A 57,671-nucleotide genomic window follows, 5' to 3' on the forward strand; every position below is an offset into this window, starting at 1 on the left:
CGCCAAACGTCAGAGAGGGAACCTGAATCCCGGAACGGCCCAGTGTGCGCTGTGTCATGCTGATCTCCTTAGTGAGGTTATGATTAACAGCAAAATTATTGCACACGAAATGAAGTAGCACAGGAACGATATCGCCTGAGGTTATAACCGCTTTCACTTTCGCCACCGCCTGATACGCCCTGACACGCCCTGACATGGACTTCATATTTCCTTCATTTTTTCTGATGCCCGGAGTCGCTACACTGCTACCCTATTGGCGCAATTGGCCTGACGTTGCTATCCCCTGAATCGGTTCGCCTGGACTCTGAACAACGGAGATTATGTTCACTCCTATGAATGCTTCCCAAAAACGACGTATTCCCCTGCGCCGCCTGCTGGTCTGGCTGGTGGTGTTACTGGCGGCGTTTGCTGCCTGGCATTTTTTTATCGCTGAACCGCCTGCCGATCAGAACGCGACAAACCGGCCACAGGGCCGCGGCGGCCGCCATCAGGCCGCGCCGCCGCCGGTGCAGGCCGCCCTCGCTACCACCCAGAGCGTGCCGCACTACCTCACCGGGCTGGGCACCGTGACCGCCGCCAATACCGTGACGGTGAAAAGCCGGGTGGACGGCGAGTTGATGGCGCTGCACTTCACCGAAGGGCAGCAGGTCAAGGCCGGGCAACTGCTGGCAGAAATTGACCCGCGCCCCTATCAGGTGGCGCTGACGCAGGCCGAGGGGCAACTGGCGAAAGATCAGGCGACGCTGGCCAATGCCCGGCAAGACCTGGCGCGTTACCAGAAACTCGGCAAAACCAACCTGATCTCCCAGCAGGAGCTGGATGCCCAGCAGTCGCTGGTGCGGGAGAGCGAAGGCAGCGTCAAAGCTGACCAGGGCGCGGTAGCCAGCGCCCGGCTCCAGCTGGACTACAGCCGCATCACTGCGCCGATTGATGGCCGCGTCGGGCTGAAACAGGTCGACATCGGCAACTATATTACCAGCGGCGACACCACCGGGCTGGTGATCCTGACCCAGACCCGCCCGATTGATGTGGTGTTCACCCTGCCGGAAGACACCATCCCGACCCTGCTGCGGGCGCAGCAATCGGGCCGCCCGGTGCCGGTCGAGGCGTGGGATCGCACCAATACCGTGAAAGTGGCGGAAGGCGCGCTGCTGAGCCTCGATAACCAGATTGATGCCACCACCGGCACCATCAAAATCAAGGCGCGCTTCAGCAATGATGACGGCATGTTGTTCCCCAACCAGTTCGTGAATGCGCGGGTGAAGGTGAACACCGTGGCCGATGCCGTGGTGGTGCCGGCCGCCGCCATCCAGATGGGCAATGACGGCAACTACGTCTGGGTGCTGGACGCCCAGAACCAGGTGAGCAAGCACATCGTCACGCTGGGCACCCAGGACAGCCGGCAGGTGGTGATCGCCGCCGGGCTGAGCGCCGGGGCGCGGGTGGTGACAGATGGCCTCGACCGCCTGAAAGAGGGGCTGAAAGTCGAGGTGCTGAGCAACGATGAGGCCGCGCCCCACGCCGCGGCACCGGCTGACGCTGCACCAACGGGCCGCCGGCACCCGCGTAACCCAGCGGCCGCCGGGGGGCATTCCTGATGCAGGTGATGCCCCCGGACCACACCGGCGGCCCGTCCCGCCAGTTTATCCTGCGCCCGGTCGCCACCACCTTGCTGATGGTGGCGATCCTGCTGGCCGGGATTATCGGCTACCGCGCCCTGCCGGTGTCGGCGCTGCCGCAGGTGGACTACCCCACCATGCAGGTGGTGACGCTCTACCCCGGTGCCAGCCCGGACGTCACCACCTCGGCGGTGACTGCGCCGCTGGAGCACCAGTTCGGCCAGATGTCCGGCCTGAAAACCATGTCATCGCAAAGCTCAGGCGGCGCGTCGGTGATTACCCTCCAGTTCCAGCTGACGCTGCCGCTGGACGTGGCGGAACAGGAGGTGCAGGCCGCGATTAACGCCGCCACCAACCTGCTGCCGGACGATCTCCCCTATCCGCCGATCTACAGCAAAGTGAACCCGGCTGACCCGCCGATCATGACGCTGGCGCTGACGTCCGATGCCCTGCCGATGACGCAGGTCGAGGACATGGCCGAAACCCGTGTGGCGCAGAAAATGTCGCAGGTCAGCGGCGTCGGGCTGGTGACCCTCTCCGGCGGCCAGCGCCCGGCCGTACGGGTGGAGATGAATGCCGCTGCCGTGGCAGCGCGCGGGCTGGACAGCGAAGTCATCCGCACCGCCATCAGCAACGCCAACGTCAACTCCGCCAAAGGCAGCCTGGACGGCCCGGCGCGCTCGGTGACGCTGGCCGCCAATGACCAGATGAAATCCGCTGAGGATTACCGCCAACTGATCATCGCCTACCAGAACGGCGCGCCGGTGCGGCTCGGCGAGGTCGCGACGATTCACCAGGGGGCGGAAAACAGCAAACTGGCCGCCTGGGCCGATACCAAACCGGCGATTGTGCTGAATGTGCAGCGCCAGCCGGGGGCCAACGTGCTGACCACGGCGGACAGCATCCGCGCGCTGCTGCCGTCACTGCGCGCCGGCCTGCCCGCCTCGGTGGAGGTGACGCTGGTCACCGACCGCACCACGGCGATCCGCGCCTCGGTCAGTGATGTGCAGTTTGAATTGCTGCTGTCGATCGCGCTGGTGGTGATGGTGATTTACCTGTTCCTGCGCAACGCCGCCGCCACGCTTATCCCCAGCATTGCGGTGCCGCTGTCACTGATCGGCACCTTTGCCGCGATGTATTTCCTCGGCTTTTCGATCAACAACCTGACGCTGATGGCGCTGACCATCGCCACCGGCTTTGTGGTGGATGACGCGATCGTGGTGATTGAGAACATCTCGCGCTACATCGAACGCGGCGACCCGCCGCTCACGGCGGCGCTGAAAGGGGCGGGCGAGATCGGGTTCACCATTATCTCGCTGACTTTCTCACTGATTGCGGTGCTGATCCCGCTGCTGTTTATGGGCGACATCGTCGGGCGGTTGTTCCGCGAATTTGCGGTAACGCTGGCGGTGGCGATCCTGATTTCGGCGGTGGTGTCCCTGACGCTGACGCCGATGATGTGCGCGCGGATGCTGAGCCACGAGGCGCTGCGCAAGCAGAACCGTTTCTCACGCGCCAGCGAACGCTTTTTTGACCGGGTGATTGCAGGCTACGGCCGGATGCTGAAGGGGGTGCTCGGCCACCCGTGGCTGACGCTGGGCGTGGCGATCTCTACCCTGCTGCTGACCGCCCTGCTCTACCTGCTGATCCCCAAAGGCTTTTTCCCGGTGCAGGACAACGGCCTGATCCAGGGCACGCTGGAAGCGCCGCAGTCGGTCTCGTTCAGCAACATGGCCACGCGCCAGCAACAGGTCGCGGCGATCCTGCTGCGTGACCCGGCCGTCGCCGGGCTGACCTCGTTTGTCGGCGTGGACGGCACCAACGCCACGCTGAACACCGGCCGGTTGCAGATCACCCTGAAACCGCTGGAGGAGCGTGATGACCGGGTAGACACCATTATCCCGCGCCTGCAACAGGCGGTGGCGGGCGTGCCGGGTGTGCGGCTCTACCTGCAACCGGTGCAGGATCTCACCATCGATACGCAGGTCAACCGTACCCAGTACCAGTTCACCTTGCAGGCGATGTCGCTGGAATCCCTGAGCGAATGGGTGCCGCAACTGCTGGAAAAACTGGAACAGGCCCCCGAACTCCAGGAAGTGAGCAGCGACTGGCAGGACAAGGGGCCGGTGGCGTACGTCAACATCGACCGCGACAGCGCCAGCCGCCTCGGCATCAGCATGGCGGACATCGACAACGCGCTCTACAACGCCTTCGGCCAGCGGCTGGTTTCCACCATCTACACCCAGGCGAACCAGTACCGGGTGGTGCTGGGGCAGGACACCACCCACACGCCGGGGCTGGCGGCGCTGGGTGAGGTCTGGCTCAACGGCAGTGACGGCAACCGTGTGCCGCTCAGCAGCATCGCACGGGTTGAGCAGCGTTTCGGGCCGCTGTCTGTCAACCATCAGGACCAGTTGCCGTCGGCGATGATCTCCTTCAACGTCAGCCCCGGCTATGCGCTGGGTGATGCGGTGCAGGCGGTGACGCAGGCGGAGCAGCAGCTCAACCTGCCCGAGGACATCACCACCCGCTTCCAGGGGGCGACGCTGGCGTTCCAGGCAGCCCTCGGCAGCACGCTGTGGCTGATTCTGGCGGCGGTGGTGACGATGTACATCGTGCTCGGCGTACTCTATGAGAGCTTTATCCACCCGGTGACCATCCTCTCCACGCTGCCGACTGCCGGGGTCGGCGCGTTGCTGGCGCTGATGCTGGCAGGCAGCGCGCTGGATGTGATCGCGATTATCGGCATCATCCTGCTGATCGGCATTGTGAAGAAGAACGCCATCATGATGATCGACTTCGCGCTGGCGGCGGAACGCGACCAGGGCATGACGCCCTACGAGGCGATCTACCAGGCGTGCCTGCTGCGCTTCCGGCCGATTCTGATGACCACGCTGGCGGCGCTGCTCGGTGCGCTGCCGCTGATGCTGGCTACCGGCGTCGGCGCGGAGTTGCGCCGCCCGCTCGGCATCTGCATGGTGGGCGGGCTGATAGTCAGCCAGGTGCTGACGCTGTTTACCACACCGGTTATCTACCTGTTGTTTGACCGGCTGGCGCGCCGCGCCCGCCCGCACCCGCAGGAGCCGCGCCCACAGTGAAATTTTTTGCCCTGTTTATCCATCGCCCGGTGGCGACCACCCTGCTGACGGCGGCAATTGTGCTGGCCGGGCTGCTGGGGTTCCTCCGGCTGCCGGTGTCGCCGCTGCCGGCGGTGGACTACCCGGTGATCCAGGTCACCGCCTCGCTGCCCGGTGCCTCGCCGGAGACCATGGCGTCATCGGTGGCGACGCCGCTGGAGCGGGCGCTGGGGCGCATTGCCGGCATCAATGAGATGACCTCGCGCAGTTCGCTCGGCAGCACCACCATCGTGATGCAGTTTGACCTCGACCGGAACATCGACGGCGCCGCGCGGGATGTGCAGGCGGCGCTGAATGCCGCGCAGAGCCTGCTGCCGAGCGGGATGCCGAACCGGCCGACCTACCGCAAGGCCAACCCTTCCGATGCGCCGGTGATGATCCTGACACTGACCTCCGACACCTACAGCCCGGTGCAGATGTATGACGTCGCCAGCACCCGGCTGGTGCAGAAAATCGCCCAGATTGAAGGGGTCGGGGATGTCACGGTGGGCGGCAGCTCGCTGCCTGCGGTGCGGGTGGCGCTCAACCCGCAGGCGCTGTTCAACCAGGGCGTGTCGCTGGATGAGGTGCGCGAGGCGATTAGCCAGGCCAACGTGCGCAAACCGCAGGGCGCGGTGGAGTCCGGCGACCGGCGCTGGCAGTTGCAGGCCAATGACGCCCTGACCGAGGCGCGCGACTACCAGCCGCTGATTGTGCACTACCACAACGGCGCGGCAGTGCGGTTGCAGGACGTGGCGCAGGTGCAGGACGGCTCGCAGGATGTGCACAACGCCGGGATGAGCAACGCCAAACCGGCGGTGCTCATCCTGGTGCGGCGCACGGCGGACGCCAACATCATCGCCACCGTAGACCGGGTGCGGGCGGCGCTGCCTGCGCTGCGCCAGGCAGTGCCTGCCACCATGACGCTGGCGGTGGCGCAGGACAGATCGCCCACCATCCGTGCCTCGCTGCATGAGGTGGAGCAGTCGCTGATTATCGCGGTGGCGCTGGTGATCCTGGTGGTGTTCCTGTTCCTGCGTTCGGGCCGTGCCACGTTTATCCCGGCGGTGGCGGTGCCGGTGTCGCTGATCGGTACCTTTGCCGCCATGTATCTGTGCGGCTTCAGCCTGAATAACCTGTCGCTGATGGCGCTGACCATCGCCACCGGCTTTGTGGTGGATGACGCCATCGTGGTGCTGGAGAATATCGCCCGCCACATTGAGTCAGGCATGAAACCGCTGCCCGCGGCGCTGCTGGGGGTGAAAGAGGTCGGCTTTACCGTGCTGTCGATGAGCGTTTCGCTGGTGGCGGTGTTTATCCCGCTGCTGCTGATGGAGGGGCTGCCGGGGCGGCTGTTCCATGAGTTTGCCGTGACGCTGTCGGTGGCGATCGGGCTGTCGCTGGTGGTCTCCCTGACGCTGACGCCGATGATGTGCGCGCGCATCCTGCGGCCGCAGCCCCCGGCCTGGCCGGGGATGCCGCACCCGGAACCGCGCGGCGTCACCCGCTGGCTCAACCGGCTGCAACAGGCGTACGGCCGTTCGCTGAACCGGGTGCTGAACCATGCGCGGCTGGTGGGGCTGCTGTTGCTGGCGACCATCGGGCTGACGGTGTGGCTCTATATCAGCATCCCGAAAACCTTCTTCCCGGAGCAGGACACCGGCCGGTTGCTCGGCTACATCCAGGGCGACCAGAGCATCTCGTTCCGCGCGATGCGCCATAAGCTGGAAGATTTTATGACGATTGTCGGCGCGGATCCGGCGGTCGAGAGTGTCACCGGCTTTACCGGCAACCGCATCAACGTCGGCTCGATGTACATTTCGCTCAAACCGCTCGGCGAACGCCGCGAGAGCGCGCAGCAGGTGATTGCCCGGCTGCGCGTCAAGCTGGCGAAAGAGCCGGGGGCCAGCCTGTTCCTGGTGCCGGTGCAGGACATCCGCGTCGGCGCGCGGCAGTCCAACGCCGGGTACCAGTTCACCCTGCTGGCCGACGAGCTGAACGACCTGCGCACCTGGGAGCCGCAGGTACGGGCAGCGCTGGCGAAACTGCCGGAGCTGGAGGATGTGAACTCCGACCAGGAGGACAGCGGCGCAGAGCTGGGGCTGATTTATGACCGCGACGCGATGGCACGGCTCGGCATCAGCGTGGCGGATGCCAACGCGCTGTTGAATAACGCCTTCGGCCAGCGCCAGATTTCCACCATTTATCAACCGCTTAATCAGTACAAAGTGGTGATGGAAGTGGCCGCCGCCTATAACCAGGACGTCAGCGCGCTTGACCAGATGTTCGTCACCAACAGCGACGGCAAGCCGGTGCCGCTCTCCTACTTTGCCCGCTGGCAACCGGCCAACGCGCCGCTGTCGGTGAGCCACCAGGGGTTGTCGGCCGCCTCGACCATCTCGTTTAACCTGCCGGACGGCGTCAGCCTGTCGGATGCCACCGCCGCGGTGCAGCGCACCATGACGGAACTTCGGGTGCCGCCCACGGTGCGCGGCCAGTTCGCCGGCACGGCGCAGGTGTTCCAGGAGACGCAGCGCTCGCAGGTGCTGCTTATCCTCGCGGCCATCGCCACCATCTACATTGTGCTGGGGGTGCTGTATGAGAGTTACGTCCACCCGCTGACCATCCTCTCCACCCTGCCCTCCGCCGGGCTGGGCGCGCTGCTGGCGCTGGAGGCGTTCGATACGCCGTTCAGCCTGATTGCACTGATAGGGGTGTTGCTGTTGATCGGCATCGTGAAAAAGAATGCAATAATGATGGTCGATTTCGCGCTGGAGGCGCAGCGGCGCGGCCACCTCACCGCGCGCGAGGCGATTTTCCAGGCCAGCCTGCTGCGTTTCCGGCCGATTCTGATGACCACCCTGGCGGCGCTGTTCGGCGCGCTGCCGCTGGCGCTGACCCAGGGCGACGGCGCAGAGCTGCGCCAGCCGCTGGGCATAACCATCGTCGGCGGCCTGCTGGTCAGCCAGGTGCTGACCCTCTACACCACGCCGGTGGTCTACCTGTTTTTTGATCGCCTGCGCAGCCGGTTGCGCCCGGCCGCCGCGATCCCACGTCCTCAGGAGGAGAACTGACCCAATGCCCGCCTATTCCCCCGCTGTCCGCTGGCAACTGTGGATTGTCGCCTTTGGCTTTTTCATGCAGACGCTCGACACCACCATTGTGATCACCGCCCTGCCCTCGATGGCCACCAGCCTGGGCGAAAGCCCGCTGCATATGCATACGGTGATTGTGGCGTATGTGATGACGGTGGCGGTGATGCTGCCCGCCAGCGGTTGGCTGGCGGATCGCATCGGCGTGAAGTGGGTGTTTTTCGCGGCGATTGTGCTGTTCACCCTCGGGTCGCTGTTCTGCGCCGCCTCCGGCACCCTGAACCAGCTGGTGCTGGCACGGGTTGTCCAGGGCATCGGCGGGGCGATGATGGTGCCGGTCGGGCGGCTGACGGTGCTGAAGATCGTGCCGCGCGAGCAGTATATGGCCGCGATGACGTTCGTGACCCTGCCGGGGCAGATTGGCCCGCTGCTCGGCCCGGCGCTCGGCGGCTTTCTGGTGGAGTATGCCAGCTGGCACTGGATCTTCCTGATTAACCTGCCGGTGGGGATTGCCGGGGCGGTGGCGACGCTGATGCTGATGCCGAACCACACGCTGAAGACCCGCCGTTTCGACCTGCGCGGCTTTGTGCTGCTGGCGGTGGCGATGGCGACCCTGACGCTGGCGCTCGACGGCCAGCGCGCGCTGGGGCTGAGTGCCGCGGATCTCGGCTGGCTGGTGTTTGCCGGCGCGGCAGCGCTGCTGGCGTATTGGCAGTATGCGCACCTCAACCCGGCGGCGCTGTTCCCGATGCGCCTGTTCCGCACCCCGACCTATAAAATCGGCCTTACCGGCAGCCTGCTCGGGCGGCTCGGCAGCGGCATGTTGCCGTTTATGACGCCGGTGTTTTTACAGGTCGGGCTGGGCTTTTCCCCGTTCCACGCCGGGCTGATGATGGTGCCGATGGTGCTCGGCAGCATGAGCATGAAACGCATCGTGGTGCGGGTGGTGAGCCGCTTTGGCTACCGCCGCGCGCTGGTGGTGTCCACGCTGCTGCTGGCCGTGGCCAGCCTGCTGACCCCGGCGGTGGGGCTGGCCGGGTGGACTTTGCTTATCCCGGTGACGCTGTTTTTGCTCGGTATGGTCAACTCGCTGCGCTTCTCCAGCATGAACACCCTGACGCTGAAAGATCTGCCGAACCGGCTGGCAAGCAGCGGCAACAGTTTGCTGTCGATGGTGATGCAATTGTCGATGAGCCTCGGCGTCAGCGCGGCGGGCATCCTGCTGGGTGCATTTATGCAGCATGACAGCGCCGCGGCGCTGACCGGCTCACCGGAAGTGCAGCGGGCGTTTATTTTCACCTACCTTTGCCTCGCGGTGATCATCGCCCTGCCGGCGCTGATTTTCCACCGTGTGCCGGACACCGCCGCCCCGGTCAGCGCCGGGCAACCCCGTCATACCCGCAACACGGAGTCCTCATGAGAATCGGCATTACCGGCAAGCTGTTCCTGGCGATTTTTGCCGCCTGTATGCTGGTGTTGATCACCATGCACTGGGGCGTGCGCCTGAGTTTTGAGCACGGCTTTATTGACTACATCCGCCACGGCAACGAGCAGCGGATCGAGATGATTGGCGAGTCGCTGGAGGATCAGTACCAGGAGCACGGCAGCTGGACGTTCCTGCGCAAAGACAACAAAGTGATTTACCGGATGCTGCGCTCCTTCGAGCAGAACGAGGAGGAGAACCCCAACCTGCCGCCGCACGGCTGGCGCACCCAGTTCTGGGTGCTGGATGAGCAGGGAAAACCGCTGGTGGGGCCGCGTTCGCCGGTGCCGCCGGAGGGGATGCAGCGGCCGATCCGGGTGGATGGGCGGCAGGTCGGGATGCTGGTCTCCTCACCGGTGGAGCGGCTGACGCGCAACACCGACATCAGCTTTGACCGCCAGCAACGGCGCACCAGCTGGATGATCGCCGCGTTCTCGGCGCTGCTGGCGGCCGCGGCCACCTGGCTGCTGTCACGCGGGATGCTGGCACCGGTAAAACGGCTGGTCAACGGCACCCACCGGCTGGCCGCCGGGGATTTCTCCACGCGGGTGGAAGTGGATTCGCAGGATGAGCTGGGCAAGCTGGCGCATGATTTCAACCTGCTGGCCACCACGCTTGAGAAAAACGAGCAGATGCGCCGCGCCTTTATGGCGGATATTTCCCATGAGCTGCGCACCCCGCTGGCGGTGCTGCGCGGTGAGATGGAGGCGATGCAGGACGGCGTGCGCCGCCTCAGCCCGGAGTCGCTGCTCTCTTTGCAGGCGGAAGTCGCGATCCTCACCAAACTGGTGGATGACCTGCACCAGCTCTCGCTGTCGGATGCCGGGGCGCTGGCTTACCGCAAAGAGCCGGTGGACGCGGTGCACCTGGCCCAGCTGGCGGAAGCGGCGTTCCGCGAGCGTTTCAACGGCAAACAGCTGACCATCGCCAGCAGCCTGCCGCCGCAGGCGATCGTCTTCGGCGACCCAGACCGGCTGACCCAATTGTTCAATAACCTGCTGGAGAACAGCCTGCGCTACACTGATCCGGGTGGCAGGCTGCTGATCCGCGGTGAAAAGCAGGAGAAAAGCCTGCTGCTCTATTTTGAAGACAGCGCGCCCGGCCTGAGCGACGATCAGCTGGGGCGGATATTTGAGCGTTTTTACCGCACGGAAGGCTCGCGCAACCGCGCCAGCGGCGGCTCCGGGCTGGGGCTGGCGATCTGCCAGAATATTGTGGATGCCCACGGCGGCAGTATCCGCGCGGCCCATTCCCCACTGGGCGGTATTTCACTCTGTGTGCGCCTGCCGCTAATTAACCCTGCTGAAGGACTACGATGAACGACCATCACAGCGATACCCCGCTGCAAATCATGATTGTGGAAGATGAACCGAAACTGGGCCAGTTGCTGGTGGATTACCTGGATGCCGCCGGGTACCAGACCCGCTGGCTGACACACGGTGACGAGGTCGTCCCGGCGGTGAAAAGCCAGCCCCCGGCGATGATCCTGCTGGATTTGATGCTGCCCGGTACTGACGGCCTGACCATCTGCCGTGAGATCCGCCGCTTCTCCGAGGTGCCGATCATGATGGTGACGGCCAAAATCGAGGAGATCGACCGCCTGCTGGGGCTGGAGATCGGCGCGGATGACTACATCTGCAAACCCTACAGCCCGCGCGAAGTGGTGGCCCGGGTGAAAACCATTCTGCGCCGCTGCCTGCGGGTGCAGGAAGCCCCGGCGGACGCCTACGCGCTGCGCATTGACGAGGCGCGTTTTCAGGCGGTGTACCAGGGTGAAGTCCTCGATTTGACCCCGGCGGAGTTCCGCCTGCTGAAAACGCTGGCGATGCAGCCCGGCCACGTCTTTTCCCGCGAGCAGCTGCTCAACCACCTCTATGATGATTACCGGGTGGTGACTGACCGCACTATCGACAGCCATATCAAAAACCTGCGCCGCAAACTCGAGGCAATCGACGGTGAAAAGCCGTTTATCCGTGCGGTGTATGGCGTGGGCTATCGCTGGGAAGCGGACGCCTGCCATCTGGAATAGCCCGCCGCCCCCTGGATGAACCGGCTAAAAACAGGGAGTAACCGGCTGTTTCCGGCCGGTTGCGCGCCCTCTATGACAGAATTCTGACCATGATCACATCTTTTTATCAAAGGCGTAACTGGTCACTTTTTGATCATGCCGGTCGAATTCCGCTTGGCTACACTTGGTCGGAGTATTCTGAAAGAGGAGACCCCTACCATGGCAGACGGGCATTATGAGATTAAAAAAGCCAAAAACGGACGCTACCATTTTGAACTGAAAGCCGGCAACGGCGAGATCATTCTTAACAGCGAGATGTACGCCAGCAAAGCCTCGGCAGAGAACGGCATCAGTTCCGTGCAGACCAATGCGCAGGATGAGGCGCAATATGAAGTGAAACACAGCAACAACAATCAGCCCTATTTCGTGCTTAAAGCCAAAAACTATCAGGTGATTGGCATAAGCGAGCTGTACAGTTCCGAAAGCGCGGCGCGCAACGGCATCAAATCCGCCACGCGGCACGGCACCAGCACCGACATCCGGGACCTGACCCACTGATCCTTCCCTCTTATGCCCCCCTGCGCGCCGGCTGCCGGCATTGCACCGGCGCGCGCATCCGCCTACAATTCCGGCCTTAGTCTTTTTGCGGGTATTTCCCCCGTGGTTTCCTGTTTTATGTTCCCTGCGCCCTGCGGCGCAGCCTGACCTGTCATCAGAAGAGCCGTATCATGTCATCAACATCCTTTACCCCCGAGCTGCTGTCGCCTGCCGGCACGCTGAAAAATATGCGTTATGCCTTCGCCTACGGTGCCGACGCGGTGTATGCCGGGCAGCCGCGCTACAGCCTGCGGGTGCGCAACAATGAGTTTAACCACGAGAACCTGGCACTCGGCATCCGCGAGGCGCACGCGCTGGGCAAAAAGTTTTATGTGGTGGTGAACATCGCCCCGCATAACGCCAAGCTGAAAACCTTCCTGCAAGACCTGCAACCGGTGGTGGAAATGGGGCCGGATGCGTTGATCATGTCCGATCCGGGGTTGATCATGCTGGTGCGCGAGGCGTTCCCGCAGATGCCGGTGCACCTGTCGGTGCAGGCGAACGCCGTGAACTGGGCCACGGTAAAATTCTGGCAGCAGATGGGGCTGACCAGGGTGATCCTGTCACGCGAGCTGGCGCTGGAAGAGATCGCGGAGATCCGCCGCCAGGTGCCGGAGATGGAGCTGGAAGTCTTCGTGCACGGCGCGCTCTGCATGGCCTATTCCGGGCGCTGCCTGCTGTCGGGCTATATCAACAAACGTGACCCGAACCAAGGCACCTGCACCAACGCCTGCCGCTGGGAATATAACGTGCAGGAAGGCAAAGAGGATGACGTGGGCAACATCGTCCACCAGCATGAACCGATTGCCGTGCAGCAGGTGGAGCCGACGCTCGGCATCGGCGCGCCGACTGACCGGGTGTTTATGCTGGCGGAGCGCCAGCGCCCGGACGAGGCGATGTCCGCGTTTGAGGATGAGCACGGCACCTACATCATGAACTCCAAAGATCTGCGCGCCATCCAGCATGTTGACCAGCTGACGAAACTGGGCGTGCACTCGCTGAAAATTGAGGGGCGCACCAAATCCTTCTACTACTGCGCCCGCACCGCGCAGGTTTACCGCCGGGCGATTGATGACGCCGTGGCCGGCAAGCCGTTCGACCCAACGCTGCTCACCACACTGGAAGGGCTGGCGCACCGCGGCTACACCGAAGGGTTCCTGCGCCGCCATACCCATGATGAGAAGCAGAACTACGCCTATGGGCATTCGATGTCCGATCGCCAGCAGTTTGTCGGTGAGTTTACCGGCGAGCGCCGGGAAGGCTGGGCCGAAGTGGCGGTCAAAAACCGTTTCCTGCGCGGTGACAGCGTGGAGCTGATGACCCCGGCCGGGAATCTGGTGTTTACCCTGGAGACGATCCGCAACCAGAAAGGGGAGGACGTGGACGTCGCGCCGGGTGACGGGCATATCGTCTGGGTGCCGGTGCCGGACAGCCTCGATACCCGGTTTGCCCTGCTGTTGCGTAACCTGCCGCACAGCGCGGCCAAATAGCCGTAACAGGCATCCGGCTTTTTAATGGTTTTTAGAATCCGATCACATCAATAGGCTGTATTGATGCGTACTATCTGGGGCGCTAATTAAGAATCAAAAACAGCTTTACTGATATTCAGGAACCACCTCCTTCGCCGGACCAATCTCCCTTGGCCCGGCTTTTTCTTTTTTATCAGGAGGTTGAAATTAATACAATAAAAAGGGCGGCATATTTCATTTCTGCCTTTCATTGACTATTTCTTTCATTATGGGCGGGCCGTTTTCTCTTTTTTGCTGTTATAAAAAACATCGGGAAATAAAAAAGGATGATTTATCTTCTTTTTTTCTCTTTTATTCGCCGCTTTTTTCCGCTATTGCTTTAGCCCTAAGATTTATCTGCTTTATTTTGGCCGCCGGATCGCCAGTACCGGCCTGCGGCCGTTCTGGTTTATCTTATACTCAGTCTGGGGCATGGTGCCCGTGGTCCGCTTTACAGCCGGGAGTTTGCGATGTCAGAATCATCAGTCAATGTACTGATCCTCAATGGAAAAGGGGCGGGGAACGACGATCTCCGCCAGGCGGTCAATGCCCTGCGTCAGGATGGCGTGACCCTGCATGTCCGCGTGACCTGGGAACAGGGCGACGCCGGGCGGTTTGTGGCAGAGGCCGCAGCCCTCGGCGCAGACACAGTGATTGCCGGTGGCGGTGACGGCACCATCAATGAAATCGCTACCGCGCTCTACCAGGTTTCCCCGGCGCAGCGCCCGGCGCTCGGCATCGTGCCGCTCGGCACCGCCAATGACTTCGCCACCGCCTGCGCCATCCCGGACACGATGGAAAACGCGCTGCAACTGGCCGTGAAAGGCCACGCTTACGCCATCGACCTGGTGAAGGTGAACCAGGATCGCTTCTTCATCAACATGGCCACCGGCGGCTTCGGCACCCGCATCACCACGGAAACCCCGGAGAGGCTGAAGTCCGCGCTCGGCGGCGTTTCCTACCTGCTGCATGGCCTGATGCGCATGGATACCCTGAAAGCAGACCACTGTGTGATAACCGGGCCGGATTTTCGCTGGGAAGGTGACGCGCTGGTGATCGGCATCGGCAACGGCAAGCAGGCGGGCGGCGGCCAGGCGCTCTGCCCGGAAGCGCTGATCAATGACCGCCTGCTGCAACTGCGGCTGTTTACCTCGGAAGAGCTGGTGCCGGCCTTCCTGCGCAGTATGCTGAACGGCGAAGAGAACCAGAATGTTGTCTCCGCAGCGCTGCCGTGGCTGGAGATCGACGCGCCGCATGAAATGACGTTCAACCTCGACGGCGAGCCGCTGAGCGACACCCATTTCCGCATTGACGTGCTGCCGGAGGCGATCGCCTGCCGCCTGCCGCCCAACTGCCCGCTGCTGGGGTAATGCCCCCGCAATGATCCCTGCTATCGCCCCGTGTTACACTGCGGGGCATCGTCCCTAGCTGAGCCGCTCTGCCTTATGCCGTCTGAACTTCTGAATAGCGTTCCCGTTAACCAGCAGATTTATCGCCTGCTGCGTCAGGATATTATCGACTGTAGCATCGCACCCGGCACCCTGCTGTCGGAGAAGGAGATCTCGCTGCGTTTCAGCGTGTCCCGCCAGCCGGTGCGCGAGGCGTTTATCAAGCTGGCAGAGGCCGGACTGGTGCAGATTTTGCCGCAGCGCGGCACCTTTGTACGTAAGATCTCGGCCAAACAGGTGGCCGATGCGCGCTTTATCCGGCAGGCGCTGGAGTGCGCCATTGTGCGCCGGGCCGCAGAGATGATCACCGACGCACAGATCCAGCAACTGGAACACAACCTGAACCGTCAGGCGCTGGCCGCGGCCGGTGGGCAGACGCGCGAATTCCTGGCGCTCGACGACCAGTTCCACCAGTTGCTGACGCGGATCGCCGACTGCGCGCTGGCCTGGGAAACCATTGAGTCGATCAAAGCGACGATGGATCGGGTGCGTTTTCTCAGCCTCAGCAAGGTGTCGCCGCCGGAGAGCCTGATCGCCCAGCATCAGGAGATCGTCTCCGCCCTTAAAGCGCGCGATGCCGACACCGCCGAAGCGGCGATCCGCCGGCACCTTCAGGAGTTGATCTACTCGATAACGCCGATTGCGGAACAAAACAGCGACTGGTTCGGCGCGCTGTAACGCGGCCGGACTGCCCTGGGCGTCATGGTGTACGTGATGCCCCCCACGTTCACAGGAACCCTGCAATGCAAGAACCTCACCCGCTGCTGGCCTTTGCCCGCGAAACCCTGGAGATTGAACTCACCGAGGCGCAGCGCCTGCTGGCCCGGCTGGACGGGCAGTTTGTGCGCGCCTGCGAGCTGCTGCTGGACTGCACCGGCAAGGCGGTGGTTTCCGGCATCGGCAAGTCCGGCCACATCGGCAAGAAGATCGCCGCGTCGCTGGCCAGTACCGGCACCCCGGCCTTTTTCGTCCATCCGGCGGAAGCCCTGCACGGCGATCTCGGCATGATCGGCCGCGGGGATGTGATGATCTTTATCTCCTATTCCGGGCGTGCCAAAGAGCTGGACCTGATCCTGCCGCTGCTGGCGGAGAACGGCACACCGGTAATTGCCATCACCGGCGGGCTGGCCTCGCCGCTGGCGCAGCAGGCGGCCTGCGTGCTGGACATCAGCGTTGAGCGCGAAGCCTGCCCGATGGGGCTGGCACCGACCTCCAGCGCCGTCAATACCCTGATGATGGGCGATGCGCTGGCGATGGCGTTGATGCGCCAGCGCGGGTTCGGCGCGGAGGATTTCGCCCGTTCCCACCCCGGCGGCAGCCTGGGCGCCCGCCTTCTGAACCGCGTGCACCACCTGATGCGCACCGGCGAACGTATTCCGCAGGTACGCAGTGATGCCACCGTGATGGAGGCGATGCTGGAGCTGAGCCGCACCGGCCTGGGTCTGGTGGCAGTATGTGATGAACAACAACGGGTGCTCGGCGTGTTCACCGACGGCGACCTGCGGCGCTGGCTGGTGGGCGGCCACACGCTGCAACAGCCGCTGCTGCCCGCCGTGACCCGCCCCGGTTTCCTGCTGCCGGCCCAATGGCGCGCCGGGGAAGCGCTGGAAGCGTTGCACGCCAACCATATCGGTGCCGCCCCGGTGGTGGATGTGAACGGCACGCTGGTGGGCGCGCTCAACCTGCACGACCTGCATCAGGCCGGGATTGGCTGACCGCCTTTTTTGCTGACGGTGCGCCTTACCACCAGGCGTGGAAATGGTGCACCGGGCCGATACCCTGCCCCACTTCCAGGGTGTCGGCCTGCTCCAGCGCCCGTTGCAGATAGGCTTTCGCCGCCTGCACCGTTGCGGCCCAGTCCTGATGGCGCGGCCGCAGCGCCGCCAGCGCGGCGGAGAGCGTGCAGCCGGTGCCGTGGGTGTGGCGGGTTGCCACACGCGGCGCGGTAAAACGCTGCTCGTGGTCGCGGGTAAACAGCCAGTCCGGGCTTTCGCTTTCGCTGAGGTGCCCGCCCTTCATCAGCACCGCCTGACACCCCATGCCCAGCAGTTCCCGCCCCTGTTGGCGCATCTCGGTTTCATTGCGTGCCGGGGCACATGCCAGCAACGCCGCGGCTTCCGGCAGGTTCGGGGTAATCAGCGACACCTGCGGCAACAACCGGCGGCGGATCGCCTCTACCGCGTCCGGGGTCAGCAGCGGGTCACCGCTTTTCGCCAGCATCACCGTGTCCAGCACCACATACGGCACCGGATAATGCGCCAGCCGTTCCGCCACCGCCGCCACCACTTCACTGTTGGCTAACATGCCGATTTTGGCGCTGTCGATGCGCACATCACTCAGCACCGAGTCGAGTTGCGCGGCCACGAAACCGGGGTCGATGTGGTAGACCGACTGCACCCCCCGGGTATTTTGCGCCACCAGCGCAGTAATCACGCTGGTGCCGTAGGCAGCCAGGGCAGAGAACGCTTTGAGGTCCGCCTGGATGCCCGCGCCGCCGCTCGGGTCAGTACCGGCGATGGTCAGGGCGTTAATGCGCGTCATACCCCGCCCTCCATCTGCTGATACACCTCATCCAGCAGCCGCGGCAACACACTGCCCGGCCCGTTGGCCTGCGCGGTCGCCCGCTCCCCGGCGCGCGCCATCAGGGCGCAGGCGGCAGCCACCCGATCCCGCCGTGGCCCCTCCAGCGCACAAAAACCGGCCACCAGCGCCGACAGCGCACAGCCGGTGCCGACCACCCGCGTCATCAGCGGATGGCCGCCGGGGATCGCCCAGGTTTCCTGCCCGTCCGTGACGTAGTCCACCCGGCCGGTGACCGCCACCACCGCGCCGGTCTGTTGCGCCAGTTCACGGGCGGCGGGCAGCGCCTGTAAGGAGTCATCCCCGCTGTCAACGCCGCGCCCCAGCGCCGGTTGGCCGCAGAGCGCCAGAATTTCCGAGGCATTGGCGCGGATCGCCGCCGGGCGCAGGGCCAGTAATTGGTGGGCAAACGTTGTGCGGTAAGTCAGCGCACCGACGCCCACCGGGTCGAGCGTCCAGGGCGTACCGGCGGCATTGGCACTCTCAATCGCGGCCAGCATACTCTCTGCGCGGGCCTGGTTCAGGGTGCCGAGGTTTATCAGCAACGCATCGGCCAGCGCGCTGAACTGGGCGGCTTCCTGCGGCTCCACCACCATCGCGGGCGAGGCCCCGGCGGCCAGCAGCAGGTTGGCCGTCACAGACTGTACTACTTCATTGGTCAGGCAGTGCACCAGCGGCGCTCGGCGGCGGAACTGCGCCCAGGACTCAACAGCACGCTCAACAGGAAAGGTCGCCGGAACGGCGGGATCGGCAGGGAATAACATGGTGATTCTCCTTACCGGCGTGAAAGAAGGCGATGCCGGTAAGGCAACGTGACTTCCCTACGCTGGCATTATCCAGGTCAGGTAATACGGGTAAAGTCTCAGCCCTTACGGGCACCCCGAGTCATGGTTTGATATTCAAACGCGGCACCAGCATAAGCACCGGGCGGGCAGGTTGCAAATCGGAATAAACAATTGGGTTATGGGGAAGCAGCGGCCACAGGCTACGGGAATCACGTTAACAGTTCGCTGACCAGGGCTTTTACCCTTTCACCCATGCAGAGCTATTTTATATGCGCGTCGCTGCCAAAAAAGCGCCCGGCGGGCGCTTGTACAAGGGCGCGCTACGGCGCTTTTTTCTTCTTTTTCGACGGCGTGTTGATGGTTTCGGTTACGGTCGATTTCGGCCGTTTTTTGGCTTCGCCGGGTTCCACAAACTGGCCGGTTTCGGTGTCTCGCACCACTTTTCGGGTTCCCATAATCACCTCATCGCGCTGGGCTGGAGCCTTTAGCCTAGTGACGGCGGAACGGTGGCTCAAGGCCGCAATGATCACATCTGGTTATTGAGGGCTATAATTTCAATCAATTAGATAAATCATGCACCAGGGCACACGGTGCCGTCTCAGTGACCCGCTCACCAGGCTAACGCATATCCGCCAGGCGGTGCCCTGCCCCCATAAAAGGAACGCCGATGATTGTACGCCCCTATCAGGAAGCCGATCGCCCCTTCCTGCGCACCCTGTACCTCGCTGCCCGCAAGCAGGCCTGGCCCTGGCTTGAGAGCAGCGGCTGGCAACTGGAAGATTTTGACCGTGCCGTGCTGGGGGAAACCGTGCTGGTCGCCGAAGAGGAGGGTCGCCCGGTAGGCTTTGCCTCTCTGTTTGAAGCGGAAAATTTTCTGCATAACCTGTTTGTCGCGCCGGAGGCGCAGGGGCGCGGCATCGGGCTGGCGCTGCTCGAAGCCGCACAGGCGACCTTTACCCACATCGGTGCGCTAAAGTGCCTGGTGAAAAATGAGCGCGCCCTGCGCTTCTACCAGCGGCATGGCTGGGAAACGATCAGCCGCGGCACTGCGCCAAAAGGTGATTACTACCTGCTGCATTACCGGCTGCCGCAGGACAATAACGAATGACACAGTGGGTAAACAGAGAGGTAAAACGGGCAGACACAGACAGGTTTTCCGGACTTAGCCGGCGGGGTCAACCTGCTGTGCTGCCGCGACAGATATGAGAAGCCGGGGGGTGGCGGGCAGACTGCGCCTCATGGCCTGGGGTTCCCCCAAAGCAGTATCCCTTGCGGTGTATGAGCAGATGCGGGGCAAGCGCCGGGCATCTTAAGTAAAACAAGTGCTGCTGTTTCCTTGGTTTTTATGTTTCTCAACATGGGTGTCTCAACACGGGCCGGGTTTCATCCTGACACCTTGCGCCGTATTGGCTCAGGGGTGGGTTGCTCTGCGTGGGTATCTTCACTGGACATACTGATAATATTGCCGCAGTGCACACAGTACCGGACGTTGATTATGGTGTGTCCGCTTTGACTATCCTTAATGCTTTTTACCTGGGTCATGTAATCATCGCCACTTGCCAGACACTCAGGACAGACTTTAGTGCTGTCTTCATCATTTAAATCTTCGTTCACATTCCCTCCGCATTTTGTTAGCAAATACTAACAAGCCTAGCAGCGATTTAACACATTGTGAAACGTGTTAACCGGGCTGAGGGCCGCAGTATGCCTGAATTTTAGCCGATTCAGCCGGTTAACCGGTATGCTTCAGATTATTCGGATTTTACTTTGACGAATTCCGGTAATGCCAATAACCGGCCCACATGAGACAGCAAAAGATCGACATCAGAGGTCATGATTTCGTCGGATTCTTTTGCGGCGGTCACTATCGCCTGGTTAATCGTTTGGGTGACATTTTCGGTCAGCGTTTTATCCAGCGTCAGGATGATGGCTGCCAGCAACAGGGATTGTGCCTCCACCTGCGCGGTCAATTCTTTGGCTTCCACCTCGATTTTTGACATTTTAATCAGTACGTCTGCTACCAAGTTTTGCATAAGCCACCTCTCTCATCCGCGTCTGTAGACCCTAGCATTCCCTTTTCACGAGGCATAGCGCCATCTCACGGCTTTAAGATAAAGCGTAATTTTTTATGCGTAATTGTGAGGTGTTACGGGGATGGGAGACCCAGATCGCAGCAGGCCGATAACCCGCCAGGCCTGACAGGCCACCGGAATGCGCGTGTTCAGAATGTTATGGCACGCAATACCCCCCTTATCCTGGATATCGGGCGAAAAAAGCCCGCATAGGCAGGCTGTTTCAGGCTGGCATCCAGATTTTCCAGGTGTTTGACGAACAGAGTTAGCTGACGCTCCAGTCTTCCAGACGTAAACCTTTGACCCGTAAAAATTCACGGGTGTTATTTGTCACCAGAACCAGGCCAAGTGCGCGGGCATGGGCTGCAATCATACTGTCATAGGGGCCGATAGGCGCGCCCGCCTTCGCCAGTTCGGCCCGGATTTGCCCGGTTTGTATCGCGGCATTGATGTCATAATTTAGTACTTCCAGCCGGGCAATGAATCCTTCCACTACGCGCAGATTTTTTTCCGGGCTGGCGGATTTTTCTGCGCCATAAATTAACTCCATTAAGGTGACAGAACTGATGCATATCTGTTCATAATGCTGGTTAAACACTTCGCGTACTGACTGAGGCTTATTTTTGATCGTGTAGATACAGATATTGGTATCCAGCATATATTTGAGCATCAGAACCCTTCCCTGTCCTGGTCATCGGGCTGATCACGTGAGCCCATAAAATCAGAAGTCACGCTCTCGCCATTAAACCAGCTGTCCCAGCTTTCACCCGCCGGGGTAATAATGCGCGTGCGCCCTACCGCAATAATATCCACATGTTTGACATCTTCCGGTAAAGCGACTGCTTTCGGCAGGCGCACCGCCTGGCTCCGGTTGCTTTTAAAGACAGTTGTCTTTTCCATCATTGCCTCCTGAGGTGATGTTTTGTTCTTCCTGTCAGCATAAGGCCATGATGGGATATGTCAATGGGATATACAAAAAGCAAACAGACTGTAGTGGTTTGCAATAGACATAAAAAAACCCTCTGTAAAAAACAGAGGGTTGCTTTCATTTCTTGCTGTTCAGGAAGAAGTCGCGGCGATGACCGGCTTATTCCCACTCAATGGTCGCCGGCGGTTTGCCGGAGATGTCGTACACCACGCGGGAGATGCCGTTGATTTCGTTGATGATACGGTTGGAAACGCGGCCGAGGAACTCGTACGGCAGGTGCGCCCAGTGCGCGGTCATGAAATCGATGGTTTCTACTGCACGCAGCGAGACGACCCAGTCATATTTACGGCCGTCGCCCATTACACCCACGGAGCGCACCGGCAGGAACACCGTAAAGGCCTGGCTGACTTTGTGGTAGAGATCGGCTTTGTGCAGTTCTTCAATGAAGATCGCGTCCGCGCGGCGCAGCAGGTCGCAGAACTCTTTCTTCACTTCGCCCAGCACGCGCACACCCAGGCCCGGCCCCGGGAACGGGTGACGGTAGAGCATGTCGTACGGCAGGCCAAGCTCCAGGCCGATTTTACGCACTTCGTCTTTGAACAGCTCTTTCAGCGGCTCCACCAGCCCCAGCTTCATCTCTTTCGGCAGGCCGCCGACGTTGTGGTGGGACTTGATCACGTGCGCTTTGCCGGTGGCAGATGCCGCAGACTCAATCACATCCGGGTAGATGGTGCCTTGCGCCAGCCATTTGAACTCTTCATGTTTGCTGGCCTCTTCGTCGAATACCTCGACAAACACGCGGCCGATGGTCTTGCGTTTGGCTTCCGGATCATCAATGCCGGCCAGCGCAGACAGGAAACGGTCTTCCGCCGGGACATGCACAATGTTCAGGCCGAAGTGGTCACCAAACATCTCCAGCACCTGATCCGCTTCGTTCAGGCGCAGCAGGCCGTTATCCACAAAGACGCAGGTCAGGCGTTTGCCGATGGCGCGGTGCAGCAGCATGGCGGTCACGGACGAGTCCACCCCACCGGAGAGGCCGAGGATAACCTGATCGTTACCCACCTGCTCTCTGATGCGCTCAACCGCATCTTCAATGATGGTGGCCGGGGTCCAGAGCGCTTCACAGCCGCAGATGTCCAGCACAAACCGCTCCAGCATCCGCTGGCCCTGACGGGTATGGGTCACTTCCGGGTGGAACTGCACGCCGTAGAAGCGTTTTTCTTCGTTCGCCATGATGGCAAACGGGCAGTTGTCGGTGCTGGCAACGGTCACGAAATCGGACGGGATCGCGGTGACTTTGTCACCGTGGCTCATCCAGACGTCCAGCAGCGGCTGGCCGGTCGGGCTGAGGGCGTCCTGGATGTCACGGATCAGCGCGCTTTCAGCCTGAATTTCTACCTGTGCATAGCCGAATTCACGCTCGTTGGAGCCTTCCACATGGCCGCCCAGTTGCATCGCCATCGTCTGCATCCCGTAGCAGACGCCGAATACCGGTACCCCGGCATTGAAGACGTATTCCGGCGCGCGCGGGCTGTTCAGCTCGGTGGTGCTCTCCGGGCCGCCGGAGAGAATGATGCCGCTCGGGTTGAAGTCGCGGATCTGCGCTTCGGTAACGTCCCATGCCCACAGTTCACAATAAACGCCGATTTCACGAACGCGGCGCGCAACCAATTGGGTGTACTGAGAACCGAAATCCAGGATCAGGATACGATGCTTATGGATATTTTTTGACATGTGAGGCGAATTCCAGAAACAGAGAAAAAAAGAGAAAAATGAACGGGCGGCAGCCGGGGCCGCCGCCACGCTTATCAGCCCATGCGGTAGTTCGGTGACTCTTTGGTGATGGTCACGTCGTGCACGTGGCTTTCCTGGATGCCGGCACCACTGATGCGGACGAACTCCGCCTTGGTGCGCAGGTCATCGATGGTCTGGCAGCCGGTGAGGCCCATGCAGGAGCGCAGGCCGCCCATCTGCTGGTGCACAATCGCCTTCAGCATCCCTTTGTAGGCCACGCGGCCTTCGATCCCTTCCGGCACCAGTTTATCGGCGGCGTTGTCAGTCTGGAAGTAACGGTCAGAAGAGCCTTTGGACATCGCGCCCAGTGAGCCCATGCCGCGGTAGGATTTGAACGAACGGCCCTGGTACAGCTCGATTTCACCTGGGGATTCGTCCGTCCCGGCCAGCATGGAGCCGACCATCACGCAGGACGCGCCTGCCGCCAGGGCTTTGGCGATGTCGCCGGAGAAACGGATACCGCCGTCGGCGATCACCGGGATACCGGTGCCTTCCAGCGCTTCGACTGCATCAGCAATCGCGGTGATCTGCGGCACGCCCACACCGGTCACGATACGGGTGGTACAGATGGAGCCTGGGCCAATGCCGACTTTCACTGCACTGACGCCCGCCTCAACCAGCGCTTTCGCCCCTGCGGCGGTGGCGACGTTGCCGCCGACGATTTGCAGGTCCGGGTATTTGGCGCGGGTTTCACGGATGCGCTGCAACACGCCTTCTGAGTGGCCGTGCGAGGAGTCGATCAGCAGCACGTCTACCCCGGCGGCAACCAGTGCATCAACACGCGCTTCGTTGCCTGCGCCTGCGCCTACCGCAGCACCGACACGCAGGCGGCCGCGCTCGTCTTTACAGGCGTTAGGTTTACGTTCCGCTTTCTGGAAATCTTTTACGGTGATCATGCCGAGCAGGTGGAACTGCTCATCCACCACCAGCGCTTTTTCCACACGCTTTTCATGCATTTTTTGCAGCACGACGTCACGCGCTTCACCCTCTTTCACCGTGACCAGACGCGCTTTCGGCGTCATCACCGCGGTGACCGGCTGGTCGAGGTCGGTCACGAAACGCACGTCACGGCCGGTGATGATGCCGACCAGTTCATTCTCTTCCGTCACGACCGGGTAACCGGCGAAACCGTTGCGGGCAGTCAGCTCTTTCACCTGGCGCAGGGTGGTGGCAGGCGTCACGGTTTGTGGGTCAGTCACCACGCCGCTCTCATGTTTCTTCACGCGGCTGACCTCTTCGGCCTGGCGCTCAATGGACATGTTTTTGTGGATGAACCCCAGGCCGCCTTCCTGTGCCAGCGCAATGGCCAGGCCGGATTCCGTCACGGTATCCATGGCGGCAGAAAGCATCGGGATGTTCAGGCGGATTTTTGCCGTGAGTTGCGTGCCGAGATCGGCCGTGTTCGGCAGTACAGTGGAGTGGGCGGGAACGAGCAGAACGTCATCGAACGTCAGGGCTTCTTTAATGATACGTAGCATGGGCAATATCTCACCAGGGTGGATGCGAAAAAGATAAAATATTGCCGCGGCATTATACAGAGCGTAATCGATTGCCTCCAGCACTATTTTGCTAAACCCCTTGATTACCTGTTGCAGCCATGTAGTATCGATTAATTAAGTCCCTGTTTTAAAATTTGATCACGATCACAATGCCGAATTTATCTTCCTCAGGAATTTTTACCGTCAGCCGCCTGAATCAGACGGTGCGACAGCTGCTGGAAGGTGAAATGGGCCAGATCTGGCTCTCCGGCGAAATCTCCAACCTGTCGCAACCCGCCTCCGGCCACTGGTATTTCACCCTGAAGGATGACCGGGCACAGGTGCGCTGCGCCATGTTCCGGAATGCCAACCGCCGCAGCACTTTCCGCCCGCAAAACGGCCAGCAGGTGCTGATGCGCGCCACCATCACCCTGTATGAGCCGCGCGGCGACTACCAGCTGATTGCGGAAAGTATGCAACCGGCCGGTGAAGGGCTGTTGCAGCAGAAATATGAGCTGCTCAAGCAGGCGCTGGCAGACGAAGGGCTGTTCGATGCCCAATTCAAACAACCGCTTCCCTCCCCCGCCAGACAGGTAGGTGTGATCACCTCTGCCAGCGGTGCGGCGCTGCACGATGTGTTGCAGGTGCTGAAACGCCGTGACCCGTCGCTGCCGGTGGTGATCTACCCCACGCTGGTGCAGGGGGCTGACGCGCCGATGATGATTGTGCGCGCCATTGAGGCGGCCAACCGGCGCAATGAGTGTGACGTGCTGATTGTCGGGCGCGGCGGCGGCTCGCTGGAAGATTTGTGGAGCTTCAATGACGAGCGGGTAGCGCGGGCGATTTTCGCCAGCCGCATCCCGGTGGTCAGCGCCGTCGGCCACGAGACGGATGTGACAATTGCAGACTTCGTGGCGGACCTGCGTGCGCCGACGCCGTCGGCCGCCGCTGAGCTTGTCAGCCGCAACCAGCTGGAGTTGCTGCGCCGGATGCAATCCCAACAGCAGCGGCTGGAAATGGCGATGGATTACTTCCTCGCCCAGCGGGCGCGGCAGTTCACCCGGCTGCATCACCGCCTGCAACAGCAGCACCCGCAGTTGCGCCTGTCGCGCCAGCAGACGGCGCTGTTCCGCCTGCGCCGCCGGCTGGATGAGGCGATGCAGCAGCGGTTGCGCCAGTTGCTCCGCCGCGCCGATCGCCTGCAACAGCGGCTGTTGCAGCATCCGCCGCAGAACCGCATCCACCGCACCCAGCAGCGGGTGCAGCAGTTGCGCTACCGGCTGAACCAGGCGCTGGCCCTCCAGCTTTCCCAACAGAAACAGCGCTTCGGCACCGCCTGCACCCAGCTTGAAGCCGTCAGCCCGCTGGCGACGCTGGCGCGCGGCTACAGCGTGACCACTACCGCCGCGGGCGGCGTGCTGAAAAAAACCGCACAGGCGCAACCGGGCGACCGCCTGACCACCCGGCTGGCCGACGGCTGGGTGGAGAGCGAAGTAACCCAGATTACGCCGGTGAAAACGCCGCGTAAACGCACGCCGAAAGGCTGACCGCCTCTGCCGCTGTTTGTCAGAATTGGGTAAAAATCCCCCAGCCTGCCCAACCGGACTATACTGTTAATCAGACGGTTATCTTCTGCCGTCCTGACAGTACTCCGCCTTCCGGGCATTTCTGATAAGGAGATTCGGCATGAGCGACGGCAAGACCCCGCGTCATTCCCAGGTTCCGTACAGCGTTATCCCCCCTTATATCCTGCGCCGCATTATCGAACATGGTTCCGACCCGCAACGCACTCGCGCCCAACAGACGCTGACCCACGTCCGCACGCTGATGGCCGAGCCGTTTGCCAAATCCCAGGCACCGGATGTCTCCGCGCCCGGCCAGGTGCAGCGCAAGATCTATGATGCGCAGAATGAGACCGCGCTGCCGGGCCAGCTTGCGCGCAGTGAGGGCCAGCCGGCCACCGATGACGTGGCGGTCACCGAGGCCTATGACTACCTTGGCGTGACTTACGACTTTTTCTGGCAGGCGTTTAAGCGCAACTCGCTTGACGGCAAAGGGCTGGCGCTGAGTGGTACCGTGCACTACGACAAGAATTACCAGAACGCCTTCTGGAATGGTGAGCAGATGGTGTTTGGCGACGGTGACGGCGAAATCTTCAACCGCTTCACCATTGCCATCGATGTGGTCGGCCATGAGCTGGCGCACGGCGTCACGGAGAGCGAAGCGGGGCTTATCTATTTCCAGCAGGCCGGTGCGCTGAATGAGTCCCTGTCGGACGTGTTCGGCTCACTGGTCAAGCAGTTCCAGCGCAAACAGACCGCCGACCAGGCTGACTGGATTATCGGCGAAGGCTTGCTGGCAGAAGGGATTAACGGCACCGGGCTGCGGTCGATGTCGGCCCCCGGCACCGCCTACGATGACCCGCTGCTCGGCAAAGACCCGCAACCGGCGCACATGAACGAGTATATCCAGACACGTGATGACAATGGCGGCGTCCACCTGAATTCCGGCATTCCCAACCGCGCGTTCTACCTGGCGGCGACCGCGCTGGGCGGTTATGCCTGGGAGCGCGCCGGGTATATCTGGTATGACACGCTGTGTGACAAAACCCTGCCGCAGGATGCGGATTTCGCAACCTTTGCCAAATTCACCGTGCGTCATGCGCAAACGCGTTTTGACAGCGCCACCGCCCAGGCGGTGCAAACGGCCTGGCAGCAGGTGGGAGTGGAGTAATGCAGCCGCTTTCGGAACTGGAACCGGATGCCGTGATCATTCTGGTGCGGGAAGGCGGGTTCGCCTTTATCCCCAAGCTGAACGGGCCGCGCCGCATCGCGCTGCATGACGTCAGCCCGGAAACGCGCGAACGCATCTGCCACCTGATTAACCAGATCCTGCCCTATGCCCAGCAGCAGCCCGGCCAGGCCGGGCGCGGCGACCAGCGTTACTTCCGGCTGGAGATCCATTTCACCTCCGCGGATTATCAGGATTGGGTGCTGGTCATCCCTGAAACCCGCACGCCGGAAGAGCTTATCAAGCTGTGGAAATATGGCGATCTGGACGGTGACGGCAAACCGGATGTTCCCCCCGGCCACTGACGCACGCCGTCAACAGTGAACGTAACAGACTTCAACCCGGAGTTTGGAAATCAGGCCGTGGCCGTGTGGGCAAAAATAGTCCACCGCGCCACAGGCTTTCAGCACTTCCAGCGGCTGATGGCACTGCGGGCACACCACTTCCTGCCGGAAATCCCCGTGCCCCTGGGCACAATGGTAGTGATCCCCGTGTTGGCTCATTGTCTGCTTACAGACAGGACACACTGCGTCCATTATTTTCTCCTTTTTTGGCGGGCCGCAGCGCCCTGACGATCAGGTGCCGCCCCTTATTCCAGTGTAGCGCCCCGGCGGCGGCGGGCAACTTCCTGTGGCTGGCTTACACTTAACCTTTTCCCTCTCAGATAAGGAGCACCATGCATATCCATCATCTGAACTGCGGCTGTATGTGCCCGTTTGGCGGCGCCTTTTATGATGGCTTCAGCAAAGGTCTGACCGCCCACCTTACCTGCCACTGCCTGCTGCTGGAAACACCCCGGCACGGGCTGGTGCTGGTGGATACCGGCTTCGGCAGCGAAGATATGGCGCAACCGCAACAGCGGCTGGCCCCCTTTTTCCGCGTGCTGAATAATATCCGTTACCGCCAGCAGGACACCGCGCTGAGCCAGATCCGCCGGCTGGGGTTCTCGCCTTCGGATGTGCAGCACATTGTGCTGACCCATCTCGATTTTGACCATGCCGGTGGGCTGAGTGATTTCCCGCAGGCGCAGGTGCATGTGTTGCAACAGGAGGCGGACGCCGCCCGCAACCGCCGCCACTGGCTGAACCGGGGGCGCTACCGGGACGTGCAGTGGGCGCAGGTGCGGCAATGGCACTTTTACCAGCCGGGCGGTGAAGGCTGGCACGGGTTTGATGCGGTGCGCGGGCTGACCGGGCTGCCGCCGGAGGTGCTGATGATCCCGCTGGCGGGGCATACCCACGGCCACGCCGGGGTGGCGCTCCAGACTGGTGACGGCTGGTTGCTGCACGCAGGGGATGCCTACTTCTACCGCGATGAAGTGGGCCAGCCCAACCGGCACTGTACGCCGGGGCTGCGGTTCTACCAATGGATGATGGAGGTCGATCGCCAGGCGCGCCGCCATAACCAGCAACGGCTGCGGGCGCTCTCCTGCGACCCCGCTGCCGGGGTCACGATGTTTTGCAGCCATGACGCCAAAGAGTTTGAGCACCTGGCCGCGCCCTGAGGCATCAGACCAGATGCAGGCCGCGCAGCAGCGCCAGCCCCAGCGCCGTGGTAAAGAATGAGCCGAGGGTGGTGAGGGCGATGATGTTGGCGGCCAGCGTGGCGTTGCCGCCCATCGCCCGCGTCATGACATAGCTGCCCGCCGCCGTCGGGGTACAGGAAAACAGGAAAATCACCCCCAGCGCTGCGCCGTTGAACCCCAGCAATGCGCCGCCCAGCGTCATCAGCCCCGGCACCACCAGCACCCGCGCCAGCGTGGCGTAACCAGCCACGTTGGAGCTGCGGAACATGGCGCGCCAGTCCAGGCTGGCTCCGGCGCACAGCATTGCCAGCGGCAGCGCCATGCCGGAGATAAATTCACCGGTCTTATACAGCGTATCCGGCATCGCCCAGTGGGTTTCCTTGAACAGCAGCCCCAGCACCAGCCCGATAATCAGCGGGTTGGTGACAATGCCGCGCAGGATCGCCGTGACGTCCAGCCCCTTCCCTGCCCCACGTTGCAGGCTGCGGCTCAGGGTAATCACTGAAAGCACATTAAACAGGATCACGGTAATCGCGATATACATGGAGCCGAGGGCGACGCCCTCTTTGCCGAAGGCCAGGGAGGCATAAGCCAGCCCGGCGATGCCGGTATTGGCGCGGAACCCGCCCTGCACAAAGATGCCGCGTTCACGCGGGTCTTTGACCAGCTTTATCGCCGCCAGCTCCAGTAACAGGAACGTGACCAGCGTGGCCGCGCCGCCATAGGTCGCCAGCGGCAGGTTCATGCCCTCTTCACTGCCGGTGTGGGTGGAGACGCTGAAGAACAGCAAGCAGGGCAGCGCAACGTTAAACACCACCCGGCTGGCTTTGTCACAGAAATGGTCGTCCATAATACCGACGCGCTTTAATACGATACCTAATACCAGCAACAACAGATTGGGCACGGTCACGCCCAACGCAAAACTCCAGGTCTGCCAGAACATCTCCCTTCCTTACGGTCATACCAAAAAAAAGGGATGCACTCATTGTGCATCCCACGGGGGTTATTTGCTTTTCTTCAGGTGGCTCATCAGGCGCTTACGCTTACGCATCTGGTTTGGCGTCAGGGTGTTGCGCTTCCCGGCGAACGGGTTCTCACCCTCTTTGAACTGGATGCGGATCGGCGTGCCCATCACTTCCAGCGAACGACGGTAATAGTTCATCAGGTAGCGTTTGTAGGAGTCCGGCAGGTCCTGCACCTGGTTGCCGTGGATCACCACAATCGGCGGGTTATAGCCCCCGGCGTGGGCATATTTCAGCTTCACGCGGCGGCCGCGCACCAGCGGCGGCTGGTGGTCGTCGGCGGCCATCTGCATGATGCGGGTCAGCAGGGAAGTGCTGACGCGGCGGGTGGCGCAGCGGTACGCTTCGTTGACCGACTCAAACAGGTTGCCGACGCCGCTGCCGTGCAGCGCGGAGATAAAGTGGATACGCGCAAAGTCGATGAAACCGAGGCGCAGATCCAGCGCATCTTTCACTTCATCTTTGATTTCCTGCGACAACCCATCCCACTTGTTGACCACAATCACCAGCGAGCGGCCGCTGTTGAGGATAAAGCCCAGCAGCGACAGATCCTGATCGGAGATGCCTTCACGCGCATCAATCACCAGCATCACCACGTTGGCGTCTTCAATCGCCTGCAGGGTTTTGATGACGGAGAATTTCTCAACCGTGTCGGTGACTTTCCCGCGCTTGCGCACCCCGGCGGTGTCGATCAGCACATACTCGCGCTCATCACGCTGCATCGGGATGTAGATGCTGTCACGGGTGGTGCCCGGCATGTCATACACCACCACGCGCTCTTCACCCAGAATGCGGTTGGTCAGGGTCGATTTACCGACGTTAGGGCGGCCAACAATAGCCAGTTTGATCGGCAGCGATTCCGGGTCGAAATCATCTTCGGCTTCGGCGGCGGCCACCGCGGCTTCTTCCTCACCCAGTTGCTCAGCCCAGTAGGCGGCGTTCGCCTCCTCTTCGGTCAGCTCAGTGGGTTCTTCATGATCGACAAACGGCAGCAGCACGTGCTCAATAAGCTGGGTAATCCCGCGGCCGTGGGATGCTGCGATCGCGTGGACTTCGCCCATGCCGAGCGAGTAGAAATCGGCGGCGGCAGAATCCGCATCCAGCCCGTCAACTTTGTTGGCGACCAGGAAGGTGGCTTTGTCACGGCTGCGCAGATGTTTGGCAATGCCCTCATCCGCCGGCATCAGGCCGGCACGCGCATCCACCATAAACAGCACGATGTCCGCTTCTTCAATGGCGCGCAGCGACTGACCGGCCATGTGCGTCTCAACGCCGTCTTCGGTGCCGTCAATCCCGCCGGTATCGACGATGATGAACTCATGGCCCTCAACTTCAGCACGACCATACTTGCGGTCACGCGTCAGCCCGGGGAAATCCGCCACTAACGCATCACGCGTTTTGGTCAAACGGTTAAATAAGGTGGATTTACCCACATTCGGGCGCCCGACCAGCGCGACGACAGGTATCATTGTTGCAGCCTCATTACTTAAAAAACAAAATGTTACGTGACAGCCCATACCATCAGGTGCCGCGTTTCAAAAGACGAAACGGCCCCTGAATATCAGGAGCCGTTAAAGAGCCACCGGGGTGGCTCAGGATATGTTACCGGATGTTAGCGGGTGAACGCGTAAACGTCACCGCTTTTCGCCTGGATCAGCAATTTATCGCTCGCCACAACCGGCGCGCTCAGGAAGCCGGAGCTGTCCACTTTCTGCTGAGCCACGAAGCGGCCATCATCGGTATTGAGCCAGTGCAGGTAGCCTTCGCTGTCCCCTACCACCAGATAACCATTATACAACACCGGGGCCGTCAGGTTACGGTGCAGCAGCTCACTCTGGCGCCACAGGCTTACGCCGCCCTGGGTGTTCAGGGCCATCACACGGTCATTCTGGTCGACCACAAAGATGCGGCCGGCATCGACGATGAAATCGCTCACTGAGCCGACTTCGCGTTTCCAGATGATCTGGCCGGAGCGCAGATCCAACGCCGTCAGGTTGCCGTTGTAACCCAGCGCGTATACCACGCCTTCGACCACGACCGGCGAGGTGTCCACGTCGTTCAGGCGATCGATTTCGGTTGCGCCGCTTGGCTGGGAGATGCGCTGTTGCCAGATCATCTGCCCTTCTTTCATCAGCACGGCGCTGACGCGGCCATTGTCACCGCCGACAATCGCGGCACCAAAGGCGGTCGCCGGGGCGGATTCACCGCGCAGGGAGAGGGACGGCATATCCAGGTTAACCGTCCACTGCACGGTGCCGTCGCTTTCGCTCAGGCCCTGCAACATGCCGTTGCTGGTGTGCACCAGCACCAGGCCGTCACTGACCACCGGGCGTGATACCGCTTCACCGGCGACATTGGTCTGCCAGGCAATTTTACCGTCATCACTGTTCAGGGCATACACCACCGCGCGCTCACTGCCCACATAGACGTGATTGCCGGAGGCCGTCACGCCGCCGGAGAGCAGCGCCGGGCGGTTGCTGGAGAAGAAGCCGGTTTTCTCAGAGAGGTCCGCTTTCCAGATCTCTTTGCCGCTGTCGGCATCCAGGGCTTTCACCACCCCGTGGCGATCGGCGGCAAACACCGTGGTGCCTTGCCAGGCCGGGCGCAGGTTGGAGTAAAACTCGCCCACGCCATCACCGACTGAGCTGTTCCAGACTTCGGTGGGTGTGAACTGGTTTTCGACTTTCGGCAGCGGGGACATGGTGACCACATCCTCTTCGCCGTTGAACAATGAACAACCACTCAGCAGGGCAACAGAAACCCATCCTACCAAGAGTGTTTTACGCAAATGCATTGGCATCCCCTTAGCTGGCCAAATTATTTAACTTCATGCGCAGCAGCGCCTGCTGTGCCTGAGAGGCTTTAGCGTCGATGCCTTTACTGTATGCGTCACGTGCGCCTTTCAGGTCTCCCTTGCGCACCAGCACATCGCCACGGATATCCAGTGACATGGCCGCCCAGCTTTCACCCTTGACGCCCTCCAGGGTTTTCAGCGCATCATCAAGTTTGTTTTGCTGAAGCTGGAGGCGGGCCTGCCGCAGCGAAATCAGCGGCAGCAGGTTGTCATCTTTGGTGAGGCCGGCGGCCTTCGCCAGCTGTTTCTCGGCGTTGGCGTACTCTTTCAGATCAACAAAATGCTGCGCCAGTTGCAACGCGGCAAAGGCCCCATAATTATTGTCATTGGCCTGAATGAACTGTTCCGTTGCCGCCACGCCTTCCGGTTTTTTCGCCATCAGCGCGTCGGTCGCTTTCTGGTAGGAGACTGACGCTTCGGTCAGGGCTTCTGTCTGATGCCCCTGCCAGTAACGCCACCCCACCAGGGCACCAATGCCCAGCACCACGCCAACAGCCAATGCCTTGCCGTTCTCCGAGAAGAAGTGGCGTACAGCATTCACCTGTTCGTTTTCAGTGGTATAGACTTCCACGGTGTCCCTCTCCTTAACCCAACATCGTTGCCAGGCGCGCGGCAACGTCGCTTTGCGCCAGCGTTTCTTGTTCACCACTTTGCAGGTTTTTCACCACCACCTGCCGGGCCGCCACTTCATTCTCACCCAGCACCAGGGCCACGCGGGCGCCCCACTTGTCTGCACGGGCAAATTGTTTTTTGAAGTTGCCGCCGCCGTAGTTGGTCATCAGCCGTAATTGCGGTGCCGCATCACGCACCTGCTCCGCCAGCGCCATTGCCGCGCCCTGCGTACCGGCACCGGACGAAATGACGTAAACGTCTACCGTGGCCGGGGCCTTAAAGTCAGGGTTGACGGCCTGCACCAGCAGCACCAGACGCTCCAGCCCCATCGCGAACCCTACCGCCGGGGTGGCACGGCCGCCGAGTTGTTCCACCAGGCCGTCATAACGGCCGCCGGCACACACGGTACCCTGCGCGCCCAGGCTGGTGGTGACCCACTCAAACACGGTGCGGTTGTAGTAATCGAGGCCGCGAACCAGCCGCTGATTAACCGTATATGGGATGCCGGCCTGGTCCAAAAGTTCACACAGACCGGAAAAGTGTTGTTTTGACTCGTCATCCAGATAGTCAGCCAGGGCCGGTGCATCATTCAGCAGGCGCTGCACGTCCGGGTTTTTCGAGTCGAGCACGCGCAGCGGGTTGCTGTACATGCGGCGTTTGCAATCCTCGTCCAGCGCGTCTTTGTGCTGCTCCAGGAACGCGACCAGCGCCTCGCGGTAGTTGGCACGAGCCTCCTGCGAACCGATGGAGTTCAGCTCCAGCGCCACATGGTCAGCGATGCCGAGCGCTTTCCACCAGCGCGCCGTCAGCAGGATCAGCTCTGCGTCGATGTCCGGCCCCTGCAGGCCAAACACTTCCGCCCCCAGCTGGTGGAACTGGCGGTAGCGCCCTTTCTGCGGACGCTCATAGCGGAACATCGGGCCGATATACCACAGGCGCTGTTCCTGATTGTACAGCAGACCATGCTCAATGCCGGCACGCACGCAGCCTGCGGTGCCTTCCGGGCGCAGGGTCAGGCTTTCGCCGTTGCGGTCATCAAAGGTATACATCTCTTTTTCGACCACATCAGTGACTTCACCGATGGCGCGTTTAAATAACGGGGTCTGCTCTACAATCGGTAGACGGATTTCACTGTACCCATAGCCGCTGAGCACCTGCTTCAGGGTGCCTTCAATCCGCTGCCACAATGCCGTTTCTTCCGGCAGGTAGTCGTTCATGCCGCGAATGGCTTGAATGTTCTTTGCCACGTCAGTTCTCTATAGTCTTAATACAAAAAATGAACCCGATTATAGGGGCGTTGCCTCCGGCGGTTCAACGAGGATGCCGGGCCAGCCCTCAACGGGTTCAATAGAAAACGGGCCGCTATTGCAGCCCGCTACCGATGTCACTCTGTCTGCGTGTTGATCACGATACGTTTGCTTTCGTCCATCATCGCGGCTTTCGCGCGGATTTTGGCTTCCAGCTGATCGATCATCAGGTCGTTATCAAACCGGTCACGCTGGCGCACGCCGTCTTCATAGAAGCCGCTCTTGTTGTGGCCGCCGGTCACGCCCAGCGTCGACACCAGCGCCTCGCCCGGCCCGTTCACCACACAGCCGATGATCGAGACATCCATTGGCGTGATGATATCTTCCAGGCGCTGCTCCAGCGCGTTGACCGTGCCGATCACGTCGAACTCCTGGCGTGAGCAGGTCGGGCAGGCGATGAAGTTGATGCCGCGGGAACGGATGCGCAGGGACTTCAGGATATCGAAGCCCACTTTGATCTCTTCTACCGGATCGGCCGCCAGCGAGATGCGCAGCGTGTCGCCGATGCCCTCAGAGAGCAGCAGGCCGAGGCCGATGGCGGATTTCACCGCACCGGCACGGGCGCCGCCCGCTTCCGTGATGCCGAGGTGCAGCGGCTGCACGATCTGTTTCGCCAGCAGGCGGTAGGCTTCCACCGCCAGGAAGACGTCAGAGGCTTTTACGCTGACTTTGAACTGATCGAAGTTGAGGCGGTCCAGGATGTCCACATGGCGCATCGCAGACTCCAGCAACGCTTCCGGGGTCGGCTCACCATATTTTTCCTGGAGATCCCGTTCCAGCGAACCGCCATTGACGCCGATGCGGATAGGGATATTTTTGTCACGCGCGCAATCCACCACCGAGCGGATGCGGGATTCATTGCCGATGTTGCCGGGGTTAATGCGCAGGCAATCCACGCCGTATTCCGCCACTTTCAGCGCAATGCGGTAGTCAAAGTGAATGTCCGCCACCAGCGGCACGTTGACTTGTTGCTTGATCACTTTAAAGGCTTCGGCAGCATCCATCGTCGGCACGGAAACACGGACGATGTCCGCGCCCACACGTTCCAGCGACTTAATCTGATTGACCGTAGCCTCTACATCGGTGGTACGGGTGTTGGTCATCGATTGCACGGCAATCGGCGCGCCATCACCAATAGGCACCTTTCCGACGTAAATCCGCGTTGATTTGCGACGGTTTATGGGTGCTTGGTTATGCATGTCTTGCTCTCCATTGCTGCGGGCGCAGTGCGCCGGATGCCCTATTATTCAGCAGCCAGCGTAAGACGCGCAACACGGTTTGACTTAATGAACTGGCTGAGATCAACCGGCTTGCCCTGATACTGAATCTGGACGGCACGCGGTGCGCCAATTTTCAGTTTGAACGGTGCAGTCCCGTTCAGGTTCAGCGTACCGCCGCTTTTCTGAATGCCGCTGAACAGGGTTTTCCCGGTCGCGTCATTCACTTGCAGCCAGCAATCCGCATTAAAATTCATCACGATAGCCCCTGCGTCTGCCGGGGCAGCGGCCGGTGCGTCGGCCGGCGTCGTGACGGGTGCCGCAACCGGTGCCTGGGACGGTGACACCACCGTCGGGGCCGGAGCCTGGGCAACCGGCGCAGCAGGGGCCGCCGGGGTCACCGGGGCCGGTTGTGCCGCGGTGTTCGTCGCCTGGCTGTCAGGCGGCGTACCGGTGGTGCCGTCATTGCTGTTATCAGCCGGGGCGGCATCGTCACTGTTTCCCAGCGGGATGGATTGGGCATCGCCCTGAGAAAGCTGGGCAGAGGATTGATCCGCCATCGTGGCGATCTCCTGCTGCTGGGCCTGATGGTTCTGCCACCACCAGGCACCGGTCAGGCCGATGACCACAAAGACCACCAGCCAGGTGAACCCCATCAGCCAGCCATCGCGTTTTTTACGGGATTTCCCCAGCGAGAAGCTCTGCATCGGCGCCACTTTCGCGGCGCGGATCGGGGCCTGTTTGGCCATCAGCGGCAGCAACTCTTCTTCAGGAATGTGCACCAGCTTGGCATAAGAACGGATATAGCCGCGCAGGAAGGTCGAGGCCAGCCCCGGCGGCGCGGTATCTTCTTCGATATCACGTACCGTGGAGACTTTCAGGCACAGGCGTTCTGCAACGGCCTGCTGGCTCAGCCCCAGCTGTTCACGGGCTTGACGCAGGCGTTCGCCTGTCGTTTTGGAGATGTTTTCTTGAGAGGCTTCAGTATTCATTAGCGAGAAACTGCTGGTACTGTTTAGAGTGTGGAAAACTTCGCGCCAGCTGCCTGCCATAACGGTCTATCTTGTCCTGGCGGTCATCCAGCGCGGCGAAACGAATCTGTAACCATAAACTGTCGGCACTGGCCGGTAAAATATGCTGGTAGACATCCAGTAAAAGCTGCGCCTGGGCGCGTTTTCCTTCACTGAACTGCCGCTGGGCCTCTGCCAGCAGAGGCGCGCCCTTGTCCGGGTCATATTTCAGTGCCCGGCCCAGCAATACCCGTGCCTCATCGTCCTGATTTGCCTTAAGGAAACAATAGCCGGCATTCTCCAGGCTGTCTGCAACCTGCCCATAATCGGGCACCTGCGCGGCCGCGCTAAACTGCTGTTGTGCCGGTACATACTGCCCTAAACTACACAAGAACGCACCGTAATTATTCAACACCGTGCCATTTTGCGGGGCAAGTTGCAGGGCGCGCTGATAGCGTTGCTGCGCAGCCTCATTTTCCCCGACACGTTGCGCATACAGCGCCATCCCCAGTTGGGTACGGTAGTCCTGCGGCGCGGTTTGCTCCGCTTTTTCAAGGTTTTGCCGGGCGGCCGGCAAATTCCCCTGAGACAGGTAGCCCATCCCCAGTTGCAGGCGTGTATCCACCGACGCCGACGTGGCCGGCGCGGCCCCGTCCGGCCCTGAACCCGAGCAGCCTGCCAGCACGGCCGCCGCGATAATCGCAGAGAGCCAGTGCGGCGTGCTCCGCAACATTTTCAGCATCATGCGTTTCATTCCCTGGAACGCGGCGGCAGGCTGCCCTGCCCGTGCCGTTCCGATCTGAGAGAGGGAGGCGTAACGGCACAGCGCAGCGTCACGCCCTCAGGTCAGGTTCAGAGTGCTTTTACCGAAATCGGCTCCCCTGCCATTTTCTTCTTCAGGGTACGCTTGGTCCGGTCGATCACCTCACCCGCCAACTGGCCGCAGGCGGCGTCAATATCGTCACCGCGGGTCTTACGCACAATAGTCGTAAATCCATATTCCATCAACACTTTGGCAAAGCGATCAACGCGACTATTCGAGCTGCGTCCATAAGGTGCGCCCGGGAAGGGGTTCCACGGGATCAGGTTGATCTTGCACGGCGTGTCTTTCAGCACAGCGGCCAGCTCGTGGGCATGTTCGGTGCCGTCATTGACGTGGTCCAGCATCACGTACTCAATGGTGACGCGGCCCTGGTTGGCATTGGACTTCGCCAGGTAGCGGCGTACCGCGCTCAGGAAGGTCTCAATGTTGTACTTTTTATTGATCGGCACGATCTCGTCACGGATGGTGTCGTTCGGCGCATGCAGGGAGATAGCCAGCGCCACGTCGATCATGTCGCCCAGTTTGTCCAGTGCCGGTACAACACCGGACGTGGAGAGCGTCACGCGGCGTTTGGAGAGGCCGAAACCGAAATCATCCAGCATGATTTCCATCGCCGGGACGACGTTGGTCAGGTTGAGCAGCGGCTCGCCCATGCCCATCATGACCACGTTGGTGATCGGGCGCTGGCCGGTGACTTTCGCCGCGCCGATGATTTTGGCGGCACGCCAGACCTGGCCGATGATTTCTGACACGCGCAGGTTACGGTTGAAGCCCTGCTGTGCCGTAGAGCAGAATTTGCACTCGAGCGCGCAGCCTACCTGAGAGGAGACGCAGAGGGTCGCGCGATCCTCTTCCGGGATATAGACCGTCTCAACGCGTTGGTCGCCCACCAGAATCGCCCATTTGATGGTGCCGTCGGCGGAGCGTTGCTCATCCACCACTTCCGGTGCACGGATCTCTGCAATCGCCTGCAATTTGCCGCGCAGCACTTTGTTGATGTCGGTCATCTGCTCGAAATCATCGCAGCAGTAGTGGTACATCCACTTCATGACCTGGTCGGCGCGGAAGGGTTTCTCCCCCATCTTGGCGAAAAATTCGCGCATTTGCTGGCGGTTCAGATCGAGGAGGTTAATTTTTTCCACAGCCGGTTTTGCCGTTTGTACGGCGGGCGCAGAGGAGTGAGAAATTTCAGACACGGTTTGCCCAGAAGGAGTTGTTTCTAACATGGATGTCGCGGCCTCGTTGTTACACTTTTGGCTCAAAGGAAGTGCACCCGCCCGGTGGCGTGATGCGAAAACATGCGCCCCGAGAGAGCAGGCTCCTTCGGGGCGCAGTATTGTACAAATTTTAGGATAGCGATGCTATCGCGGAAAGCCTGCTGTCACGGTTTTATTGTTTCAGCAAATGAATCTTTCAGCTCGCTATCATTCACCAATTAACGGGTGCGCGGGCACAGCTCGTTTTCGGTGAAGAAGTACGCGATTTCGCGCTGTGCAGATTCAACCGCATCGGAACCGTGAACGGCGTTCTCGGTGAAGCTGTCTGCGTAGTCAGCACGCAGGGTACCGGCCAGGGCGTTGTCCGGGTTGGTTGCGCCCATGATGTCACGGTTGCGCTGAACGGCGTTTTCGCCTTCCAGAACCTGCATCATGATCGGGCCAGAGGTCATGAACTCAACCAGGCCGTCGAAGAACGGGCGGCCTTTGTGCTCAGCGTAGAAGCCTTCAGCCTGCTCACGGGTCAGGTGAACCATTTTAGCGGCAACGATTTTGAAACCAGCGGCTTCGAAACGGGCATAGATAGAACCAATGGCGTTTTTAGCCACTGCGTTCGGTTTGATCATGGAAAAAGTACGTTCGATAGTCATGTAAACCTCTGTCTGACGTCGTCCTGGGAGGCAGGCATAAATGGGCCCGCCGTGAAATGGCGCCGATTATAGGGGGCAAGTCGGCGCTTGCCTACCCGAAACACAACATTTGATTAAAATAACTTTAGCTAATTCCCTACTCTTTATGCACATATTTAGCAATTATTGCCCTATGTGCCGGCCGTGACTGCGCGCCTGCCCTCAGGCGATGCCGGAAGAAGGAATGATATTGCGTAACCAACTGCCCCAGCGGCGCTGGTAAAAGGCCTGGGTATGCTGAATCAGGTAATGGCTGATGCCGCGCTCTTTTTCATTGACCAGGCAGAAATCTACCGGTTCATCCTCTGCCAGCGCCTCACTGGCGACGCTGCCGGCTTCCTGAATCAGCTGTTCAACCTCCTGCTCCGACGCGCCGTCAATCTCCAGCCCCACCAGCAGGTTGGGCCGCTCATCGCTGTTTTTATCATGGATGAGCGCCAGGAAGGCACGGCGCACCGGTTTACGCTGGCTGAACAGTGTGGTGAGCGCGTCCACCATCGCCGCCGGGTAGTGTTCCGGCTGGCCGATCAGGAACTCGGTACCGGCTTCCAGCACCCGCTCCAGCGGTTTGCCTGCCGTGCCTTCCTGTAACAGCTGGCTCACCTCGTGCGGGGTGAACTCTTTGCCGTACTCATTTTTCGGGTTCAGGAACAGCTCCGCGCCTTCTGTCATCTCAAACAGCACCCGCACCGGCAACGCCATAAACGGCTGCTCGCGCTCCACCGCCCGTTGCAGGGCTGAGAGTGAACTGAAGAACGGCAATACGTTCGTGCCGTCCTGTTTTTCCCAGACCTGCAGGCTCAGCGGGCTGCCGGCCTCCAGCACCACGTCGCCCTCCGGGGCCTGATTGTCGGTCAGCACCAGCACGGTGGCTTCCATCAGCGCGCGGTAGAACGCCGGGCGTTGTGCCGGGTCACTGACGGCCTGCATCAGCAACTGCTCCAGTTCACGTCCCTGCGACATGTCCGCAGGGTCAAAAGACGATGTGCTCATACGTTACTCCCTCAACAAGCCGGAACGGCTTTGCCACAAGATAACACCACAAAAAGATGGATAAAAAAACGGGGCAGCCAGGCCGCCCCGTGATACCCGGTCACGTCATGCTGCTGACGTATTGCCGGTTACTGCGCCTTGCTCAGCAGCAAATTGGCCAGGGTACGGACGCCCAGCCCGGTCGCCCCGGCCGACCACTGATCCACCGCGCCTTTGCGGTAGGTGGCAGAACAGTCGATATGCAGCCAGCCCTGGCGGTAGTTCTGCACGAAGTGCGACAGGAACGCGGCGGCGGTGCTGGCCCCGGCAGTGTAGCTTGGGCCGGCCACGTTGTTCAGGTCAGCAAAGTTAGACGGCAACTGGCTGCGGTGGAACTCTGCCAGCGGCAGGCGCCAGAACGGCTCCTGCTCCTGCCCGGCACTCGCCAGCAGGTCAGCGGCCAACGCATCATCAAAGCTGAACAGCGCGTGGTAATCATTGCCCAGCGCGGTTTTGGCCGCGCCGGTCAGGGTCGCGCAGTCAATCAGCAGTTGCGGTTGCTGCTCCGAGGCGTCGATCAGGCCATCAGCCAGCACCAGCCGCCCTTCCGCATCGGTGTTCATCACTTCCACCGTTTTGCCGTTACGGTAGTGGATAATGTCGCCGAGTTTAAAGGCGTTGCCGCTGACCATGTTGTCTGCGCAGCAGAGGTAGAGCTTCACGCGCTGTGCCAGGCCGCGCGCCGCTGCCAGGGCCAGTGCGCCGGTTACGGTGGCCGCGCCGCCCATGTCAGATTTCATTGAGTCCATAAAGGCACTCTGTTTCAGGCTGTAGCCGCCGGTGTCAAAGGTGATGCCTTTCCCCACCAGGCAGGCGTAGACCGGCGCGTTCTCATCCCCGGTCGGGTTGTAGTCGAGCACCAGCAGCACCGGCGGTCGCTCAGAGCCGCGGCCGACAATATGCAGGCCGGCATAGTTCTGTTCGCGCAGGTCTTCCCCTTTGGTGATGCGGTAGGTCACGTGCTCGCCGCCGTACTGGCACAGCAGGTCAACCGCGCGGTGGGCCAGCGTTTCCGGCCCCAGATCTTCTGCCGGCATATTGATGGTGTCGCGTACCCAGTCAATGATGGTCAGGCGGCTCTCCAGCTCCTCGCGATCGGCCTGCTCAAGCTCAGCCCACTCGACACTGCGCTGGCCTTTCGGGCCACGGAAACCTTGCCAGAAGGCCCAGCTGTTCTCCAGATCCCAGCCTTCACCGGCCAGTTTCACCTTCTTGATCCCCTGCCCGTCAATCCGGCGTGCAGCGCGTTGAATCGAGACCAGCGTACCGGCATGAATCGTCATGCCCTCGTTGCGGGTGCTCAGCAGGGCATTGTCACCCCAGCGGGCGTCGGCGGGCTGGGATGAAAGGAAGATATGCATCGCGTCTGTTGTCATCGTGTCTGCGGTCATAACGAAACTCCCGATTGTTTTTTTCTTTGTCAGGGTAGGCCCGAACCGGGGCCTGTGCCGTGAAGCGGCGAGCCATAAACAAATCGGGCCACCTTATGGCAGCCCGTATGCTCTTCATTCTGCTTTATCTAACCAGACCCGGTGGGCCGCTGCCAGCAGTTTTTACCTGATAGGACAGGCAACCTGTGCCGTGTCAGGCCGCGCCGGAGAGACGGCGCAGGCGTTCAACCGATTTACGCACCAGCGCGACGGCGTAATCAATCTCATCCTCGGTGGTGAAACGCCCGGCGGAGAAACGCAGCGAGCTGTGCGCCAGTTCATCATTCAGCCCCAGCGCCCGCAGTACATAAGAGGGCTCCAGGCTGGCAGAGGTACAGGCGGAACCGGAGGAGAGCGCCAGATCCTTCAGCGCCATGATCAGGGATTCCCCGTCCACATGGCTGAAACTGACGTTCAGGATGTTCGGCACCCCATGCGCCAGCGAACCGTTGAGGCTGACGCCGTCAATCTCGCTCAACCCCTGCCACAGGCGGTCGCGCAGGCGGTGCAGGCGCTCACTTTCAGCCGCCATCTCCATGTTGGCGATGCGGTAGGCTTCGCCCATGCCGACAATCTGGTGCACCGGCAGGGTGCCGGAACGCATACCGCGCTCATGGCCGCCGCCGTGGATCTGGGCTTCAATACGGACGCGCGGTTTGCGGCGCACGTAGAGGCCGCCGATGCCTTTCGGGCCGTAAATTTTATGGCCGGAGAACGACATCAGGTCAATCCTGAGTTCATTCAGGTCAACCGGCAGTTTGCCGACGCTCTGGGTGGCATCCACATGGAAAAGGATGCCCCGGCTGTGGCACAGCTCCCCGATGGCCGCGACATCCTGCACCACGCCAATCTCATTGTTGACGTGCATGATGGATACCAGCAGGGTGTCGTCACGCATGGCGGCAGCCAGGTCAGCCAGGTCAATCAGGCCGTTGCGTTGCGGCGTCAGGTAGGTGACGTCGAACCCTTCCTGCTCCAGTTGCCGGCAGGTATCCAGCACCGCTTTATGCTCGGTCACGCTGGTGATGATGCGCCGCCCTTTTTCCTGATTCGCATGGGCTGCGCCCTTGATCGCCAGGTTGTTGGATTCGGTGGCACCGGAGGTAAAGACGATCTCACGCGGATCGGCACCAATCAGTTCGGCAACGTTATTCCGGGCGACATCCACTGCCTCTTCCGCCTGCCAGCCAAAACGGTGCGAGCGGGAGGCAGGGTTACCGAAAGTACCGTCCAGGGTCAGACACTGCATCATCTTTTCAGCCACACGCGGGTCAACCGGCGTGGTGGCCGCATAATCCAGATAAATCGGTAATTTCATGACTCTTCAACTCCGTACATCACATAAAACGTCAGTGTAACGCGTCCGGCTTACGAACGCAGATTTACATTGATCGCTTCTTGCGGACGCCCGGCAGGCGTCAGACGGCGGGTTTCATGGTTCTGACGGTCAGCCACGTCCAGCACTTCCTGGTTGTTCACCAGTTCAGCCAGCGTGATGTTGTTCAGGAAGCCGCTGATACGCTCACTCAGGTCGCGCCACAGGGTGTGGGTCAGGCAGCGGTCGCCGCCCTGGCAGCCTTCTTTGCCCTGGCAACGGGTCGCGTCAATGGATTCGTCTACGGCGGTGATCACCGCGCCCACGGCGATTTCTGCCACGTCTTTGCCCAGCAGGTAACCACCGCCCGGACCGCGTACACTGGCCACCAGGCCATTTTTACGCAGGCGGGAGAACAGCTGCTCCAGGTAGGAGAGCGAAATGCCCTGACGTTCAGAAATATCGGCTAACGGAACCGGCCCGTCCTGGGAGTGTAATGCTACGTCCAGCATAGCGGTGACTGCGTAACGACCCTTTGAAGTCAGTCTCATGGCGAATATTACCTGTAAATAAGGGGGGTGAAATATGGCCAAGAGTCTGCCATTCCCGAGTATTTCAGTCAACTATTTACCTGAGTGAAACAGTCAGGTATTAAAGGCGAAACAGCATTTCAGGCAGGGATGGAAACAGCAAGCCCGTTGAATGCGTTACTTTTCAACGGGCTGGAAGGATTACTGCTTTTTCTCGATAGACGTCAGGATACCGCGCAGGATGTTCAGCTCCTGGGTTTCCGGCCGCGCGCGGGTAAACAGGCGGCGCAAACGGCTCATTATCTGACCCGGATGCTGCGGGCGGATAAAGCCGGTCTGCAACAGCACCTGTTCCAGATGGCCGTAAAAACGCTCCAGATCGTCCACCAGCGGGTAGGCCTCTTCCGGGGCGGCGTCCTGGCCGTTTTCCTGCCGGTCGAGCCAGGCCACGCGGACTTCATAAGCAATCAGCTGTACCGCCATCGCCAGGTTCAGCGAGCTGTATTCCGGGTTGGCCGGGATACAGACGTGGTAGTGACATTTCTGAAGTTCTTCATTGGTGAGGCCCACGCGCTCACGGCCGAACACCAGCGCCACCGGGGCGCTTTCGGCAGTCTGAGCGCATTTCACGCCACATTCACGCGGCTCCAGCATCGGCCACGGCAGGGTGCGTGAGCGGGCGCTGGTGCCGACCACCAGACTGCAACCGGCCAGCGCCTCGTCCAGGGTGTCGACAATGGTCGCGTTACCGATGACATCACTGGCACCGGCGGCCAGGGAGATGGCCTGCGAGTCGGGCTTCACCAGCGGGTTCACCAGATAGAGGTTGGTGAGGCCCATGGTTTTCATGGCACGGGCGGTAGAGCCCATGTTACCGGTATGAGAAGTTTCAACCAGGACAATGCGGATATTGTGCAGCATACGAACTCTGAAGGTTGCGGAAAATCGGCCCATGCTAACACAACCGTAGGTATTTTTCAGAAGCCCTGCTATACTGCGCGCCGTTTCCCGTTCTTTAACATCCTAGTTGGAAGATACCCATGCATCCGATGCTCACCATCGCCGTGCGCGCTGCGCGTAAGGCCGGTAACCTGATTGCCAAAAACTACGAAACCCCGGACGCTGTCGAAGCGAGCCAGAAAGGCACCAATGACTTTGTTACTAACGTTGATCGTGACGCTGAGCACCTGATTATCGACGTGATCCGCCGTTCTTACCCCCAGCACACCATCATCTCTGAAGAGTGCGGTGAACTGGCCGGCGAAGACCAGGATGTACAATGGATTATCGACCCACTGGATGGCACCACCAACTTCATCAAACGTCTGCCGCACTTCGCGGTCTCCATTGCCGTACGCATCAAAGGCCGTACTGAAGTGGCGGTGGTTTATGACCCAATGCGCAATGAACTGTTCACGGCAACCCGCGGTCAGGGTGCTCAGCTGAACGGCTACCGCCTGCGCGGCGGCAACGCCCGCGATCTGGACGGCACCATTCTGGCCACCGGCTTCCCGTACAAACTGAAACAGCACGCCACCCCGTACATCAACGTGGTCGGCAAGCTCTTTACCCAGTGCGCAGACTTCCGCCGCACCGGTTCCGCCGCGCTGGATCTGGCCTATGTGGCTGCCGGCCGCGTGGACGGTTTCTTTGAGATTGGCCTGAAGCCGTGGGATTTCGCCGGCGGTGAGCTGCTGGTGCGTGAAGCGGGCGGCATCGTGACTGACTTCATGGGCGGCCACAACCATTTCAACTCCGGCAATATCGTGGCCGGTAACCCGCGTGTGGTGAAATCGCTGCTGAGCACCATGCGTGAAGAGCTGAGCGAAGCGCTGAAACGTTAATTTATCTGGACAAATTTTGTGATGCCGCCCTCAGGGGCGGCATTTTTTTTGCCTGCGGTGCCTGGCGGCCCGTCAATAAATGTGATGGCGCTTCAAAGCCGGAGCAAAAAACAGCGCCCCCGGCGCGGCCTTACGGCCCCTTTGCTATGCTTACTCCTCCACACTAAAGCAATCGTCAGAAGGTGTTCATGAGCCTGGCCACGTCCTCTGCGCCTGAGCTCTCCGGTCAACAACGGCGCTGCCATATCGTCCTGATGTTGTATGCGCTCTCCCCTGCGGTGCGCCTGGAGAAGATCAGCCAAATCAATGGGGTTGACCTTTCAACAACCCGGCTGGATGTGGCCGCGGTTGCCGCGGAGATCCAGCGCTTCCACCATCTGGATCTCATCCTTGATGAGGCCGGAACCTGCCGCATTACCGGCACCTCACTTAACCAGCGTTTATGCTTTTTCCACTGGTTACGGCGCGCCCTGCGTATTTCCCCCGATTTCACCACCCAGCAGGCCGCCCTCGCCCTGCATCAGGGCATGGCGGCGTTTCATCAGGCCGGGGCCGAAGAGACCGACCGGGTGTTGCATACCCTGATTGAGCAGGCGGAAGTCCGGCTGCGACGCCCGGTAAATGACCGTGACCGGCACTTTCTCTGCCTGTTTATCAAATATTGCCTGAACTGCCACCACCAGCTCTGCCACCCCGGTTTTACCCCCCCTCAGCTGACATGGCTGCGGCAGAAAAGTGAGTGTGATGCGGCGGGCTACCTGGCCGCAGCGCTGGCTGAGCGCTTTGCCCTGCCCCCGTGTGAGGCGGAGCGCGATTTCCTGACACTGCTGTTTACCCTGCTGAAAACCCACAGCTATGACAGCAGCGACTCGCCGGAAGACCAGCACTTGCAGGAGCAGGTTCACCGGCTGATTGGCCGTTTCCAGCAGATTGCCGGCATGAGCTTCAGCAGCCGCGAGGGGCTGGCCGGCCAGTTGTTTACCCATCTGGGGGCGGCTATCGAGCGTTGCCGGTTTGACATCGGCATCGATCACACCTTGCTTGAAGAGGTCACGCGCATGTACCCCCGGCTGATGCGCACCACACTGGAAGCGCTGGAGGAATTTGAAGCCGCGTATGACCTGCGTCTTTCGCCGGAGGAAGTGGGGTTAATTACCATCTGTTTCGGGGCCTGGCTGATGCACGGCAGTGCATTGCAGGAGAAGCAGGTACTGTTGCTGACCAACGGCAATCCGGAGCTGGAAACGGCGGTGGAACAGCACATCCGTGACGCGACCCTGTTGCCGCTCTCCGTGAAGTACCTGCCGCTTTCGCATTTCCTGCGCCAGGGGCCGCCGCAGGGGGTGACGCTGGTGGTCACCCCCTACCCGGCCGATGAACCGGCAATTACCATGCCGATCCTGCATGTGGAACTGCCGCTGGAAAAGGCGCAGCGGATGCAGATCCGCGCCCTGTTGGAAAGCCCCTGACGCGGCTTACCGGCCTGCGGGCTGCACCTTCGGCCGCAAGAAGATGGCCGGCAGCGCCACCAGCGCCATCACCCAGAACACCTGCTGGTGAATATGCTGGAACAGGAAACCGGCCAGCACCGTCATTACCGCAATCCCGCCGCCCATCGCCAGTGCTGAATAAGCGGCTTGCAGGCGGATCACTTCACGCGGGTCACGCGCAGAGATAAAGCGCATCGCCGCCAGGTGGCACACCGTAAAACTGCCGCAGTGCAGAAGCTGCATCACCACCAGCCACGGCAGGCCAATAAAGCTGCCCATCAGCGCCCAGCGCACCACCCCGCAACAGGCGGAAAGCAGCAACAGGTGTCGGGCGCTCCAGCGGGAGAACAACTGGCGGCTGAAGGTGAATACCAGCACCTCCGCCACTACCCCGAGTGACCAGAGATAGCCCACTACCGAGGCCGGGTACCCCGCCTCCTGCCAGTACAACGCGCTGAAGCTGTAATAGCCCGCGTGCGCCGCCTGTAACAGCGTCACGCACAGCAGGAACTGGCGTACCGGCGGCTGGCGCAGCAACTCCCGCCACGGGATTGCCCCACGCTCTGCGGCCTGGGCGTCAGCTTTCGGCGGCACGGCCGGGCGCAGCAGCATCCCGAGCAGCATCGCCGCCAGCCCGGCCGTCAGGGCTGACAGAATGGCACCATGCCCGAACACAGCAATCATTTTGCCGGTAAACGCCGAGCCAATCACAAATGCCAGCGATCCCCAGACCCGCACTTTGCCGTAGTCCAGGGCGATTTGCCGCTGCCAGGTGGCCGCCAGCGCGTCACTCATCGGCACCAGCGGGCCGAAAAAGAGGTTGAAACCGGCCATCACCAGCATCAGCCAGGCCCAGCTGCTGCCAAACCAGAATCCCACACAACAGGCCAGCGCCAGCAGGGCAATCAGGCGCAACGCCGCCACCAGCTGGGACGCCTCTTTCACTGCCGGGGCCAGCAGCAGCGTGCCGGAGAAGCGGGCTACCATCCCGATGCCGAGCAACAGCCCGATGGCTTGGGCATCCAGCCCCTCGCCTTTCAGCCAGGTAGCAAAAAACGGCAAAAAGATGCCGTAAGCGAAGAAATAGGTGAAGTAGCTGAGCCCCAGCCAGTACGAGGATGGCAAAACCATGGTATCTCCGATAACAGGCAGAGCCGGTCAACGCCGCGCTGCCTTGCGCCGGGCACATCAGCACCCGTTCCTGTTGGTGAGCGGCCACGCCCGGTGGTCAGCCGCGCATGGGCTGCACCGGAGTATAGGCAAAAAAGGCCGTCCGAAAAATGTCCGGGTGAAAAAGTCCGGGCGAAAAAAAGGTACTGCCGGGCAGTACCTTTTCTGTCAGTGCATGAGCGTGCAGGCAGGGCCTGCTCCGGTCAGCGGGCGGTTATGCGTAAACCGGCAGGCGGGCGCAGATGGCCAGCACTTTCTGTTTCACACGTTCAATGGTGGCTTCATCATTGATGTTGTCCAGCACATCACAGATCCAGCCGGCCAGTTCGCGCACGTCATCTTCATTGAAGCCGCGGCGGGTCACTGCCGGGGTACCGATGCGGATGCCGGAGGTCACGAACGGGCTTTTCGGATCGTTCGGCACGCTGTTTTTGTTCACGGTAATGTTGGCGCGGCCCAGGGCGGCATCCGCTTCTTTACCGGTCAGGTTTTTGTCCACCAGATCCATCAGGAACAGGTGGTTTTCCGTGCCGCCGGACACCACTTTATAGCCACGCGCCAGTACCACTTCCACCATCGCTTTGGCGTTTTTGGCGACCTGCTGCTGGTAAGTTTTGAACTCAGGCTCCATCGCTTCTTTCAGTGCCACCGCTTTACCGGCAATCACATGCATCAGCGGGCCGCCCTGGCCGCCGGGGAACACAGCGGAGTTCAGCTTCTTGTACAGATCCTCATCACCGCCTTTCGCCAGGATCAGGCCGCCGCGCGGGCCTGCCAGGGTTTTATGGGTGGTGGTGGTCACGATATGGGCATGAGGCACCGGGTTCGGGTAGACACCGGCGGCCACCAGGCCTGCCACGTGCGCCATGTCCACAAACAGGTACGCGCCGATGCTGTCGGCAATCTCACGCATTTTTGCCCAGTCAACGGTACCGGAGTAGGCTGAGAAACCGCCGATGATCATTTTCGGCTGGTGCGCCTGCGCCTGACGGGCCAGATCGTCATAGTCGATTTTGCCGGTCTCATCGATGCCGTAAGGCACCACGTTATAGAGTTTGCCGGACAGGTTAACCGGGGAGCCGTGGGTCAGGTGGCCGCCGTGGGCCAGGTTCATCCCGAGGATGGTGTCACCCGGTTGCAGCAACGCCGTGTAAACCGCGAAGTTAGCCTGGGAGCCGGAGTGCGGCTGGACGTTGGCGTAGTCTGCGCCGAACAGGGCTTTGGCACGGTCGATCGCCAGTTGCTCAACGATGTCGACATACTCGCAGCCGCCGTAGTAGCGTTTGCCCGGATAGCCTTCAGCGTATTTGTTGGTCAGCTGAGAACCTTGTGCCTGCATCACACGCGGACTGGTGTAGTTTTCAGAGGCAATCAGTTCAATATGTTCTTCCTGACGCACGACTTCCTGCTCCATTGCCTGCCACAGCTCGGCATCATAATCGGCAATGTTCATTTCACGCTTTAACATCTGCTTCTCCTGACTCACACGCAATTAAACGACCCCCAACGGGATATGCGGCACAGTGTAAACTGTTTTTGCCTGCGGCCATAGGGTTGCGGCCAGCTTTTTACGCAAACGGTTGGCTTCCCGCCCGGCAAGGCTTTCCCCATTAACTTCTCACTAAATCTCACCGGCTGTTCTCTCGGTAATAAAGCAAATTTTTCACCTTTGGAAGCCATCTCTCATTATTACAAAACCTTAACAAATCAACGGCTATTTACAAGCGATCGGCCGCGCTATAAGATGCATTTAAAATACATCATTTATAATTCTGACGCCGCGCGTCTTCAGGAGCACCTCATGCTTGATACCACCACCATCGCCACCATCAAATCGACCATTCCTGCTCTGGTGGCGACCGGCCCCGCCCTCACCGCCCACTTTTATGACCGTATGCTGGGCCGCCACCCTGAGCTGAAACATGTGTTCAACATGAGCCACCAGATGAAAGGTGATCAGCGTGAGGCACTGTTTAATGCCATTTGTGCCTATGCGGCCAACATTGAAAACCTGCCGGCTATCCTGCCGGCGGTGGAGAAGATTGCGCAGAAACATACCAGCCTGAACATCCGCCCGGAGCAGTACGCGATTGTGGGTGAGAACCTGCTGGCGACGCTGGATGAGTTGCTCAGCCCCGGCCAGGAGGTGCTGGATGCCTGGGGCAAAGCCTATGGGGTACTGGCCGACGTCTTTATCCAGCGTGAAAGCCAGATCTACCAGCAGACTGCGGCCAAACGCGGCGGCTGGGAAGGGGTGCGGGCGTTCCGCATTGTGGCAAAAACGCCGCAGAGCGAGGTGATAAGCAGCATTGAACTGGCACCGGTAGATGGCCAACCGGTCGCCGATTACCAGCCGGGGCAGTACATTTCGGTTTATATCCGGGATGAAGCCTTTAACGAATACCAGCAGATCCGCCAGTACTCGCTGACGCAAAGCCCGAATGGCCGCAGCTACCGGATCGCAGTCAAACGTGAGGGTGGCGGTAAAGCCTCCAACTACCTGCATGATGTGGCGCAGGTCGGCACCGTGGTTAACCTGGCGGCACCGCACGGCGATTTCTTTATGGACGTGACGCCGGAAACGCCGGTGGCGCTGATCTCCGCCGGGGTGGGCCAGACCCCGATGCTGGCCATGCTGCACACGCTGCATGAGACGCAGCACCGCGCGCCGGTCTGGTGGCTCCATGCCGCGGAAAATGGCCGTGTCCATGCGTTCGCGCAGGAAGTGGCGGATATCGCCGCGAACATGCCGGGTTTACACCGCCATATCTGGTATCGCGTCCCGGCTGAGGGGGATGTACAGGGTGAAGGGTATGACACAGAAGGGGTGATGGATCTGGCGCCGCTGGCCGGGACCCTGCGCAATCCGGCGTTGCACATCTACCTGTGCGGCCCGGTGGCCTTTATGCAGTTCGCCGCACGCCAGCTGCTGGAGATGGGCGTCAGCACCGATCGCCTGCACTATGAGGTGTTCGGCCCGCATAAAGTGGTTTGATAAAGCGCGGGCGGGAGCCATCCCGCCCGGTGACGGGAGGCGTCAGATCGCCTCTTCGTCCTCTTCGCCGGTACGGATACGCACCACACGCAGCACATCAAACACAAAGATTTTCCCGTCACCGATTTTACCGGTCTGCGCGGTCTTCATGATGGTTTCGACACAGGTATCCACGATGTCGTCAGCCACCACAATCTCAATTTTCACCTTCGGCAGGAAATCCACCATATATTCCGCGCCACGGTAGAGTTCAGTGTGGCCTTTCTGGCGGCCAAACCCTTTCACTTCCGTCACCGTCATGCCGGTGATCCCGACTTCAGCCAGCGCCTCACGGACATCATCCAGCTTGAATGGCTTAATAATCGCGTCAATTTTTTTCATGGCGAACCCTTTCTTTTACATAATATGCGGCTAAAGCCGGAGGTTGTCGTCTGGCGCCGCGCCCTGTTGCGACAGGCCGGACATGTCCGGCTGCGAAGAGCAAAGACCTGTGGCTGTGAAAGCCGGCGTCCTGATGGCGGCATCTCTTATGGGGTGCTGCCGGGCTTCAAGTATGGCATCTGCCCGGTATCCTGCCCCGCCATGTGCCCAGTGACGGGCAACAGGCTTGCGAGTGTAAAGCATTCCGGCCAGTTTGTTTAGCCGCAACGCCCTGCACCGCACGTGCATTTACTCTTTAAAGTCATTGGCATCCAGCTCGTGGCGCGACAGCAGCTTGTAGAACTCGGTGCGGTTGCGCCCCGCCATCCGTGCGGCCTGGGTGACATTGCCCTTGGCGATTTGCAGCAACTTGCGCAGATAGTGCAGCTCGAACTGGTTGCGCGCCTCCGCGAAGGTCGGCAACACGGTGTTCTCCCCTTCCAGCGCCTGCTCCACCAGCGCATCGCTGATCACCGGGGCGGTGGTCAGCGCCACACACTGCTCTATCACGTTGACCAACTGGCGCACGTTGCCCGGCCAGCCGGCGGCCATCAGCCGCCGCATCGCATCCGCGGAGAAGCTGCGCACAAAGGGTTTATGCCGGGTTGCCGCCTCGCGCAGCAGGTGATTGGCCAGCAGCGGGATATCCTCCGGCCGCTCATTCAGCGCAGGCAATTTAAGGTTAACCACATTCAGCCGGTAGAAGAGATCTTCACGGAACTCGCCCTTGGCCATCACTTTCGGCAGGTCACGGTGGGTGGCGGAGATAATCCGCACATTCACGTCCAGATCCCGGTTGCTGCCGAGCGGGCGCACTTTGCGCTCCTGCAATACCCGCAGCAATTTGACCTGGAGCGACAGCGGCATGTCGCCAATCTCGTCGAGAAACAGCGTGCCGCCCTCGGCGGCCTGGAACAGCCCTTCCCGCTGGCTGACCGCGCCGGTAAAGGCGCCTTTGGCGTGGCCGAACAGTTCAGACTCCAGCAATTGCTCCGGCAGCGCCCCACAGTTAATGGCGATAAACGCATTTTTCGCGCGCGGGCTGGCCGCGTGGATCGCCTGTGCCAGCACCTCTTTGCCGGTGCCGCTCTGGCCGTTAATCAGCACGCTGACATCCGATTGCGCCACCATTCTAGCCTGCTCCAGCAGGCGCAGCATCAGCGGGCTGCGGGTCACGATCGCCTCCCGCCAGCGCTCATCGGTGGCGGAAGCGGTGGTCAGCGCCAGCGCCTCATCAATCGCTTTGTAGAGCGCATCGCGGTCCACCGGTTTGGTGAGGAAGCTGAACACGCCCTGCTGGGTGGCGGCCACCGCATCCGGGATCGAGCCGTGGGCGGTGAGGATAATCACCGGCATCCCGGGCTGGTGTTTCTGGATCTCCGCGAACAGCGCCAGGCCGTCCATTTCATCCATCCGCAGGTCGCTTATCACCAGATCAATCTTGTCACGCGCCAGCAGCCGCAGCGCCTCCTGGCCGCTTCCGGCGGTGGTGACGCTGAAGCCCTCACTGGTGAGGCGCATCCCCAGCAGTTTCAGCAGGCTGGGGTCATCATCGACCAGTAACAGATTGGCGGGTTTGCGTTGGGTCATCTCCCTGACGCTCCTTAAGGGTTGGCGGAGGTGGACGCCCGGCTGCCTTGCGCGGCGGGCGGCGTGTAGGTGTCATCCGGCTCAACCGGGCGGGCGCTGCCGCGGTTTTCGCCGCTTTCCGGCAACTCCCCCTGCAACTGCTTGCGCGAGGAGAGCTGGCGTTCGATATCGGTGAGGTTTTCCAGCTTTTGCCGGGTGTCATTGAGTTTGTTTTGCAGCAGCGCCTGCGTCTGGTGCAGCGCCGTCAACTGGCTGGCGGCGAGTTCCTGCGCGCGCTGCGCTTTGGCCCGGTCATCATTCAGCACAATCTCCAGATTCTGGCGCTCGCGCCACAGTTGCACCAGCGGCCGCAGCGAGCCGGGCATCTGTGCGCGGTGCTGGTTCACTTTTTCCAGCAGCAGACGGCGCTCACCGGGCGATGGCGCAGCGCTGGAGAGCAGGATCCCCTGCCGGAAGGCGTTCTCCCAGCCGGTCACGTCCATTGAGGTGCCGAGCTGGCGCGCCTGGACGGCACCCAGCCGGTCTGCGCAATCCATCGCACGCAACCAATAGAGCGGGTTCTCGGTGTACTCTTTCCCGTCCAGATCCCAGAGGGTGTCACAGGAGGCGACGCGGAAATCGATCACCTGCTTGTCCGGGATTTTTTCCGGCGTGGAGAGCGCGGCCCCCTGGCCGCCGCCCTGCATACAGCCCACCAGCAGTAACGGCATACCGGCCAGCGCTGCCAGCCGGGCGCGCCAGCCGTGGCGGATGGCCTGTGCCAGTCCGGCCCCCTGTCGTAACAGGGTGTGCAGTGAAAGCGTTATCATGGTTATTCATTCCCGGCGGTTAGAGGCAATTCAATGCGAAAGCAGACATCAGCATAGGCGACATTCACCAGCTGCAGATCACCCTGCATACGGCGGATACAGTCATGGGCGATGCTCAGCCCCAGCCCGCTGCCTTTGACAGCGCCTTTCCGCTGCTGGCTGCCCTGGAAAAACGGCTCAAAGACCATCGCTTTTTCCGCCTCGGCTATCGGTGTGCCGCTGTTGGCCACCTCAATCTGTACCCTGTTGCCCACCTGCTGGCTGCGGACCCAAATGGTACCGGATTCAGCCCCGTAGTGCACCGCATTGGAGTAGAGATTGTCCAGCGCGCGCATCAGCAGCGTCGGCTCGGCCCAGCACTCCGCCACATCCAGCTCAAGCCGGGTGGTGATCTGCTTGGCGCGGGCCGGCAGGCTGTGATCGGCCATGATCCGGTTGATCAGCGCCGCCAGTGCCACCCCCTCTTTCCCGGCCGGGCCGTCCGCCAGTTTGCGGTTGTAATCCAGCAGTTGTTCAATCAGCTTTTGCAGGTGCCGGCTGCTGTGGTCAAGGATCGCCACCACCTCCTGCTGGTCACGGGTCAGCGGCCCGGCGACTTCATCTGCCAGCAGCTCCGTGCCTTCGCGCATACTGGCCAGCGGCGTTTTCAGCTCATGGGAGATATGGCGCAGGAATTCATGCCGCTGTGACTCCAGCCAGGCCAGCCGTTCACTCAGCCAGATAATGCGCTGCGCCAGCGAACGGATCTCACGCGGGCCGCGGAAAGAGACGCTGTTGCCCAGCGCCCGCCCTTCGCCCAGCCGGTTGATCATCCGTTCCACGCCCTTGACCGGGCCGATGATCATGCGGGTAAACAGCACCACCAGCGCGACGCTGAGCAGGAACAGCAGCAGCGCCTGCCAGCCAAAGTACTGGCCGCGTTCGGCTATCGCGTGCTGGAGCTGCTGCCCGCGGGAGAAGATGATGTTGCGCGTGGCCTGCACCATTTCCGCATTGGCGCGGGAGAATTGCGCCAGCCCGTCAGCCGCCTGCGGGGCCGGGCTGCTCTCGCGGCACGTCATCACCGCCAGCTGGTTCAGCAGGGTGCGCAGCGTCTGGTAGTAGCGGGGGTCAGGTAAAATGGTGGCGTGGGTGCCGAGCATCTGCGCGTACTGTTTGCGCTGGTTCTGGTAGAGCCGTGCCAGTGTGGCGTCATCCAGCACACAATACTGGCGGTAACTGCGCTCCATCTCCAGCGCCACGCTGGTCATCGCCTCACTGCGGCGGGCATCGCTCAGCGTGGTGCGGTTGATGTCCGCCGCCTGGGCGCTGAGGTTGTCCAGGCTCTCATAGGCCTGGTAAGCCAGCACCAGCAGCGGCAGCAGCACCAGCAGGAACGCCATCAGCACCAGCTGGCGCAGCGAACGCGGGAACAGCCGCCCGCTTTTTATCGACAGCCTTTTGCGGGCAAAAAGGTGTTTGGTGAATCGCATGGGGTAACCGGCTCCTTGCTGAATCCGTGCGCATCACGGCCCGGCAGTATACCCCACCCCGCCGCCGCGCTGAAAAACAGGCAAAAAAAAGCACCGCCATCATGCGGTGCTCAAATCGGTGGGCGTCCTGCCCGGCCTTACGGAGTCCGCAGGCAAGGGGGTAAAACTCAGACTCTGATAGTAATTCGACCTATCATTACGCGGCGCTGGCCCCGTAACCGGAAAAGGTGGATGCCTGGTGACGTCCCCGGTGTGATGATGCCGGGCATTCATCAGAAGCGGGACGTGCGCATCCTTTTTTTACCTCGTCGGATGAATCCTTCATCGCCGGAGGTGGTCAGGTTGGTGCCTCACTCAACGTGTCGCCCTGCGGGTGATAGCGCCTTTCAGCGGTATCGGTGCGGTGGACGATAGGCACCTTGCTTTGGCGTCATTCGGGTCTTATGGAGCGCATAGTCCGCATCAGCGGGGCTGTCATAAGTAAGGTGAATGAGCAACTGAGCCTTAATAAGCACAATGTATGCCAACTTTTTATAAAATTCGTTAACTCATTAAATTTAAGAATAATTTTATATTGCGCGGTGATTATTTTATTTTTCTATACGGATAAACATTGGTTACTTCCTACTCTCCCTGTCGTTAAAACCCGACGCTTTAATCACATTGATTTATAGATTATTAAAATCAATAGGTTGCGTGTCGCTATTCAGAGACACCCAAAACCGGGTATGTCGCAATTTCCCGACACCCGGCCCTGCCATAAAAAAGGCGGCCCGGAGGCCGCCTGAGAATGGGCAGTAAAAACAGCCGTTAAATCAGCCCAACTGACGGCGGGCGTTACGGAACATCCGCATCCACGGGCTGTCTTCGCCCCAGTTGTCCGGGTGCCAGGAGTTGCTGACGGTACGGAACACGCGCTCCGGGTGCGGCATCATCACCGTGACGCGGCCGCTGGCGTTGGTTACTGCGGTAATGCCGTTAGGCGAGCCGTTCGGGTTCGCCGGGTAGGTTTCCGTCACGCTGCCGTTGTTGTCCACGTAACGCAGCGCCACCAGCCCGCGGTGCTCCAGCTCAGCCAGATGCGCCGCATCACGCACTTCCACGCGCCCTTCCCCGTGGGAAACGGCGATCGGCATCCGGGAACCGGCCATGCCCTGCATCATCAGGGACGGGCTGGCGGTGACTTCCACCAGGCTGAAGCGAGCCTCGAAGCGGTCTGACTGGTTGCGCACAAAGCGCGGCCAGTGTTCCGCCCCCGGGATCAGCTCTTTCAGGTTGGACATCATCTGGCAGCCGTTGCACACGCCCAGCGCCAGCGTCTGTGGCCGGTTGAAGAAGGCCTCAAACTCATCGCGCACCTGGTTGTTGAACAGCACCGATTTTGCCCAGCCTTCACCGGCGCCCAGCACATCACCATAGGAGAAGCCGCCACAGGCCACCAGCGTATGGAAGTCCTGCAAATTCCGGCGGCCTTCCAGCAGGTCGCTCATGTGCACATCCACTGCGTCGAACCCGGCACGGTGGAACGCGGCCGCCATCTCCACATGGGAGTTAACGCCCTGCTCGCGCAGTACTGCCACTTTCGGGCGCGCCTGCTTGATAATATAGGGGGCCGCCACATCTTCATCGATGGCAAAAGTCAGGTTGACGTTCAGGCCCGGATCGTTCTCCTGCTGCTTGGCCTGATGCTCCTGATCGGCGCACGCCGGGTTGTCCCGCAGGCGCTGCATCTGCCAGGTGGTTTCTGCCCACCAGGTACGCAGAGTGCGGCGGCTCTCGCTGTAAACGGTTTTGTCACCGCTGCGGATGACAACGCGATCGCCTTCCGTCACGCGACCCAGATAGTGAGTACACGCTTGCAGGCCATGCTGCGCCAGCACGGCTTCTACGGCCTCACGCTGGTCAGCGCTCACCTGAATCACTGCGCCGAGTTCTTCGTTGAACAGCGCCGCCAGGTGATCATCACCCAGCGCCCGGATATCCGCGTCCAGCCCGCA

At 61.0% G+C, this 57,671-nt stretch carries 52 protein-coding genes and 1 riboswitch (2 of these 53 cut by a window edge); of the genes, 19 read left to right on the forward strand and 33 right to left on the reverse strand.

What is annotated here, in order from left to right; translation table 11 throughout:
• A protein-coding gene (locus JK232_RS16895; RefSeq protein ID WP_101828716.1) for an aldo/keto reductase crosses the window boundary here: on the reverse strand, positions 1–58 show its 5' end (the start). It extends 896 nt beyond the left edge of the window; 58 of the gene's 954 nt are visible here — the first part of the coding sequence; it begins with the start codon at positions 56–58; the stop codon falls past the left edge of the window.
• Positions 59–332: 274 nt separating this feature from the next.
• Between JK232_RS16895 and JK232_RS16900 the strand changes: the two genes are divergently transcribed.
• The 11 genes from JK232_RS16900 (at position 333) to gutQ (ending at position 16,586) form a co-directional block, all read left to right on the forward strand.
• Positions 333–1,598: an MdtA/MuxA family multidrug efflux RND transporter periplasmic adaptor subunit gene (locus tag JK232_RS16900; protein WP_101857735.1), complete on the forward strand. Its 1,266-nt coding sequence runs from the start codon at positions 333–335 to the stop codon at positions 1,596–1,598.
• On the forward strand, positions 1,598–4,717 hold the full coding sequence (locus JK232_RS16905) for an MdtB/MuxB family multidrug efflux RND transporter permease subunit (RefSeq protein ID WP_212589435.1): 3,120 nt from the start codon (positions 1,598–1,600) through the stop codon (positions 4,715–4,717). The genes JK232_RS16900 and JK232_RS16905 overlap by 1 nt, the downstream gene beginning before the upstream one ends.
• On the forward strand, positions 4,714–7,809 hold the full coding sequence (mdtC, locus tag JK232_RS16910) for a multidrug efflux RND transporter permease subunit MdtC (protein WP_212589436.1): 3,096 nt from the start codon (positions 4,714–4,716) through the stop codon (positions 7,807–7,809). The genes JK232_RS16905 and mdtC overlap by 4 nt, the downstream gene beginning before the upstream one ends.
• Before the next feature lie 4 nt (positions 7,810–7,813).
• Positions 7,814–9,247 (forward strand): multidrug transporter subunit MdtD, encoded by a 1,434-nt coding sequence (gene mdtD / locus JK232_RS16915; RefSeq protein WP_101828713.1) that lies wholly within the window; start codon positions 7,814–7,816, stop codon positions 9,245–9,247.
• A complete protein-coding gene (gene baeS / locus JK232_RS16920; protein ID WP_072930286.1) occupies positions 9,244–10,629 on the forward strand; it encodes an envelope stress sensor histidine kinase BaeS in 1,386 nt (461 codons plus the stop codon). Before mdtD ends, baeS begins: the two co-directional genes overlap by 4 nt.
• The gene (gene baeR / locus JK232_RS16925) at positions 10,626–11,339 is read left to right on the forward strand and encodes an envelope stress response regulator BaeR (RefSeq protein WP_101828712.1); all 714 of its coding nucleotides are present in this window, start codon (positions 10,626–10,628) and stop codon (positions 11,337–11,339) included. Before baeS ends, baeR begins: the two co-directional genes overlap by 4 nt.
• A 198-nt stretch (positions 11,340–11,537) precedes the next feature.
• On the forward strand, positions 11,538–11,876 hold the full coding sequence (locus JK232_RS16930) for a YegP family protein (RefSeq protein WP_072930283.1): 339 nt from the start codon (positions 11,538–11,540) through the stop codon (positions 11,874–11,876).
• Positions 11,877–12,046: 170 nt separating this feature from the next.
• Positions 12,047–13,405 (forward strand): prephenate-dependent tRNA uridine(34) hydroxylase TrhP, encoded by a 1,359-nt coding sequence (trhP, locus tag JK232_RS16935; RefSeq protein WP_101828711.1) that lies wholly within the window; start codon positions 12,047–12,049, stop codon positions 13,403–13,405.
• 488 nt (positions 13,406–13,893) lie between these two features.
• Positions 13,894–14,793 (forward strand): lipid kinase YegS, encoded by a 900-nt coding sequence (gene yegS / locus JK232_RS16940; RefSeq protein ID WP_072930278.1) that lies wholly within the window; start codon positions 13,894–13,896, stop codon positions 14,791–14,793.
• A 75-nt stretch (positions 14,794–14,868) separates the two neighbouring features.
• Positions 14,869–15,549, forward strand: a complete 681-nt coding sequence (locus JK232_RS16945) for a GntR family transcriptional regulator (protein WP_101828710.1) — start codon at positions 14,869–14,871, stop codon at positions 15,547–15,549.
• Positions 15,550–15,614: 65 nt separating this feature from the next.
• A complete protein-coding gene (gene gutQ, locus JK232_RS16950; protein WP_072930274.1) occupies positions 15,615–16,586 on the forward strand; it encodes an arabinose-5-phosphate isomerase GutQ in 972 nt (323 codons plus the stop codon).
• A gap of 25 nt (positions 16,587–16,611) precedes the next feature.
• On the opposite strand, the gene thiD is transcribed toward gutQ, so the two are convergent.
• From thiD to JK232_RS22950, 3 genes are all read right to left on the reverse strand, one after another.
• Positions 16,612–17,412 carry a bifunctional hydroxymethylpyrimidine kinase/phosphomethylpyrimidine kinase gene (gene thiD / locus JK232_RS16955; protein ID WP_212589437.1) on the reverse strand — a complete coding sequence of 267 codons (801 nt, stop codon included), beginning with the start codon at positions 17,410–17,412 and terminating at the stop codon, positions 16,612–16,614.
• Complete coding sequence (gene thiM / locus JK232_RS16960; protein ID WP_072930269.1) at positions 17,409–18,215, reverse strand: hydroxyethylthiazole kinase; 807 nt, start codon at positions 18,213–18,215, stop codon at positions 17,409–17,411. The genes thiD and thiM overlap by 4 nt, the downstream gene beginning before the upstream one ends.
• 37 nt (positions 18,216–18,252) lie before the next feature.
• Positions 18,253–18,344: riboswitch (TPP riboswitch) on the reverse strand.
• Between the two features lie 212 nt (positions 18,345–18,556).
• Positions 18,557–18,691 (reverse strand): hypothetical protein, encoded by a 135-nt coding sequence (locus JK232_RS22950; protein ID WP_276327362.1) that lies wholly within the window; start codon positions 18,689–18,691, stop codon positions 18,557–18,559.
• Positions 18,692–18,903: 212 nt separating this feature from the next.
• Between JK232_RS22950 and JK232_RS16965 the strand changes: the two genes are divergently transcribed.
• Positions 18,904–19,344 (forward strand): GNAT family N-acetyltransferase, encoded by a 441-nt coding sequence (locus tag JK232_RS16965; RefSeq protein WP_212589438.1) that lies wholly within the window; start codon positions 18,904–18,906, stop codon positions 19,342–19,344.
• Positions 19,345–19,619: 275 nt separating this feature from the next.
• Here the strand turns inward: JK232_RS16965 and JK232_RS16970 are convergent, their stop codons facing one another.
• The 6 genes from JK232_RS16970 to guaB form a co-directional block, all read right to left on the reverse strand.
• Positions 19,620–19,850, reverse strand: coding sequence for a hypothetical protein (locus JK232_RS16970; RefSeq protein WP_139300319.1), 231 nt, complete (start codon positions 19,848–19,850; stop codon positions 19,620–19,622).
• Positions 19,851–19,987: 137 nt separating this feature from the next.
• Complete coding sequence (gene iraP / locus JK232_RS16975; RefSeq protein WP_072930264.1) at positions 19,988–20,269, reverse strand: anti-adapter protein IraP; 282 nt, start codon at positions 20,267–20,269, stop codon at positions 19,988–19,990.
• Between the two features lie 304 nt (positions 20,270–20,573).
• Positions 20,574–20,978: a type II toxin-antitoxin system tRNA(fMet)-specific endonuclease VapC gene (gene vapC, locus JK232_RS16980; RefSeq protein ID WP_212589439.1), complete on the reverse strand. Its 405-nt coding sequence runs from the start codon at positions 20,976–20,978 to the stop codon at positions 20,574–20,576.
• Positions 20,978–21,208: a type II toxin-antitoxin system VapB family antitoxin gene (gene vapB / locus JK232_RS16985; protein WP_072930260.1), complete on the reverse strand. Its 231-nt coding sequence runs from the start codon at positions 21,206–21,208 to the stop codon at positions 20,978–20,980. The genes vapC and vapB overlap by 1 nt, the downstream gene beginning before the upstream one ends.
• Before the next feature lie 187 nt (positions 21,209–21,395).
• Complete coding sequence (guaA, locus tag JK232_RS16990) at positions 21,396–22,973, reverse strand: glutamine-hydrolyzing GMP synthase (protein WP_072930257.1); 1,578 nt, start codon at positions 22,971–22,973, stop codon at positions 21,396–21,398.
• 74 nt (positions 22,974–23,047) lie between these two features.
• A complete protein-coding gene (gene guaB / locus JK232_RS16995; protein WP_139300318.1) occupies positions 23,048–24,511 on the reverse strand; it encodes an IMP dehydrogenase in 1,464 nt (487 codons plus the stop codon).
• Between the two features lie 170 nt (positions 24,512–24,681).
• Here guaB and xseA point away from each other — a divergent pair, with 170 nt between their 5' ends.
• The 3 genes from xseA to JK232_RS17010 all read left to right on the forward strand — a co-directional run bounded on the left by xseA (position 24,682) and on the right by JK232_RS17010 (position 27,606).
• Positions 24,682–26,058: an exodeoxyribonuclease VII large subunit gene (gene xseA / locus JK232_RS17000; RefSeq protein WP_246538636.1), complete on the forward strand. Its 1,377-nt coding sequence runs from the start codon at positions 24,682–24,684 to the stop codon at positions 26,056–26,058.
• Positions 26,059–26,197: 139 nt separating this feature from the next.
• A complete protein-coding gene (locus JK232_RS17005) occupies positions 26,198–27,244 on the forward strand; it encodes a M4 family metallopeptidase (protein WP_072930253.1) in 1,047 nt (348 codons plus the stop codon).
• Positions 27,244–27,606 carry a protealysin inhibitor emfourin gene (locus JK232_RS17010; RefSeq protein WP_101828704.1) on the forward strand — a complete coding sequence of 121 codons (363 nt, stop codon included), beginning with the start codon at positions 27,244–27,246 and terminating at the stop codon, positions 27,604–27,606. The genes JK232_RS17005 and JK232_RS17010 overlap by 1 nt, the downstream gene beginning before the upstream one ends.
• Positions 27,607–27,615: 9 nt before the next feature.
• Here the strand turns inward: JK232_RS17010 and JK232_RS17015 are convergent, their stop codons facing one another.
• Positions 27,616–27,837: a zinc ribbon domain-containing protein gene (locus tag JK232_RS17015; RefSeq protein WP_072930249.1), complete on the reverse strand. Its 222-nt coding sequence runs from the start codon at positions 27,835–27,837 to the stop codon at positions 27,616–27,618.
• Positions 27,838–27,977: 140 nt separating this feature from the next.
• Between JK232_RS17015 and JK232_RS17020 the strand changes: the two genes are divergently transcribed.
• A complete protein-coding gene (locus JK232_RS17020; RefSeq protein ID WP_212589440.1) occupies positions 27,978–28,805 on the forward strand; it encodes an MBL fold metallo-hydrolase in 828 nt (275 codons plus the stop codon).
• A 4-nt stretch (positions 28,806–28,809) separates the two neighbouring features.
• Here the strand turns inward: JK232_RS17020 and JK232_RS17025 are convergent, their stop codons facing one another.
• From JK232_RS17025 to trmJ, 15 genes are all read right to left on the reverse strand, one after another.
• A complete protein-coding gene (locus JK232_RS17025) occupies positions 28,810–29,769 on the reverse strand; it encodes an AEC family transporter (RefSeq protein WP_072930246.1) in 960 nt (319 codons plus the stop codon).
• Positions 29,770–29,829: 60 nt separating this feature from the next.
• Entirely contained in the window at positions 29,830–31,317 is a 1,488-nt protein-coding gene (gene der / locus JK232_RS17030) for a ribosome biogenesis GTPase Der (protein ID WP_072930245.1), read from the reverse strand.
• A 143-nt stretch (positions 31,318–31,460) separates the two neighbouring features.
• A complete protein-coding gene (bamB, locus tag JK232_RS17035) occupies positions 31,461–32,642 on the reverse strand; it encodes an outer membrane protein assembly factor BamB (protein WP_072930243.1) in 1,182 nt (393 codons plus the stop codon).
• Positions 32,643–32,652: 10 nt separating this feature from the next.
• Positions 32,653–33,273 carry a YfgM family protein gene (locus tag JK232_RS17040; protein ID WP_072930242.1) on the reverse strand — a complete coding sequence of 207 codons (621 nt, stop codon included), beginning with the start codon at positions 33,271–33,273 and terminating at the stop codon, positions 32,653–32,655.
• 13 nt (positions 33,274–33,286) lie between these two features.
• Positions 33,287–34,561, reverse strand: a complete 1,275-nt coding sequence (hisS, locus tag JK232_RS17045; RefSeq protein WP_072930240.1) for a histidine--tRNA ligase — start codon at positions 34,559–34,561, stop codon at positions 33,287–33,289.
• Positions 34,562–34,698: 137 nt separating this feature from the next.
• On the reverse strand, positions 34,699–35,820 hold the full coding sequence (gene ispG, locus JK232_RS17050) for a flavodoxin-dependent (E)-4-hydroxy-3-methylbut-2-enyl-diphosphate synthase (RefSeq protein WP_072930238.1): 1,122 nt from the start codon (positions 35,818–35,820) through the stop codon (positions 34,699–34,701).
• 44 nt (positions 35,821–35,864) lie between these two features.
• Positions 35,865–36,830, reverse strand: coding sequence for a cytoskeleton protein RodZ (gene rodZ, locus JK232_RS17055; protein WP_072930237.1), 966 nt, complete (start codon positions 36,828–36,830; stop codon positions 35,865–35,867).
• Entirely contained in the window at positions 36,820–37,581 is a 762-nt protein-coding gene (gene pilW / locus JK232_RS17060) for a type IV pilus biogenesis/stability protein PilW (protein ID WP_212589462.1), read from the reverse strand. The genes rodZ and pilW overlap by 11 nt, the downstream gene beginning before the upstream one ends.
• 119 nt (positions 37,582–37,700) lie before the next feature.
• Positions 37,701–38,897 carry a dual-specificity RNA methyltransferase RlmN gene (rlmN, locus tag JK232_RS17065; RefSeq protein WP_101834581.1) on the reverse strand — a complete coding sequence of 399 codons (1,197 nt, stop codon included), beginning with the start codon at positions 38,895–38,897 and terminating at the stop codon, positions 37,701–37,703.
• Between the two features lie 209 nt (positions 38,898–39,106).
• A complete protein-coding gene (gene ndk, locus JK232_RS17070; protein ID WP_072930234.1) occupies positions 39,107–39,538 on the reverse strand; it encodes a nucleoside-diphosphate kinase in 432 nt (143 codons plus the stop codon).
• A 201-nt stretch (positions 39,539–39,739) separates the two neighbouring features.
• Complete coding sequence (gene sseB, locus JK232_RS17075) at positions 39,740–40,570, reverse strand: enhanced serine sensitivity protein SseB (RefSeq protein WP_212589441.1); 831 nt, start codon at positions 40,568–40,570, stop codon at positions 39,740–39,742.
• 128 nt (positions 40,571–40,698) lie between these two features.
• Positions 40,699–41,985 (reverse strand): aminopeptidase PepB, encoded by a 1,287-nt coding sequence (pepB, locus tag JK232_RS17080; protein WP_072930408.1) that lies wholly within the window; start codon positions 41,983–41,985, stop codon positions 40,699–40,701.
• 208 nt (positions 41,986–42,193) lie between these two features.
• Complete coding sequence (locus tag JK232_RS17085; protein ID WP_212589442.1) at positions 42,194–43,357, reverse strand: IscS subfamily cysteine desulfurase; 1,164 nt, start codon at positions 43,355–43,357, stop codon at positions 42,194–42,196.
• 50 nt (positions 43,358–43,407) lie between these two features.
• A complete protein-coding gene (gene iscR, locus JK232_RS17090) occupies positions 43,408–43,905 on the reverse strand; it encodes a Fe-S cluster assembly transcriptional regulator IscR (protein WP_072930229.1) in 498 nt (165 codons plus the stop codon).
• A 180-nt stretch (positions 43,906–44,085) separates the two neighbouring features.
• Positions 44,086–44,805, reverse strand: a complete 720-nt coding sequence (trmJ, locus tag JK232_RS17095) for a tRNA (cytosine(32)/uridine(32)-2'-O)-methyltransferase TrmJ (RefSeq protein WP_072930228.1) — start codon at positions 44,803–44,805, stop codon at positions 44,086–44,088.
• Positions 44,806–44,924: 119 nt separating this feature from the next.
• Here trmJ and suhB point away from each other — a divergent pair, with 119 nt between their 5' ends.
• Complete coding sequence (gene suhB, locus JK232_RS17100) at positions 44,925–45,728, forward strand: inositol-1-monophosphatase (RefSeq protein WP_072930226.1); 804 nt, start codon at positions 44,925–44,927, stop codon at positions 45,726–45,728.
• Between the two features lie 188 nt (positions 45,729–45,916).
• Entirely contained in the window at positions 45,917–47,197 is a 1,281-nt protein-coding gene (gene csiE, locus JK232_RS17105; protein WP_101828703.1) for a stationary phase inducible protein CsiE, read from the forward strand.
• A 6-nt stretch (positions 47,198–47,203) separates the two neighbouring features.
• Here the strand turns inward: csiE and JK232_RS17110 are convergent, their stop codons facing one another.
• Both JK232_RS17110 and glyA read right to left on the reverse strand, forming a co-directional pair.
• A complete protein-coding gene (locus JK232_RS17110) occupies positions 47,204–48,349 on the reverse strand; it encodes a 3-phenylpropionate MFS transporter (RefSeq protein ID WP_072930224.1) in 1,146 nt (381 codons plus the stop codon).
• A 253-nt stretch (positions 48,350–48,602) separates the two neighbouring features.
• A complete protein-coding gene (gene glyA / locus JK232_RS17115) occupies positions 48,603–49,856 on the reverse strand; it encodes a serine hydroxymethyltransferase (RefSeq protein ID WP_072930222.1) in 1,254 nt (417 codons plus the stop codon).
• A gap of 333 nt (positions 49,857–50,189) precedes the next feature.
• On the opposite strand from glyA, the gene hmpA reads away from it, so the two are divergent.
• Complete coding sequence (gene hmpA / locus JK232_RS17120) at positions 50,190–51,383, forward strand: NO-inducible flavohemoprotein (protein WP_101828701.1); 1,194 nt, start codon at positions 50,190–50,192, stop codon at positions 51,381–51,383.
• Positions 51,384–51,425: 42 nt separating this feature from the next.
• Here the strand turns inward: hmpA and glnB are convergent, their stop codons facing one another.
• From glnB to purL, 5 genes are all read right to left on the reverse strand, one after another.
• Complete coding sequence (gene glnB / locus JK232_RS17125; protein ID WP_072930217.1) at positions 51,426–51,764, reverse strand: nitrogen regulatory protein P-II; 339 nt, start codon at positions 51,762–51,764, stop codon at positions 51,426–51,428.
• A gap of 288 nt (positions 51,765–52,052) precedes the next feature.
• The gene (glrR, locus tag JK232_RS17130) at positions 52,053–53,393 is read right to left on the reverse strand and encodes a two-component system response regulator GlrR (protein ID WP_072930215.1); all 1,341 of its coding nucleotides are present in this window, start codon (positions 53,391–53,393) and stop codon (positions 52,053–52,055) included.
• A 14-nt stretch (positions 53,394–53,407) separates the two neighbouring features.
• Positions 53,408–54,202, reverse strand: coding sequence for a two-component system QseEF-associated lipoprotein QseG (gene qseG, locus JK232_RS17135; protein WP_072930213.1), 795 nt, complete (start codon positions 54,200–54,202; stop codon positions 53,408–53,410).
• Between the two features lie 2 nt (positions 54,203–54,204).
• Entirely contained in the window at positions 54,205–55,674 is a 1,470-nt protein-coding gene (locus JK232_RS17140) for a sensor histidine kinase (RefSeq protein ID WP_072930211.1), read from the reverse strand.
• Between the two features lie 815 nt (positions 55,675–56,489).
• Positions 56,490–57,671, reverse strand: partial view of a phosphoribosylformylglycinamidine synthase gene (gene purL / locus JK232_RS17145; protein ID WP_212589443.1) — the end only. 2,712 nt of this gene lie beyond the right edge of the window; the window shows 1,182 of its 3,894 coding nt (coding positions 2,713–3,894); its start codon lies off the right edge, out of view — the gene reads right to left on this strand; the stop codon is at positions 56,490–56,492.

The organism is Nissabacter archeti, from assembly GCF_018257325.1.
Lineage (GTDB): Bacteria > Pseudomonadota > Gammaproteobacteria > Enterobacterales > Enterobacteriaceae > Chimaeribacter > Chimaeribacter arupi.

Coding starts and splice junctions, on each gene's coding strand:
- rodZ (WP_072930237.1), bottom strand. CDS start 36,830: ATGAATACTGAAGCCTCTCAAGAAAACATCTCCAAAACGACAGGCGAA.
- mdtD (WP_101828713.1), top strand. CDS start 7,814: ATGCCCGCCTATTCCCCCGCTGTCCGCTGGCAACTGTGGATTGTCGCC.
- der (WP_072930245.1), bottom strand. CDS start 31,317: ATGATACCTGTCGTCGCGCTGGTCGGGCGCCCGAATGTGGGTAAATCC.
- JK232_RS17110 (WP_072930224.1), bottom strand. CDS start 48,349: ATGGTTTTGCCATCCTCGTACTGGCTGGGGCTCAGCTACTTCACCTAT.
- sseB (WP_212589441.1), bottom strand. CDS start 40,570: ATGAGCACATCGTCTTTTGACCCTGCGGACATGTCGCAGGGACGTGAA.
- yegS (WP_072930278.1), top strand. CDS start 13,894: ATGTCAGAATCATCAGTCAATGTACTGATCCTCAATGGAAAAGGGGCG.
- thiD (WP_212589437.1), bottom strand. CDS start 17,412: ATGACGCGCATTAACGCCCTGACCATCGCCGGTACTGACCCGAGCGGC.
- glrR (WP_072930215.1), bottom strand. CDS start 53,393: ATGACCCAACGCAAACCCGCCAATCTGTTACTGGTCGATGATGACCCC.
- JK232_RS22950 (WP_276327362.1), bottom strand. CDS start 18,691: ATGGGAACCCGAAAAGTGGTGCGAGACACCGAAACCGGCCAGTTTGTG.
- glnB (WP_072930217.1), bottom strand. CDS start 51,764: ATGAAAAAAATTGACGCGATTATTAAGCCATTCAAGCTGGATGATGTC.
- guaA (WP_072930257.1), bottom strand. CDS start 22,973: ATGTCAAAAAATATCCATAAGCATCGTATCCTGATCCTGGATTTCGGT.
- glyA (WP_072930222.1), bottom strand. CDS start 49,856: ATGTTAAAGCGTGAAATGAACATTGCCGATTATGATGCCGAGCTGTGG.
- qseG (WP_072930213.1), bottom strand. CDS start 54,202: ATGATAACGCTTTCACTGCACACCCTGTTACGACAGGGGGCCGGACTG.
- trmJ (WP_072930228.1), bottom strand. CDS start 44,805: ATGCTGCACAATATCCGCATTGTCCTGGTTGAAACTTCTCATACCGGT.
- rlmN (WP_101834581.1), bottom strand. CDS start 38,897: ATGTTAGAAACAACTCCTTCTGGGCAAACCGTGTCTGAAATTTCTCAC.
- suhB (WP_072930226.1), top strand. CDS start 44,925: ATGCATCCGATGCTCACCATCGCCGTGCGCGCTGCGCGTAAGGCCGGT.
- JK232_RS17010 (WP_101828704.1), top strand. CDS start 27,244: ATGCAGCCGCTTTCGGAACTGGAACCGGATGCCGTGATCATTCTGGTG.
- JK232_RS16900 (WP_101857735.1), top strand. CDS start 333: ATGAATGCTTCCCAAAAACGACGTATTCCCCTGCGCCGCCTGCTGGTC.
- JK232_RS17140 (WP_072930211.1), bottom strand. CDS start 55,674: ATGCGATTCACCAAACACCTTTTTGCCCGCAAAAGGCTGTCGATAAAA.
- vapC (WP_212589439.1), bottom strand. CDS start 20,978: ATGCTCAAATATATGCTGGATACCAATATCTGTATCTACACGATCAAA.
- gutQ (WP_072930274.1), top strand. CDS start 15,615: ATGCAAGAACCTCACCCGCTGCTGGCCTTTGCCCGCGAAACCCTGGAG.
- pilW (WP_212589462.1), bottom strand. CDS start 37,581: ATGTTGCGGAGCACGCCGCACTGGCTCTCTGCGATTATCGCGGCGGCC.
- iscR (WP_072930229.1), bottom strand. CDS start 43,905: ATGAGACTGACTTCAAAGGGTCGTTACGCAGTCACCGCTATGCTGGAC.
- hmpA (WP_101828701.1), top strand. CDS start 50,190: ATGCTTGATACCACCACCATCGCCACCATCAAATCGACCATTCCTGCT.
- JK232_RS17085 (WP_212589442.1), bottom strand. CDS start 43,357: ATGAAATTACCGATTTATCTGGATTATGCGGCCACCACGCCGGTTGAC.
- JK232_RS16945 (WP_101828710.1), top strand. CDS start 14,869: ATGCCGTCTGAACTTCTGAATAGCGTTCCCGTTAACCAGCAGATTTAT.
- iraP (WP_072930264.1), bottom strand. CDS start 20,269: ATGCAAAACTTGGTAGCAGACGTACTGATTAAAATGTCAAAAATCGAG.
- JK232_RS16965 (WP_212589438.1), top strand. CDS start 18,904: ATGATTGTACGCCCCTATCAGGAAGCCGATCGCCCCTTCCTGCGCACC.
- JK232_RS17020 (WP_212589440.1), top strand. CDS start 27,978: ATGCATATCCATCATCTGAACTGCGGCTGTATGTGCCCGTTTGGCGGC.
- pepB (WP_072930408.1), bottom strand. CDS start 41,985: ATGACAACAGACGCGATGCATATCTTCCTTTCATCCCAGCCCGCCGAC.
- vapB (WP_072930260.1), bottom strand. CDS start 21,208: ATGGAAAAGACAACTGTCTTTAAAAGCAACCGGAGCCAGGCGGTGCGC.
- JK232_RS17025 (WP_072930246.1), bottom strand. CDS start 29,769: ATGTTCTGGCAGACCTGGAGTTTTGCGTTGGGCGTGACCGTGCCCAAT.
- ispG (WP_072930238.1), bottom strand. CDS start 35,820: ATGCATAACCAAGCACCCATAAACCGTCGCAAATCAACGCGGATTTAC.
- ndk (WP_072930234.1), bottom strand. CDS start 39,538: ATGACTATCGAACGTACTTTTTCCATGATCAAACCGAACGCAGTGGCT.
- guaB (WP_139300318.1), bottom strand. CDS start 24,511: ATGCTACGTATCATTAAAGAAGCCCTGACGTTCGATGACGTTCTGCTC.
- JK232_RS16905 (WP_212589435.1), top strand. CDS start 1,598: ATGCAGGTGATGCCCCCGGACCACACCGGCGGCCCGTCCCGCCAGTTT.
- JK232_RS17005 (WP_072930253.1), top strand. CDS start 26,198: ATGAGCGACGGCAAGACCCCGCGTCATTCCCAGGTTCCGTACAGCGTT.
- baeS (WP_072930286.1), top strand. CDS start 9,244: ATGAGAATCGGCATTACCGGCAAGCTGTTCCTGGCGATTTTTGCCGCC.
- JK232_RS17015 (WP_072930249.1), bottom strand. CDS start 27,837: ATGGACGCAGTGTGTCCTGTCTGTAAGCAGACAATGAGCCAACACGGG.
- xseA (WP_246538636.1), top strand. CDS start 24,682: ATGCCGAATTTATCTTCCTCAGGAATTTTTACCGTCAGCCGCCTGAAT.
- baeR (WP_101828712.1), top strand. CDS start 10,626: ATGAACGACCATCACAGCGATACCCCGCTGCAAATCATGATTGTGGAA.
- csiE (WP_101828703.1), top strand. CDS start 45,917: ATGAGCCTGGCCACGTCCTCTGCGCCTGAGCTCTCCGGTCAACAACGG.
- JK232_RS16930 (WP_072930283.1), top strand. CDS start 11,538: ATGGCAGACGGGCATTATGAGATTAAAAAAGCCAAAAACGGACGCTAC.
- trhP (WP_101828711.1), top strand. CDS start 12,047: ATGTCATCAACATCCTTTACCCCCGAGCTGCTGTCGCCTGCCGGCACG.
- bamB (WP_072930243.1), bottom strand. CDS start 32,642: ATGCATTTGCGTAAAACACTCTTGGTAGGATGGGTTTCTGTTGCCCTG.
- thiM (WP_072930269.1), bottom strand. CDS start 18,215: ATGTTATTCCCTGCCGATCCCGCCGTTCCGGCGACCTTTCCTGTTGAG.